The following is a 56,178-nucleotide window of genomic DNA, read 5'->3' as shown; positions in this document are numbered from 1 at the left end:
TCGCACGAAGGCGATCGTGATCATCAATCCGAACAACCCCACCGGCGCCGTGTACGACGACGAGATGCTGCGGCAGCTCGCGGACATCGCCCGCCGGCACCGGCTGGTGGTGTGCTCGGACGAGATCTACGACAAGATCCTCTACGACGACGCCACACACACCCCGACGGCCGCGATCGCGCCGGACCTGATGGTCCTCACGTTCAACGGGATGTCGAAGAACTACCGGGTCGCGGGCTACCGCAGCGGCTGGCTCGCGGTCTGCGGCCCCAAGGCGCACGCCGCCTCGTACATCGAGGGCCTGACGATCCTGGCGAACATGCGCCTGTGCGCCAACATGCCGGCGCAGCACGCGGTGGCCGCCGCACTCCAGGGGCGGCAGTCGATCGAGGACCTGGTCCTGCCGGGCGGGCGACTGCTGGAGCAGCGCGACGCGGCGTACGACCTGCTGACGCAGATCCCGGGCGTGACGTGCGTGAAGCCGAAGGGGGCGCTCTACCTGTTTCCGCGGCTCGATCCGCAGGTCTACAAGATCAAGGACGACCGGCAGATGGTCCTGGACCTGCTCCGGGCCCAGAAAATCATGGTCGTCCACGGGACGGGCTTCAACTGGCACGAGCCGGACCACTTCCGGATCGTCACCCTGCCCAACGCGACGGATCTGGCGGACGCGGTCACCCGTATCGGGAACTTCCTGGACGGGTACAGCCAGCCCTGACGGCGGCGGGGTTCCGGAGCGTGAGCGGACCGGGACGCCCAGCTTCCGGACAGCACTCAACTTTAGACGCGATCTAAGCTAGGATGGCTCCAGAGCTACTGCAGGAGGCCGTCCCCATGTACGAACCGATCCGCTCCAAGTCGGTGCACTCGATGGCCGGCGAGTCCGACTTCCCCCACCGCACCCGCGAGGAGGAGCTGGACATCCAGCTCGCCGGGCATCTCGCCGCGCTCCTCGCCGTCACCCACGAACTCGGCCTCGACACCGAGGCCGAGCGCATCGCCGGGCAGATCACCCGGCTGCGCGGCACCGCGCCGCTCCGTCATGCCGGACTCGGCGGCGCCGACCCGGCCGCCCTGCACCGCCGCGCCCTGGCCCTCGCCGGGCGCGCCCTGGTGGTCGCCGCCTCGCGCGCCGACACCGCCGCCGCGATCCTCGCCGCCGAGCGGATGGACGCGCACACCGCCGCGCTGCACGGCACGCAGCTGGTCGGCGCCCCCTGACGGCCCCGGTCCACGTGCCACGAGGCGCGTGGACCGGGCGCCACCGGCTTTCCCGCGGGCCCTCTCTCCGCGCCAGGCCGTGCCGGGGCCGGCGACCGCGGGCGCCCGGCACGGCCTCCAGGACCCCGTTCTCCCGGGAGCTGCCGCGAAGTGACAAGTACTCGGCGCGCCGTCAGGCAATTTGGCCTCGGTGCGGGGTTCAGGTACTTCGAAGTGCGGTAGTCCGGAAGCAACACACTCCGGACCGCCGCGTCGAAGCCTCAGCTGCCGGGAGCCGGTCACGGAGCACGAGTGGCTGTGTCCCCCCACTACTCGATCATGCGCAGGAGTCGGTCGAACAGCGAACGGTTGTGACGCGTGTCCTCCAACGGGGGAGCGAGCTGAGCGAGCCTGTCCCAGTGGGCCAGTTCGTGCCGGGTGTGGACGGTGTCGGGATGGCCCTCACCTCGACGTCGTGTCAGGTGTGACAGCAGCTTGACCAGCGCGTCCCTCGCCCCGGCCGCATCCCCCGCGACCCCCCGCCACCGGGCCAGCTGGAACCGCACGCGGACGGTGCTCTGATGGTTTCTGCCCCTCACCCAGATCTGCATCGGCATCAGCTTGGCCAGTGCGTCCCTCGCCCCGGCCGCATCCCCCGCGATGCCCTGCCACTGGGCCAGCTGGAACCGAATGTCGACGATCCAGCGATCGTTCTTGATCGGTGACGCCATCTCGATCGCAAGCAGTTCGGCCAGTGCGTCCCTCGCGGCGGCCGGATCCCCCGCCTCCCCCTGCCACTGAGCCAGCCAGTACCGGGTGTGGACGGTGTTGGGATGGTCCTCACTCAGACGCCGTATCTGGATCGGCAGTAGTTCGGCCAGCGTGTCCCTCGCCCCGGCCGCATCCCCCGCCTCCCCCCGCCACTGGGCCAGCTCGCGCCAAGTGTGGAGGGTGTCGAGGTGGTCCTCGCCCAGCATCCGCTTCATGTCGTACAAGAGTTCGGTCAGCGCGTCCCTCGCCCCGGCCGCATCCCCCGCCTCCCCCTGCCGCTGAGCCAGCTCGTACCGGGTGGCGAACCTGTCGGAATGCTCGCCGCCCCAGGTGTGTGGGGAGGCGTCGGAGAGGGCGCCGGCCAGCCGGATGACTTCCCGGTGGTCGCCTCGTTCGGCTGCGGCTCGCGCGGCGGCCCTCGCTTCGGACGGTTTGTCCGTGATGAAGGTGCCGGGTGTCCGGTTGTCCGCCGGACTGTCCGGGACAACCTCTCCCCGATCGGGTTCTTGATCGAGGTCGTCGGTGATGCGCTGCAGTAGCTGGTCGTCCTCGTCGTTGACCTCGGATGCCCGGGCGAGGGCCTGTTCGATGTCGTCCCCGACCGGGTCTGCAGCGGCGCCGGGGTTCGTGAGCCGGGCGATCGCCGCGTCCGGGTAAGGGGTGTCGGTGGTGCCGGCGCGGAGCCTGTCGAGTTCGTCGGAGAGCTCGTCGACGCGTGCCTGGACTCGGGCGGCGAGTACTTCGGCCTGGCGCTGCTTCTCCTGAGCGCGTTGGAGTTCCTGTTCGGCGCGTTGTTCTTGTTCGCGTGCGCGGGTGAGCTGCTGCTGGGCCTGCCGCAGGACCTGGGGGTCGGCATGCGTGGTGCGGAGTTGGTCGCGTTCGGCGGTCAGGTCGGTGATCCGCCGCTCCAGCCTGTTGATCATGGTGAGGAGAACCATGACGAGCTTGGCGGAGTTTCCGGCGGTCTCCCTCAGTTGGTTCTGCTGCTCGAGGGACCGGGTCAGCCGGTCGTAGACCTCGACCAGCTGGGCGCGTAACTCTGCGAGTTCCGCAGCCGAGGAGGGGGCTGGAGTAGCCGGCTTCTGTGGGGCGGGGTGGTTGGCCGCCCGCAACAGCTGCTTGGCCTGGGCCAGTCGCCGCTCACGGAGCAGTGGCTCCGGAACCGTGACACGGATCAGGGCGGTCACGAACTTCTCGTCGGGCACCTTGCCGGCCAGCACATCGCTGATCTTGGTCTTGCTGAAACGGATTTCCGTTGCCAGCGTCTTCAAGGTCTTTCCGCTGACATCGACCTGCACGCGCAGGAACGACGCAAGCTCCTTTGCCTCTTCGGTCTCCGCCCGGATCGGCCCCCACGGCCGGCCGCCGCGCCCGCGTCCCGTCACCCCTGCCCCGCTCACCCGCTTGTCCCCGGACAACATCGCCTTTTCCGGACCTTACCTGCGTCAACACCCTGGACAGGCCTGAACTATCCAGTCAGGCAGCACAGTCTCCTCACCACACCACGCTCCGACCAAGGGGCACGGACAAGGAGCCGCTGATGAACGGGCTGGACACCCGAACCACTGTGCTGCTGCTGGCCGGCGCCGGCGCCACCTACATCGCCTTCCTCCACCCTGGCGTCGGCGTCGCCCTACTGGTCGGAATCGCCGTGATCACGGTGCTGCACCTGCTCATGAAGTGACCGAGCCACTGGCACCGATTGAACCTCCGAACCACTTCTTGGCCGCTCGAAGTACTCGAAGTAGCAGACTCCACCGTCCCGCAGCCCCGGACTCTGCAGCTTGCCACACGGCCCCGGACGCGGGGCAGTGTGGCAAGCTGCGGAACGCCGAAGTGCGGCAGTCCGGGAGTAACAGACTCCGGACCCCCTGTCCTGAGGGACAACCGCGACAGCAAGCGCCAGTGATCACAGCGCAGCGAGGACCGAGCGGCAGGGTGAGGCCGCGGTTCCCGACCCCGGGGGACGGCGGCGCGACCTCCGGGGCGAACCGCGCCGCGAAAAGCCTGCCCAACCCCTGCATCCTTGCTTGCCCAAGGCAACCGAAATCCGGTGTCCGGTCTCCGCCGTCGACAGCCTCGTCCGAGGCGGTGAGCCCCGGAGCGGCCCCGTCACCTCTTTCGTGGCCCCTCAATGGAACGCCTGGCACCCGGGTCCGGTACGGCGGTGTGCTCCGGGGTTTCGGGCACCGCTTGCGGCTCGGCCGCCACGCTGCCGAGCTCAGCGCACTCGCCGACCACCTCACCGCCCACGGCCCGGTACTGGAGATGCTCACCGCGCCCCGGCCCGTCATCTACGACCCCACCGGGCCGCAAGCCGCTGTTCGCCTTGGTCCCGGCGATGGCGGAGACCGAGCAGGAGAGCGTCAGGAAGCAGGGCTGCCCGCCGTCGCAGGCGGTGGAACCGGGCCGGCGCCGCTCCCCCACTCCGAGACGAAAGGCCGGAGCCCGCTCCGTACGCCGTTGTACGGTGCGGGCCCCGGTCTCAGCTCCGAGTGGGGGTTCAGCCCAGTCGGGCCACCAGCGCGCGGTACTCGTCCCACAGCTCCTTCGGGGTGTGGTCACCGAAGGTGTTGAGGTGCTCGGGGACCAGCGCGGCCTCCTCGCGCCAGACGTCCGCGTCGACCTTGAGCAGGAAGTCCAGGTCCTCGTCGGCCAGCTCCAGGCCGGCCGTGTCCAGGGACTCCCGGGTCGGGAGGATGCCGATCGGGGTCTCGACGCCCTCGGCCTTGCCCTCCAGGCGCTCCACGATCCACTTCAGCACGCGGCTGTTCTCGCCGAAGCCCGGCCAGACGAACTTGCCGGCGTCGTTCTTGCGGAACCAGTTCACGTAGTAGATCTTCGGGAGCTTGGACTCGTCGCCCCGTGCCGAGGCGTCCTGCCCGACCTTGATCCAGTGGGCCATGTAGTCGCCCATGTTGTAACCGCAGAAGGGCAGCATCGCGAACGGGTCGCGGCGCAGCTCGCCGACCTTGCCCTCGGCGGCGGCGGTCTTCTCGGAGGCGACGTTCGCGCCCAGGAAGACACCGTGCTGCCAGTCGAAGGACTCCGTCACCAGCGGGACGGCGGAGGCGCGGCGGCCGCCGAAGAGGATCGCCGAGATCGGCACGCCCTTCGGGTCCTCCCACTCCGGCGCGATGATCGGGCACTGTGCGGCCGGGACGGTGAAGCGGGCGTTCGGGTGGGCGGCCGGGACCCCGGACTCCGGGGTCCAGTCGTTGCCCTTCCAGTCGGTCAGGTGGGCCGGAGTCTCCTCCGTCATGCCCTCCCACCAGATGTCGTTGTCGTCGGTGAGCGCGACGTTGGTGAAGACCGCGTTGCCCCACAGGGTCTTCATGGCGTTGGCGTTGGTGTGCTCGCCGGTGCCGGGCGCGACGCCGAAGAAGCCCGCCTCGGGGTTGATCGCGTAGAGGCGGCCGTCCTCGCCGAACCGCATCCAGGCGATGTCGTCGCCGATCGTCTCGACGGTCCAGCCGGAGATCGTGGGCTCCAGCATGGCCAGGTTCGTCTTGCCGCAGGCGGACGGGAAGGCGGCGGCGACGTACTTCGACTCGCCCTGCGGCGGGGTCAGCTTGAGGATGAGCATGTGCTCGGCGAGCCAGCCCTCGTCGCGGGCCATGACGGACGCGATGCGCAGGGCGTAGCACTTCTTGCCGAGGAGGGCGTTCCCGCCGTAGCCCGAGCCGTAGGACCAGATCTCACGGGACTCGGGGAAGTGCGAGATGTACTTCGTGGAGTTGCACGGCCACGGCACGTCCTCCTGGCCCGGCTCCAGCGGTGCGCCCAGGGTGTGGACGGCCTTCACGAAGAAGCCGTCGGAGCCGAGCTCGTCGAGGACGGCCTGGCCCATCCGGGTCATGGTGCGCATGGCGACGGCGACGTAGGCGGAGTCGGTGATCTCGACGCCCAGAGCGGAGAGCGGAGAGCCGAGGGGGCCCATGCAGAAGGGGACGACGTACATCGTCCGGCCCTTCATCGAGCCGCGGAAGATGCCCTTCTCGCCGGAGAAGATGTCCCGCATCTCGGCGGGGGCCTTCCAGTGGTTCGTCGGGCCGGCGTCCGCCTCCTTCTCGGAGCAGATGAAGGTGCGGTCCTCGACGCGCGCCACGTCCGTGGGGTCGGAGGCGGCGTAGTAGGAGTTCGGGCGCTTGATCGGGTCCAGCTTCTTGAACGTGCCCCTGGCCACGAGTTCCTCGGCCAGGCGGTCGTACTCGGCCTCGGACCCGTCGCACCAGACCACCCTGTCCGGCTGCGTCAGAGCTGCGATCTCGTCGACCCAGGCGATGAGTTCCTGGTGGTTGGTGGGGACGTTGCCGGGAGCCGCGATGTCGCGCGCCACGATTGCTCCTAAAAGAAGGGTTTGAGGTTGTTGCCCCGTGGGGGCTGCGACCCGGATGCTTCGTAGCTGCTCATCCGGTGCCGACCGCACTCATCTGATCATCCGTGCCCGGTGCCCATATGTCCAGAGGACCTCTCACGTGAGCATTGCCACTCGGAGTCCGCTACCTACGGCCCCGTAGGTAGCATGCCGCCATGACTGCAGCTTCGCCCGACGTGAACGAGATCGATCCGCCGCCGGTGAAGCCGCGGTTGCGGGGCTGGCTGCACGCGGGGATGTTTCCCGCCGTGCTGATCGCGGGAATCGTCCTGACGGCACTCGCGGACTCGACCCGCGGCAGGATCGCCTGCGGCATCTACGTACTCACCGCCTGTCTGCTCTTCGGTGTGAGCGCGCTCTACCACCGGGGCACCTGGGGCCCCCGCGCGACGGCCGTCCTCCGCCGGCTGGACCACGCGAACATCTTCCTGATCATCGCCGGTACGTATACCCCGCTGACCCTGCTCCTCCTGCCGGACTCCACCGGGCGGGTGCTGTTGTGGGCGGTCTGGGCGGCAGCGGTTGCCGGAATCGCCTTCCGGGTCTTCTGGGTGGGCGCGCCGCGGTGGCTGTACACGCCCTGCTACATCGCGATGGGCTGGGCCGCGGTCTTCTTCCTGCCCGACTTCATGCGGAAGGGCGGCATCGCCGTCCTCGTGCTCGTGATCGTCGGCGGGCTGCTGTACAGCGCCGGCGGCGTGGTCTACGGGATGAAGCGGCCGAATCCGTCACCGCGCTGGTTCGGCTTCCACGAGGTCTTCCACTCCCTCACCCTGGCCGCCTTCGTCGTCCACTACGTGGGGATCTCCCTCGTCGCCTACCAGCACGCCTGAGGGGCCCCGCGGAGCGCGTGAACGGGTCACCGCCGCCGTGCCGGTGGCTGCGGCGGATGTCCGAGAATGACGGCCATGGCCCCCTCCGCACACCGTCCGCCCGCCGCAGGCCGGCCCCCGCTGGGGCTGCGTGAGCGCAAGAAGCTCAAGACCCGTGCGGCGATCCGCCGCGCCCTGTACCGGCTGGTCGCCGACCAGGGCTACGAGGCGACCACCATCGAGCAGATCGCGGCTGCCGCGGAGGTCTCCCCGTCCACGGTCTCCCGGTACTTCGCCACCAAGGAGGACATCGTCCTCACGGACGAGTACCACGCGGTGATGGAGGACATGCTGCGCAGGCGGCCGGCGGGTGAACCTCCCCTGGAGTCCCTGCGCTTCGTCGTCGCACACGCCGTCCGGACCCTCCTGGAGGAGGACCCGGACGGGATGTGCCTGCGTGCGAGGCTGCTGGTGGAGGTCCCGGCCGTACGGGCCCGGTCGGCCGAGACCACGGCCGAGACCTCGCTGCTGCTGTCCCGCGTCCTCGCCGAGCGGACCGGCCGCGACGCCGGCGACCTCGAGGTACGGGTCTTCACCGCCGCCGTGATGGCCGCGCTGCGCGAGGTCACGCTGCACTGGGCGGAGCGCGGCCGGCGGGACGACCTGGCCGCGCTCCTGGACCGTGCCCTCGACACTCTCGGGGACGGGCTGTCCCTCTGAGCGCGGGAAGAGGGCCGGCTACCTCCTCAGGTCCCCTTTCCCGCAGGTGCGACCGTCCCGGTCCGGGTCGAGCCGGAGTGGGTCGTCCTTGCCGTTGACCTTCAGCCGGCCGTACCCGTGCGCCGTGAGCCAGTCGCAGCGGGACCTGGTCGTCGCCTGCACCGGCGCGGGGAAGGCGAGCGGCACACAGACGTTGGCCGAGCCGTAGTGCCGGTCACAGCCCGCGACCTTCGGGCCGACCGGGGCCGAGGCCCTCTTCTTGCCGTTCTTCTTCGGGGACTTGGCGAGATCCCCCGCGAAGTCGTGGACGTGCGCGGACGGGGCGTCCTTCGCGGCCCGTGCCGCCGCGGACGGGGCCCCCAGGTGCACCCACTCGGCCACCGACGGGATCCCGTTGGCGTCCACGCCGAAGAGCATGTACCAGCCGGGCGGGGCCAGGTTGGGGTTGCTGGTGACGTTCAGGTCGATCGTCCGGTCGTCCACCACGCTCATCGGCAGGTCCACGAACCGCTGGTTCGGGTCCGAGGAGTGGGTGACCGCGGCCGGGCGGATCAGTTCCGCCTTGGCGATCGGCCGGTCCACCGTGATCCGCTGGGTGTCGCCGTACTGCCAGGCGCCGTCGATCACCGAAGTGATGCGCGGACGGGGGCCCTTCAGCAGGTACGGCGGGGTGTAGATCGACACGTTGTGGTTGTAGGTGCCGTTGCCGGGGTTGTCGCCCACGGCCATCACCCGGCCGTCGGGCAGCAGGAACGCCGACGAGTGGTAGGTGCGCGGGATCGGGTCGGCCGCGAGGCCCTCCTCGTAGGTGTTGGTCACCGGGTCGAAGAAGGACGCCTCGTACACCGGATCGGCCCGGTCGTGCATCCCGCCGCCGGTCTCCAGCACCTTGCCGTCGGGCAGCAGCACCGCGGAGACGAACATCTTGCCCTCGTCACCGGTCTGCGGGCGCTTGCCCTGGCCCTGGTCGACGAGGCCCTGCGGCAGCGGCGGACCGGCCGTGTACTGCGGGTTCGGCTCCTTGAGGTCGATGATGTCGGTGAGGCGGTTGGCCACCGGGTTGGTCTCGTTGTTGCCGCCGCCGATGGTGAGGACCCGCTGGTCCTGCGCCGGGGGCAGCAGCACGCTCGCGCTCTCGTCCCGCTGGTCCTTGTTCCGCAGGCCCGGCACGTCGGTGATGGTGTTGGCGTCGTAGTCGTAGATCGAGGCGCCGGTGCCGGGGGTGCCGTTGCCGAAGACATGGCTGCCGGAGTAGAAGAGCCGGCCGTCCTGCATCAGGATCATCGACGGGTACAGCCCCCAGAACGACCAGGTCTGGTTGACCTGGTGGAGCGGCAGCCACTTGTTCTCGGCGGCCGAGAACTTCTCCGCCGTCACATTGCCCGTCGAGTCCTCCTTCAGTCCGCCGAAGGAGATGACGTCACCGTTGCCGAGGATCGTCGCCGACGGGTACCAGTGGCCCCCGTTCATGTCGTTGGTCCGCGTGTACGTCTCGGTCACCGGGTCGAAGACGTACGAGTCCTTCAGGCCCTGGTAGCCGATCGTGCCGTCGGCGGACGGATACCCCTTGTTGCCGCTCATCACCAGCACCCGGCCGTCGGACAGCTGGACGTGGCCGGCGCAGAACATGTCGACGGGCGTCGGGATGTTCTTGTACGTCCCGGCCACCGGGTCGTACACGGCGGAGGTGAAGGTCCCCGCCTCGAACATCGCGGGGTCGTTGCCGGAGCCGGCGATGAGGAGCACCTTGCCGTTGTGCAGCACCACCGAGTGCATGGAGCGCACCGGGTTCTTCGTCGGCATGACGTCCCACCGGCCCTTGGCGCACTCCTCGGCCGTGGCCGTGCACACCGGGTCGGGCGTCGGCGGCGCGACCTCCTCCATCGCGTAGTCGTCGGTCGTGACGCTGCCGGTGCCGAAGACGGAGACGCCCCAGGTGATCTGGTCCGTGTTCGGCGGGATGGCCGGGGTGCGGACCTCGCTGCGGGTCCAGTCCCCCTCCATGGGGAGGGTGCGCAGATCGGTCCAGTACTGCCAGCCCGCGGTGGTGTCGTGGCGGAAGAGGGTGAGGGCCGTGTCCGGGGTCGTCGACTTGTACCAGAAGGACAGGTCGTACTGGCGCTCCGGGACGACGTGCGGCGCGCAGTCGGCCGACTCCGTGATGAGGGCCTTGCGGTCGCCGTCCAGCCGTCGGGTCAGCTCGACCTTCATGGCCGCGGAACCGGTGTGAGCGTCGGCGGTGGTGGTGAAGGTGAAGTCGTTGTCGCCCCAGCCCGACTTGGCCCAGCAGAAGGGCATGTCGCCGCTGCCGGGAGTCTCGAAGCCGGGGTTCCTGACGAGGTTGGGTCCCGCGGCGGCCGGCTGCTGCGCGGCGAGCAGCAGGCCCGCGGTCATGGCGGCGACGGTGAGCAGTGCGGTCGTTCTGCGGGTGCGTCCGGTGGGTCTGCGGGTGCGTCCGGGTGGTTTCAACTGGTGCTCCTTGCTGTACCTGTACGGCTCCTTGCGGTTCCGTCTCTGCGCGGCAGGTAGACGAGCGCCTCGGTCCCGGCGAACCGCAGGACGAACGTCGTGAGCAGCGCGAGCGTGGTGGCGGGCAGCACGGCCAGGTGGAACTGCCCGACGAGCAGGGCGATCAGCGGGATCCGCAGCACCAGGTCGGCGTTGGCGAGCAGTGCGAACCGGCCCACACGGTCCGCCCAGTGGCGGTGGTGGCGCCGGTCGCGGAACAGCAGCACCTCGATGAGGAGGAAGTTCCACAGCACGCCGAACTGGTTGGCGAGGATCTCGGCGGGCAGGTAGTGGACCCCGGCGGTCACCAGCGCGTGCAGCGCCAGCAGGTTGGGGACGAACCCGGTGAGCCCGATGACGCCGAAGGCGGCCATCCGGGCGAGAGGGGAGGCGGTGCGCAGCCCGACCAGGTGCCGCAGGAAGCGCAGGCCCTCCCGGGCCGTCGACTTGGACTCGCCCGCGAACCGGTCCTGGAAGACGAACGGCACCTCGGCGACCTCGCCCGGCCGGCAGCGCACGGCCAGCTCCAGCAGGATCTTGTAGCCCAGCGGCTTCAGCGCCTCGGCGGTCACCGCGGACCTGCGGATGGCGAAGAAGCCGCTCATCGGGTCGCTGATACCGCGCAGGGCCCGCGGGAAGAGGCCCTTGGCGAGCCAGGTCGCGCCGCGGGAGACCGCCACCCGGTAGCCGCCCGCGAGCCCGGCGCGGCTGCCGCCCGGAAGATAGCGGCTGGCGACGACGAGGTCGGCGGACTCCTTCTCGCCGGTGGCCACCAGATCCGGGACCAGGGACGGTGGATGCTGGAGATCCGCGTCCATGACCACGATCCAGTCGGACCCGGCGGCCTTCATCCCCTCGACGACCGCGCCGCCGAGTCCGCCCTCGGGCGACTCCCGGTGGATGACCGTGACGGGGAAGGGGCAGTCCTGCGCGGCCTCGCTGATCACGGCCGGAGTGTCGTCGGAGGAGTCGTCGACGAACACGACCTCGCAGGGGAGCCGCGCCGGCACCGAGTCGGTGAGCCGGTGCAGCAGTTCACGTACGTTCGCCGACTCGTTGAAGGTCGGGATCACGACGGTGACGGCTGCCGGTTCGGCGACCCCCGCGGTCTCGCCGAGCGTGTCCCCGAGCGCTTCCGGGCTGAAGCCCAGTCCGTCTGCCGAAGGCGTGTGATGGCTCGTCACTGGTGGTCAGCTCCCCCGATTTCGCGGATCTCGATGCGGTCCTCGCCCTCGCCGAAGACGGCGACCGGCGTGGAGTGCTCCAGCGCGTCCCTCACGTTGGGCAGGTCGCGTGCATCGCGGCGGACGGTCGGCGAGGCGACCACGTAGTCCAGGTCGCGCCAGCCGCGCGGCATGGTCTTCGTCACCGCCGGGTCGAGGTCGGCCTTGTAGAACCAGATGGCCCCGAGCCCCGGCTGGTACCCGGCGTGCACCAGGTCGAGCCAGAGGGCGTCGTCGACGAGCACGCGGGTGCGGGCGGGTTCGGCCACCTCGGTGCTCAGCCATTGCGCGGCGGCCCGGTACGGGGCATTGGCGTCGGCGGTCATCGCGGTGCGGTCGCCGTCGTACCAGCGCGGCACGACGTACACGGCCGCGGCGAGGGCGAGCGCGGCGGCCGCGGACCGGCGGGCGAAGGTGAGCGCCCGCGCCTCGCCGGGACTCCGCCACCGGCTCAGCACGGCGTGCCCGACGCTCGCGGCCCCGCCGGCCAGCACCAGCGCCAGGAACGGCAGCGCCTGGATGACGTACATCGCGGGCAGATAGCCCGACGGGCGCATGGCGACGGCCGCGAGGATGGCCACGGCGAGCGCGGGGCCGGCGAGCGCCCGCGCGGTCACCGACCAGCGCAGTGTGAGGAGCAGCAGCGCGGCGCCGGCGAGCCCGCCGACCGGCAGCACCCGGTCGTAGTAGAGCCAGGACCGGAGCACGCCGTTCGAGCCGGTGCCCTCGCTCAGGATGAACCCGGAGCCGGGCCGGCTCATCTGGTACGTGATGCCCTCCCACAGCGACACATGGCCTTCGCCCGGCAGCAGTTCGCCCTTGAGGAGCGCGAACAGCGGATAGGAGAAGCCGATCAGCGCGCAGGCGGTGACGGCGCCGGTGACCGCGAACTTGCGGGTGTCACGGTGGCTGAAGCGCCACATCGTCACCAGCAGCGCGGGCAGGACGACCAGCATGGTCTCCTTGGTGAGCACCCCGGTCGCGGCGGCGAGCCCGGCGCCGAAGTGGTGCCACAGATGGCGGCTGGGCGAGGCCGCCAGGCAGAACGCCAGCAACATCCACATCACGGCGAGGTTGTCGAGGAAGATCTCCCGCTGGAGGACCACGGACAGCGGCGAGAGCCCGAAGAGGACCATCGCCAGCCCGGCCGCCCAGCGAGGCAGCCAGAGCCGCCGCGCCAGCACGTAGAGGAGGACCGCGGAGGCAGCGCTGATGAGCAGCATCGCCCCGCGCATCGTGGCCACCGTCATCGCGTCGGGCGCGATGAGCGACGGGATCCAGGTCAGCCCGGCGAGCTGGATCCAGCCGAGGGGCGGATGGTCGTACCAGTACGTGTAGTGGGCCAGCCCCTCTCCCTGCTGGACCGCCCATGCCTGGGCGAGGTAGGTGCCCTCGTCGTCACTGAGGGTCGGGAAGTGCTGGATGTTCCAGCCCTGCACCAGCAGGATCGCCGTGAGCAGTGCTCCGCACAGCAGCAGGTCGGGCCGCGAGGACCGGAAGCGGACGACGGGCCGGACGGTGAGCCGTCGTGCGGGATCGGCGGGGCGGGCGGCCGCCACGGGTGGCGCCGCCGTGAGGGTGGAGGTCACGCGGGGACGTCCTCTCGGGTGAGATGCGCACCGACATGGCTGGTCAGCTCCCACTCGTTGCGGCCGCGCTGCTCGCGCCACACGGCCCGGACGGCCGCGCCCGCGAGGAGCACCTGGTAGAAGGGGCCGCCGGCGATGAGCTTGAGGTAGTGCGGGAGGCGGACCCGCAGTCCGTACTGGGTGCCGAAGTCGTGCAGGCCGACGATCTCGAAGACGAACGTCACCATGGCCGTGATCAGCGGCAGGAAGGTGAGGAAGGCGATGCCGACCGGCACGTCGAGCAGGAGCGCGGCGGCGGCGTTGACCGGGATGATCACGCCGGTGAACGCCTGCATGAACGGCGTCATCAGGGTGTAGCGGGCGAGCATGCGCTGCCCCAGCGTGGGCAGTTGCCTCCAGTCCTTCTTCCGGTACACCTGCAGGAAGCCCTGGTTCCAGCGGGTGCGCTGCTTCAGCAGCGACATCAGCGTGCCGGGGGTCTCCTCGCGGGTGACCATGTCGGCGTCGTAGGCGACGACGACCTTCTTGCCCCGGCTGGACAGGCGCACGCCGAGGTCGCAGTCCTCGGCCAGGCAGTTCTGGTCCCAGCCGCCTGCCTCGCGCAGCACGTCGGTGCGGACGAAGACGGTGTTGCCGCCGAGCGGGATGAAGCCCTTGGCGGCGTGCAGGTGGAGCCGGGAGCGGAACCAGAAGAAGTACTCCAGGCAGTTGCGCAGCGCGTACCACGAGGAGTGGAAGTTGATCAGCTGGACACCGCCCTGGACGACGTCGGCGCCGGTGGCGGTGAAGGCGTGGTCGACGTGGGCGAGGAGTTCCGGGTGGACCTGGTCCTCGGCGTCGAAGACTCCGACGACGTCCCCGCGGCAGTGCGGGAGGGCCGTGTTGAGGGCCTTCGGTTTGTTCTTGGTCTCGTGGGTGTCGACGACGACCCGCACCCGGTCGGGATCGCGGGACGCGGCCCGCGCGGCGACCTCCGTGGTCTCCGGGTCGTCGTGCCCGACGATGACGATGATCTCGAAGTCGCGGTGGCTGGACTCCAGCAGCCGGCTGATGGTGTGTTCCAGCACCAGTTGTTCGTGCCGGGCGGGCAGCAGCAGGGAGAACGACAGTCCCTCCGCGCCCGCCGGGCTCTCGAAGCGCGTCGACGCGAGCGTCTCCGGCGTGCGCCACGCGTGCATCTGCCACCAGAGCGTGAACGCCGCCATCCAGAAGAGCGCCAAGGAGATGGCGCCGATGAACAAGGACGTGAGCAATTGGCCCCCCAACGACAGGGGCGACCACCACGGCAGGCCCCCTCGCCCACCGTGCGGTTCCCCCTGAAACCCCCCTGCGCGGGCGCGGCGGAACCGCAGCACGGTCCCGCCGCATGCGCAGCTGCTGTGTCAGCGGTGAAGAGAATAGGGGGAATATGTGACCGACGTACGCCTGTTTCGATGAATGACGCGTTTCGGGCAGGCCACCGAAATCAACCGCAGGCGCTCACCCCTGGGAGCCCAACTCCACTCGGAGCGCCTCCACTTCGGTGACCGGTGCGGCGCACACGAAATGCCGGCAGACATAGGCGGCCGGCTTGCCGTCGACCAGCGGGCGGTCCGCGAGCAGCGGGAACTCGTCGCCGCCCGGTCCCCCCGCGGCGACCACCGCGCCCGGCGCCGTCCCCAGCAGCGCGGCCTTGTGCAGATTCCGCATCCCGGCGTCCCCCGGCACTCCGACGACCGCCACCTCCCGCGGACCGTCGAGCAGCGCCTCCGCGGCGGCGAGCCCCCAGCCGATGAACCGGGGGGCGCGCGGGCCGAGCGCCTTCACCACCCCCAACGCCCTTTCCGCCTCCGTGCGGTGGGCCTCCGAACCGGTGTGCGCGGCGTACGAGAGCAGCGCGCCGGCCGCGGCCGTCCAGCCGGAGGGCGCGGCGTTGTCCGTGGGGTCCTGGGGCCGCCGGATCAGCCGCTCGGCGTCGTGGGCCGTGTCGTACAACTGCCCCTCGGGACCGGTGAACCGGTCCAGGACGATGTCCAGCAGGAACCCCGCGAACTCAAGCCATGCACCCTCGCCGCTGACGGACGCGAGGGCGAGAAAGCCCTCGGCCACGTCGGCGTAGTCCTCCAGCACCCCCGCGTTGGCGCCGGCGTGGCCGTCCCTGGAGGTGCGGGTCAGCCGTGCGCCGTCGTCCATGTGCAGCCGCACGAGCAGATCGGCGGCCTCGGTGGCGCGCTCGACGAGGTCCGGACGGTCGAAGTAGCCGCCCACCTCGGCCAGGGCGGCGATCGCGAGACCGTTCCACGCGGCGACGATCTTGTCGTCGCGGCCCGGCCGCGGCCGCTGCTCCCGCGCGGCGAGCAGCCGCTCCCGTACGGACGAGACCCTCCCTGCGTCGGCGACGCCCGCGTCCTGCGGCAGTTGGAGCACGGACGAGCCGTGCTCGAACGTGCCCTCCTCGGTCACGCCGAAGTGCCGCACGGCGAACTCCGCGTCCTCCTCGCCCAGCACCTCCCTCAGCTGCCCCGGCGTCCAGACGTAGTACGCGCCCTCGGCGTGCTTCCCGGAACCGTCGGCAAGGGCGCTGTCGGCGTCGAGGGCGGAGGCGAAGCCGCCCTCCGGCGTCCTCAGTTCCCGCACCATGAAGTCGGCGGTCTCCAGGGCGACGCGGCGGGCCAGGTCGCTGCCGGTGATCCGCCAGAGATGGGCGTACACCCGGCAGAGCAGCGCATTGTCGTAGAGCATCTTCTCGAAGTGCGGGATCACCCATTCGCGGTCCACCGAGTACCGGGCGAAGCCACCGCCGAGCTGGTCGTAGATCCCGCCCCGGGCCATCGCCTCGCAGGTGTCGGCGGCCATCTGCAGCGCCCCCTCGGCGCCCGTGCGCGCATGGTGCCGCAGCAGGAACTCGAGGACCATCGACGGCGGGAACTTCGGCGCACCGCCGAAGCCGCCGTGCGCCGGGTCGTACTCCCGGGTGAGGCCGAGCAGCGCCTGGGCGAGCTCCTCCTCCCCCGGGGTCCCCTGTCCCCCGTACGCCAGGGTCCGGCCCGCCAGGTCGCGGACGATCTTCCCGGCCACCTCGTCGACCTCGCCGCGGCGGTCGGTCCAGGCGGCGGTGACGCCTTCCAGGATCTGGCGGAACGACGGCATGCCGTGCCGCGGGGCCGGCGGGAAGTAGGTGCCGAAGTAGAACGGCTCGGCCCCGGGCGTGAGGAACACGGTCATGGGCCATCCGCCCTGGCCGGTGGCGGACTGCACGGCCTCCATGTAGACGGCGTCCACGTCGGGACGCTCCTCGCGGTCGACCTTGACGGACACGAAGTGCTCGTTGAGGTATTCCGCGGTGGCGTCGTCCTCGAAGGACTCGTGGGCCATGACATGGCACCAGTGGCAGCTCGAGTAGCCCACGCTGAGCAGAACGGGAACGCCCCGCCTTCTGGCCTCCTCGAACGCCTCGGACGACCAGGGCCACCAGTCGACCGGGTTGTCGGCGTGCTGGAGGAGATAGGGGGACGTCTCATGGGCCAGGCGATTGGGCATACCCCAATCCTCGCGCACCCAGCGGAGGGCTGCCCATCCGGCACGACCACGGCGGCGCGCGGGCCGCACGGCTCGGGCGGGAGGCGGCACGCCCAGGCAGGGGACCGCACGGCGGAGCGGGGAGAGACCCGCATCTCTCCCCGCTCCCGCCGGGCCGGGCCGTCGCCGGTCCGGCGCGCCGGAGGCTCGGCTGCCGTCCGGCGGCCGGCGGCGGCTCCCGGGTGGCTGTCGGCAGGAAGCAGCGCAGTGAGACTTCGTGAGAACCACCCGGAGCCGCCGCTCATCCGACGGTCTCTGTCCTCGTGGTGTCCTCCTCCTCGCAGTCGGGCCAGGGGACTTGGATGTCTGTCAGAGGGGCCTCCCTTCGTGGCCGCGGTGTCCGTTACCGAGCGGCTGCCCTGGGCAACCACGGGCAAACGCCCTCCAAACGGGTGAAGTCGACCGTCACGACGGCCTCCGGGGAGGTGACGGAACCCCCCGCGAAGCGGCTTGATCGCCGGACTCCCTCGCATCGGCGCACGTCTCGCAGGACACTTGGCACCTGAACGGAAGCGGAAGCTCTCGGAGGGGGATCCACATGCGGGACAGCCATCGGGCGGAAGCCGAGGGGCTGTTGGCACGGGCCGTCGAGGAGGAGGTGCGCCGCTCCGGCGGCAGAGCGGACTCCTCGGCGCTGCTCTCACGCGGCCGCGAGGCACTGGAGACGATGGCGGCCGGCGCGGACGAGGAGTACGCGGCGTACCTCCACGCGGTGGAGGAGGCGGAGGCCGGTCACTCGTCCCTGGCGGAGCGGTTCAGCAGGCAGGACATGTCGACTCCCGTACTGGTGACCGCTGTTGCCGCGGTCGCCGCCATCGGCGCGGACATGGCCCTGGGCACGGCGACGGGCACGGCCCTCGGCGCCGGGGCCGTCGTCGCGGTGGCCGGAGCGGCGGCGACCGTCGCCAAGGTGACCGCCTCCCACTGGCCGGCGGCGCATCGCAGAGCCGGTGCGCTCGGACAGCCGGGCGGGCCCGAGCAGTTGCGGCTCCAGTGGCTGACCGCACTGGAGGTCCGGGGCATCCGCCCGTTCCTGGACCAGCAGCGGATGCTGACGGCCGCCACCGCCCGCCCGGTGAAGAAGACGGTGGCGGGCCCGCCGTTGCGCGGGGCGGACCGCAGCCAGGCGGCTCGGCGGCGCAATGTCCTGGAGCAGTCGTTCGCCCATCTTCCGGTGCCCGCAGGGCCGTTCGCCGGGCGCCGGGAGGCGATGGCGCAGATCGCCCGGTGGGTGCACGCGGCGCGGGCGTCGACGGAGACGAAGCCCACGGTCGTGGTGCTGTACGGCGAGCCCGGGTCGGGCCGCACGACGCTCGCTGTACGGGCCGCCCGCGAGCTGAAGGACCAGTTCCGGGGCGCGTGCCTGGTGGATCTGCGCGGGGGCTCCGCGGGTGAGCAGCCGCTGTCGACTCGGGACGCGCTGCTGCACCTGCTGAACCGGCTCGGCGCGCCCCGCGAGCAACTGCTCTTCCGGGAACGGTCGTCGGCGGAGCAGCAGGTGCGGCGCCTCGGCGAGCTGTACCACCAGTACCTGACCGGCCTGCCCGTCACCGTCGTCCTGGACGACGCGAGCGACGCCGAGCAGGTCCGGACGCTCGTCCCGGAGCGCTCGGACAGTCTGGTGCTGGTGACCGCGAGGGAGCCGCTGGAGCTCCCGGAGGACGTCCCGGCGTGGGTGCACCGGATGCCGGTGGAGGCCCTGGACGCGGCCGCCGCCGAGGAACTGCTCGCGTCGTCGGCCGAGGAGCCGTTGGAGGGCCCCTACGACTCCCGCTCGATGGACACGATCCGGGAGCTGTCCGGCGGGCTGCCGCTGGCACTGCGGATCGCTGGCTCGTCCCTGGGCGCCCGGACCCCGCACGCCCTGGCCTCCGACCTCGGCGCGTACGGCCCGGTGGGCCCGGTGGAGCGGGCGCTGTGGCTGCGTTACACGGACCTCCCGGACCAGGGCCGCAGGCTGCTGCGCAGGCTCGCGCTCGCGGGCCGGGCGTCCCTGGGGGCGGCCGCTGCGTCTGCGCTGCTGGGCACGGACGAGACCGAGGCCCTGCGGCTGCTGTCGGAGCTGGCGCGGGCGGGGCTGCTGGACCATGTGCGCGGGGGTGCCCCGGCACCGCCGGGGGTCCCTCCGCGCCCGCAGGGCGCACAGGGAGGGGGCGGCGAGCGCTACCGGCTGCACGACGCCGTTCGGGCCTTCGCGCAGGCGCGGCTGCTGGACGAGGAGGAGCAGGCGGAACGCACGGCCGCCCAGGAGCGGTTGATCATCGGGTACGCGGAACTGGCGGACACGGTGATCCGGCTGGTGGACGGGAAGACCTCCACCCGTGCCGACATGTTCGCCCGGACCTCGGCCGGTCACGGCTTCGCCTCGCTGGAGGCGGCGCTGCGCTGGCTGGACGACGAGTCGAGCTTCATCACCGCGGCGCTCCGGCACGCCGAGGGGGTGGACCAGCAGGCCGTGCTGAATCTCCTGGGGGCCCTGTGCGACTACTGCCTGCTGCGCGGCGACCTCTACCGGCTCGGGGAGATCAACGAGCTGACGCAGGCCGTCGACCAGGGCCTGCTGGTCCGGTCGGTGCAGTGGCGCACCGGTATCGCCGCCCGGCAGCTCGGTGAGCTGGACAAGGCGCGCACCACCCTGTCGTCGGTGGTGAACCTGTACCGCGAGGCGCAGCACGAAGCGGGCGCGGCCCGGGCCCTGTGCTCCCTCGGCATCACGCTGCACCACCAGGGCAATCTGACCGAGGCGTCGGTGAAGCTCCGCGAGGCGATCGAGCTGCAGTCGGCCGAGGAGCTGGCGGCCGACCGGGCGTGGACCCTGCACGCGCTGGCGGCGGTGGAGCGGGACCGGGCCAACATCGCCGAGGCCCGGACGCTGCTCACGACCGCCGTCCGGCTGCACCGGGAGAGCGAGTCGCTGCACGGCGAGGCGTGGTCCCACTTCCAGTTCGGCCAGGTGCATCTGCGCATGGGCGCCGTACCGGAGGCGGAGTCGGCCCTGCGGCTCGCACTCGACCTGTACGGGCGCACCCAGGACGAGCGGGGCGAGGCGTGGGCGCTGACCCAGCTGGCGCGCGCCCGGCTGGTGGACGGCGATCCGTCACCGGCGGTGGAGCAGCTGAACCAGGCCCTCGCCCGGCATCGCGAGAACGAGGACGCGCGCGGTGAGGCGTGGACGCTGTACTACCTGGGCCAGGCCCTGGAGGAACGGGGCGAGCGCGACCAGGCGGTGCGTGAACTGGAGCGCGCCCGGACGATGTTCTCCCGGATGCGGGACGTGTACGGGCTGGCCTGCGCCCGGCACCACTCCGGCCGTGCCACCCGGGACCAGCGCGCGGCGCAGACCGGCAATCTCCGCAACTCCGGTTTCGCCCGCCAGCTCCTGGTCGACGCCCGGGCGGACTTCCAGCGCATCCGGCTGGCCCACGGGGAGGCCTGGACCTGTCTGGAACTGGCCGTGATCGACGCGGGAAACAGCCGGCCCGCCCAGGCCCTGGCGCTCTGCGAGGAGGCGGCCGGGCTGTTCGCCTCCTACGGCGACCGCCGGGGAGCCGACTGGGCCGGCTTCCTGCGCTGCACGCTGCTGCCGTACGCCTCTGCGGGCGGGGTGGAGGTGGGCACGGTCGTCGCGCAGGAGGAGCTGACCGCGCTGCGCGAGGGGCCCCACCCGGCCCGCGACGGCCGGCTGGAGGACTGCATGGAGGCGTTCGCCCTCGTCCTGGAGCGCGGGGTGCGGCTGGAGGACGACTGGCAGGCGTGGCAGCTCGGCATGGTGCCCGGCCGGCACGCCCGGGAGGTGATGGGGGTGCCGGTGGGCTGAACCCGCCGGCGGACGCTCTCGCCGGCGCGGCAGGGCCGGTGTGCCGCCTTCGTACGCGAAAGCCGGGCGTGGCCCGGGTCACGCGCGGAAGTCCCCTGTGCTCTAGGGCACGCGGCCCTCGGTGCGCCGGCTCGGGCGCCGGCGTCCGGGGTCCTGAACACCGGGCGGGCGCCGGGCCGGCGGGCTCGGCGCCCGGGACGCGAGGCTATTCGGCCTTCGCCGTCCCGGCGGTGCCGGGGCGGTTGGCGCCGCCCGCCGCCGTCGCGGCCGGTGCCGGGTTCTCCTCGAAGTTCACGCGGTTCATGTGGCGGTTCATCGACTTCATCAGCAGCCAGACGCCGGCCGCCATCACCGCGAAGACGATGAACCCGAGGACGCCGGGCGTCACCTTGTTCTCGTCGAGCTCCTTGGCGAGAGGGACGAGGTGCGTCATCGCCAGGCCTGTGCTGCTCATCGGTCGCTCCTTGTGTGGATGTACCGACCATACCCGGGCGTCCGCGACGCCTTCTCCCGGCCCACCCCGGGCCGGGAGGAGGTGTGGTGGGGCCGGGAGAACGGCCGGGTCAGGCCTGCTCGCGGACTCCGGCGAACAGGTCGTCCTCGGGCAGGGAGGTGTCGACGAGGGACTTGGCGAGCTCGTACTCCTCGGTCGGCCACACCTCCTTCTGGATCCCCATCGGGACGCGGAACCAGCCCCCGTCCGGGTCGATCTGGGTGGCGTGGGCGATCAGCGCCCGGTCGCGGGTCTCGAAGAAGTCGGCGCACGGCACGAACGTGGTGAGGGTCCGCTCGGCGCGCTGGAACTCCTTCCAGCGCTCCAGCCACTCGCCGTACGGGGACTCCAGGCCGCGCTCGAGCAGGGCCTCGTGGAGGGCTACGGTGCGCGGGCGGTTGAAGCCCTGGTTGTAGTACAGCTTCAGCGTCTGCCAGGCCGGGCCGTACTCGGACTCGGGGTACTTCTCGGTGTCGGCCGCGCCCTCGAAGGCCACCATCGTGATCTTGTGGGTCATGATGTGGTCCGGGTGCGGGTAACCGCCGTTCTCGTCGTACGTGGTGACGACCTGCGGGCGGAAGGCGCGGATCTTCCGCACCAGCTCGCCGGCCGCCTTGTCGACGTCCTCCAGCGCGAAGCAGCCCTCGGGCAGCGGGGGGAGCGGATCGCCCTCCGGCAGGCCGGAGTCGACGAAACCGAGCCACTCCTGCTTCACGCCCAGGATCTCGCGGGCTTCGTCCATTTCCTTGCGGCGTACCTCGTGGATGTTCTCCTCGATGTACCTGTCGCCCTGGAGCTTGGGGTTGAGGATGGAGCCGCGCTCGCCTCCCGTGCAGGTCACGACCAGCACGTCCACCCCCTCGGACACGTACTTGGCCATCGTGGCCGCACCCTTGCTCGACTCGTCGTCGGGGTGGGCGTGGACGGCCATCAGTCGCAGCTGCTCAGTCAAGACTCGATCCTCGGTGATGTGTCGCATCGGACGGCTTCTATAGTGACGGAAACCGGGGGGCGAAAATTCCGGCGTCTTTCCGGGAATGAGAGGACGATCATGGGCGCGGTGCGCGAAGGACTTCCCGAGGGCCGTTACGGGCGCTCGGCGGACGAACGCGCCGACCGCAAGCTCAAGATCATCGGCGCGGTGCTCGGCGCCGGCTTCCTCGCCATGATCGCCTGGTTCGGCTACGACTACGTGTCGGGCCAGCGGATCAGCGCCGAGGTCATCAAGTTCGACGTCACCGCGGAGGACCGGGTCCAGGTCCATCTGGAAGTCCGCAAGGAAGCCGGCGCCCAGGGCTACTGCACCCTGCGCTCGCGCGCCGAGGACGGCTCCGAGGTCGGCCGGCGGGACGTCCGCTTCGACATGCGCGAGACGCGGGTGGACCGGGTCGTCACCGTGCGTACGACGGCGAAGGCGACGAGTGCGGAACTCGCGGGCTGCACCGCGGACGACGGGCCGAAGGGCTGACGTTTTCCCGGCCCTGTCGGCGCTGACCTGCACCGACGCAATTTTCAGAGCTTTCGGTCCTCCCCCTTTTCGTCGCCAATTGTTAGGCTCGTGGTTTCGCCCACTCGTGGAGGTACATCCTTCTGGGTAGGGCGATGCTTTGTATCCCCAGTACCTACGAGGAGCACCTGTGACCCAGACCAGCGAGAACGTCACCTGGCTCACCCAGGAGGCGTACAACCAGCTCAAGGCCGAGCTGGAGTACCTGTCTGGTCCCGCGCGCGTCGAGATCGCGAAGAAGATCGAGGCGGCCCGTGAGGAGGGCGACCTGCGGGAGAACGGCGGGTACCACGCGGCCAAGGAGGAGCAGGGCAAGCAGGAGCTCCGGGTGCGCCAGCTGACCCAGCTCCTGGAGAAGGCCAAGGTCGGCGAGGCTCCGGCGGACAACGGCACGGTGGCCCCCGGCATGGTCGTGAAGGTCGCCTTCGACGGCGACGAGAGCGACACCGAGACCTTCCTGCTCGCTTCCCGCGAGTACGCGTCGGGCGACATCTCGACGTACTCGCCGCAGTCCCCGCTCGGCTCGGGCGTGAACGGCAAGAAGGTCGGCCAGGACGCGGAGTACGAGCTTCCCAACGGCAAGACGGCCATGGTGAGGATCCTCGAGGCCAAGCCGTACCAGGGCTGAGCCGCGCCGCCTCCACGGCACCCGCGCGCACGAGAAGGCCCCGGCAGCGTCGCATCGCTGCCGGGGCCTTCCGCCGTCCGCGGGGACGGAACGACGCGCGGTCCTCGGGTCAGACCGCCGAGCGGTACTTGCGCACCGCGAGGGTGCGGAAGACCACCAGGATCAGCACCGACCAGATGACCGAGGCCAGCACCGGGTGCTGCATGGGCCAGGCGTCGGGCGCCTCGAAACCGGGCGGCAGATTGCCGAACAGCTCGCGGCACGCCTGCACGGTCGCGCTGAACGGGTTCCACTCGGCGATGGTCTGCAGGAAGCCCGGCATATTGTTGGCGTCCACGAAAGCGTTCGAGATGAACGTCAGCGGGAACAGCCAGATCAGTCCGCCGGAGGTGGCGGCCTCGGGCGTGCGGACCGACAGGCCGATCAGCGCGCCGATCCAGGAGAACGCGTAACCGAGCAGGAGCAGCAGCAGGAAGCCGAGCAGCACCTTGCCGAGATTCTCGTGGGTCCGCCAGCCGACGAGCAGCGCCACGACGGCGAGGACGACGAGCGTCAGCGCCGTCTGCACCAGATCGGCGAGGGTGCGGCCGGTGAGGACCGCGCCCCGGGCCATCGGCAGCGACCGGAAGCGGTCGATGAGGCCCTTGTGCATGTCGTCGGCGATGCCCGCCCCTGCGCCCGCGGTCGCGAACGTGACGGTCTGGGCGAAGATGCCCGCCATCAGGAACTCGCGGTAGGCCTGGGTCGAGGTGGAGGCACCGACCTGGATGGAACCTCCGAACACGTACGTGAACAGCACCACGAACATGATCGGCTGGATCATCCCGAAGATGATCATCTCCGGGATCCTGGTCATGCGGATCAGATTGCGCTTGGCGACGACGAGCGAGTCGCTCACCGACTGTGCGATGCCGCCGCGCGGGCGGGGCGCGGCGACGCGATCCGCCGCTTCCTGGACGGTGGTCACTTCACGGCCTCCTTCCCGGCCTTGCGGTCCTCGCCCTGGCGGGCGGCCGGCACCTCGCCGCCGTCCTCGGCACCCTGCTCGGCGTGGCGGCCGGTCAGGGAGATGAAGACGTCGTCGAGGGTGGGGCGGCGCAGACCGATGTCGTCGATCTCGATGCCGGCGGCGTCCAGCTCGCGGATGACCTCGGCGAGCAGCTTCGCGCCGCCGGTCACCGGAACCGTGAGCCTCCGGGTGTGGTCCTCGACCGCGATGTCGCCGGCCGCCGGCCCTTCCGCGCCGAAGCGCCGGAGGATGTCGCGGGCGGGGGCGATCTCGTCGGGCCGGTGGACGACGACCTCGACGCGCTCTCCACCGGTGCGGGCCTTGAGCTGGTCCGCGGTGCCCCGGGCGATGACCTTGCCGTGGTCGACGACGCAGATGTTGTCGGCCAGGTGATCGGCCTCCTCCAGGTACTGCGTGGTCAGGAGCAGGGTCGTACCGCCGCCGACGAGTTCCTTGATGACCTCCCACAGCGCCTGGCGGTTGCGCGGGTCGAGACCGGTCGTGGGTTCGTCCATGAACATCACGGGCGGTGAGACGACGAGTGCGGCGGCGAGGTCGAGGCGCCGGCGCATGCCGCCGGAGTAGGTCTTCGCCGGACGGTCCGCGGCGTCGGCCAGGTTGAAGCGCTCCAGCAGCTCGCCCGCCCTGACCTTGGCGGCCTTGGCGTTCATCTGGTAGAGCCGGCCGACCATCTGCAGGTTCTCGCGGCCGGTGAGATATTCGTCGACCGCGGCGAACTGGCCGGAGAGCCCGATCGACCGCCGGACTTCGTTGGGGTTCTGGAGGACGTCGACGCCCGCCACGACGGCCCGTCCGCTGTCGGGGCGGAGAAGGGTCGTCAGGACGCGCACGGCGGTGGTCTTGCCCGCGCCGTTCGGGCCGAGGAGCCCGAGGACGGTGCCCTCGGGAACGTCGAGGTCAACTCCGTCCAGAGCCCTTACCTCGCCGAAGGTCTTGACCAGACCCTCGGCGTAAATGGCGCCTGGCATGTGGGTGCTCCAAGTCGGGTGGCAGTGGCGTTTATCGTTTGCTTACTTCAGGCGATTGCTGCGCAAGCTTAGATTTCACCAAGCGCCGGCGCAGGCGAATTTACGGCCTGGGCCGGTACCGTAACGCGATACATCGCGACACACAAGCCTTCGCGGGGACTCATTCGCCCGGCCCGCCCCGGCCCCCGCGCCCGGCAACCGCCCCGCCGGCCGGGGCCCGGTGCCGCACGCGCAGGCCCGGCGACGGGTGCGCATACGGCCTGCGACGACGGCGCGCAAGTAAGAGCCCCCGCGGGGGCCCGCGCCACCGTCACCCCGTGACCTGGTAGCCCGCTTCCCGCAGCGCCGCCCCGACCTCCGCGCAGTGCTCCGGGCCCTTCGTCTCCAGGTGGAGCTCCACCTCGACCTCCGTCAGACCGAGCCTGGCGTCGGTCCGCACGTGCCCCACGTCCAGAACGTTCGCATCCGCCACCGACAGCACCCCGAGCAGTGTCGCCAGCGCCCCGGGCCGGTCCGGGAGGCGAAGGCGCAGCGACAGATAGCGGCCCGCGGCGGCCATGCCGTGCCGCAGGATGCGCTGCATCAGCAGCGGGTCGACGTTGCCGCCCGACAGCACCGCCACGACCGGCCCCTCGTACGCCTGCGGATCGCTCAGCAGAGCCGCGACCGGACTCGCCCCCGCCGGTTCCACGACCAGCTTCGCCCGCTCCAGACAGAGCAGCAGCGCCGAGGAGAGCGCGTCCTCGGAGACCGTGCGCACCTCGTCGACCAGTTCCTCGACGATCGCGTAGGGGACGTCCCCGGGGCGTCCCACCTTGATGCCGTCCGCCATCGTCGCCGGGGACTCGATCGACACCGGACGCCCCGCGGCGAGCGACGGCGGATACGCGGCCGACCCCTCCGCCTGGACCCCGATCAGCCGCACATCGGGACGCAGCGCCTTCACCGCCACCGCGATGCCCGCGGCGAGACCGCCGCCGCCCACCCCGACGACGATCGTCCGCACCTCGGGGCACTGCTCGAGGATCTCCAGCCCCACCGTGCCCTGCCCGGCGATGATGTCCGGGTGGTCGAAGGGGTGGATGAAGACGGCACCCGTTTCGTGCGCGTACTCCTGCGCCGCGGCCAGGGTCTCGTCGACGACATGGCCATGGAGCCTCACATCGGCGCCGTAGTCACGGGTCGCGGCGACCTTCGGCAGCGGAGCCCCCTTCGGCATGAAGACCGTGGAGTGCACACCGAGCAGGGAGGAAGCGAGCGCGACGCCCTGCGCATGGTTGCCCGCCGACGCCGCGACGACGCCGGCCGCCCGTTCCTCGGGCCGCAGCCCGGAGATCCGCACATAGGCGCCGCGCAGCTTGAAGGAACCCGTCCGCTGGAGGTTCTCGCATTTCAGGTGCACCGGGGACCCGACCAGGGCGGACAGGTGGCGGCTGCCTTCCATCGGCGTCAGCCGCGCGACCCCGCTGAGCATCTTCCGGGCGCCCAGCACGTCGTCGAGGATGACCGGGTGAAAGGGGCCAGTGGTACGGAAGCTCATGACAGCAAGTCTCGCAGCTCAGCGGCCTGACGGCGGACCCGGGAAGCCCGTCGTCCACAGGTTTCCCCAGGGCCCGTACGCACCCGCCCGGCGCCGCGTACTCTGTCCCCCACCAACCGACCACCGCACGAGAGAGCCCCCGCAGCCATGCCCACATCTCAGGACATGACGACTGATCTTGACGCCGGTCTCCTCGATGCCCTCCAGCACCAGGTGGCCGTCTTCGCGCGCAGAGCCGAGCAGACACGGCTGGGCGGCGTCGGCCAGGTCCGCAACTCGATGGACCGTGCCGCCTATCTGCTGCTCAACAGGCTCGACCAGGAAGGCCCGATGGGCGTCAAGGCCCTCGCGGCCGGCATGGGCATCGACTCCTCGACGGTCACCCGCCAGGTCGCGCCGCTGGTCGACACCGGCCTGGTCAAGCGCACGTCCCACCCGGAGGACGGCCGCGCCGTCGTGCTGCAGCTGTCTCCCCGCGGCCAGGCCCGCCTGGAGGAGGTCCGCTCCTCGCGGCGCGAACTCATGGCCCAGGTCACCGACGGCTGGTCGCCGGAGGAGCGGGAGTCGTTCTGCACCCTCCTCACGCGTTTCAACACGGCGCTCTCCGCCCGGCAGACAGGGCTGCCCGCGGAAGCGACGGAGGCGTCCCCCACCTCTTGACCGGGACCGCCGCCTGCCTTGATATGAGGACGTGCGCGAGAGCCGGGAGTCCACGCTCGCCGGTCGCCGTGCCCGCGAGTTCGAGGCATTCGTCGCGGGCGCCGGTGGCCGGCTGCTGCATGTCGCCACGCTGCTGACCGCCGAACCGGCCGGCCGGTGCCCCCGCGCACAGCGGCTGCTGGTCGGCGCCCTGGCCCATATGTACGCCGAGTGGGACCGGCTGCGGGACGAGGATCCGTACGATCGCACCCGCCAGGAGCTCGTCACCCGCTTCGCGCGCAGCGCCTGGCGTCTGCACCGGCGCTCCCGCACCTGGGAGACCGGCCCGGAGTGCGGCGTACTGGCCCGGCTCGGACCCCAGGAACGGCTCGTCGTGGTGCTGCGGCTGTACGAGAGCGTGCCCGAGGAGCAGACGGCCGCGCTGCTGGGGCTGCCGGTGGAGCGGGTCCGGGCCCTCGGCACCCGCGCGGTCTCCCTGCTGCGCAGCACCCGCCCGCCGCGGCTGCGCGCACCGAGCTGGACCGGCGGCCGGACGGAAGCCCGATGAGCCGCCCGGGGCGCAAGGAGGAGGAGATCCGGCGGATGCTGGACGCCCCGCACCCGCTCGTGCCGGCCGATCTGCACATCCGGGCGGCCCGCCGCGGCGCCCGGCTGCGCCGCCGGCGCCGCGCCCTCCACCACGTGGGCTGCGTGCTGCTGCTGGTGGCCGCCATCGCCTTCGCGGTGTGGGCCGTGGCCGTCGAACCGTGGGTCGTACCGCCCTCGGAGACGACCCCGGAGATCGACGGCTGGTGAAGACCGCACCGGCCGGACCTATCCTGGAATCAGCGGCGCAACGCCTCAGCACCAGGAGGTCGTCATGACCAGAAAAGTTGCCGACTGCCGCAGGTTCCCGAGCGAGACGGACTGCACGCTCACCATCTCGGGCGAGGAGGACGAAGTCCTCCGGGCCGCCACCGCCCACGCCGTCGCCGTACACGGCCACACCGACTCCCCCGAACTCCGCGAGAAGATACGCGGAATGCTCGAGGACGAGAAGGTCAGCGCCTGACGCACGGCCGGATCACGCCGTCCCGGACACTCCGTCAGACCGCCGATCCGGCAGGCCTGTTCACGCGTACACGAGCCCGGCCGGGCGCACGGTCCCGGGCCGGGCTCACGAGTCGGGCGAGGCGCACGGGCCCGTCGGGCAGCGAGCCCGGGTGCACCCGGCCCCGGCCGCGCGACGGGTCGTGCGCACGAAGCGCGGGAGCGAAGCCCCCGAACGCGCCGCCCGTCCCCGCGGCCCCTCCGGTCAGCGGCCCAGCGCCTGCTGGAGGTCGGCCAGCAGATCGTCCGCCGACTCGATGCCCACCGACAGCCGCACCAGATCCCCCGGGACCTCCAGCGCGGAACCGGCGACGCTGGCGTGCGTCATCCGGCCCGGGTGCTCGATCAGGGACTCGACACCGCCCAGGGACTCACCGAGGGTGAACAGTTCGGCGCGGTTGCAGACCTCGACGGCCGCCTCCTCGCCGCCCCGGACCTGGAACGAGACCATCCCGCCGAAGCTCTTCATCTGCTTCGCCGCGATCTCGTGCCCCGGGTGCTCCTCCAGCCCCGGGTACAGCACCCGCGTCACCTTCGGGTGGCCGCTGAGCATCTCCGCGACCCGTGCCGCGTTCTCGCTGTGCCGGTCCATGCGCACCGCGAGCGTCTTGATGCCCCGCAGCACGATCCACGAGTCGAAGGGCCCGGCGACCGCGCCCATCGCGTTCTGGTGGTACGCCAGCTCCTCGCCGAGGCCCGCGTCGGCGGTGACCAGGGCCCCGCCGACCACGTCCGAGTGGCCGCCCATGTACTTGGTGAGCGAGTGCACGACCACGTCCGCACCGAGCGCGAGGGGCTGCTGCAGGTACGGGCTGGCGAAGGTGTTGTCCACGACGAGCTTCGCGCCGGCCGAGCGGGCGATGTCCGCCACGGCGGCGATGTCCGTGATGCCGAGCAGCGGGTTGGACGGGGTCTCGACCCAGATCACCTTCGTACGGTCGGTGAGAGCGGCCCGCACCGAAGCCGGGTCGGAGGTGTCCGCGACCGAGTACTCCACACCCCAGCGCTGGACGACCTTGGCGAACAGCCGGAACGTGCCGCCGTAGGCGTCGTTCGGGATCACCACGTGGTCACCGGGCACCAGAAGCGCGCGCAGCAGGCAGTCCTCGGCGGCGAGGCCGGAGGCGAAGGCGAGGCCGCGGCGGCCGCCCTCCAGCGCCGCGAGGTTCTCCTCCAGCGCCGTACGGGTCGGATTGGCGCTGCGGCTGTACTCGTAACCGCCGCGCAGTCCGCCCACACCGTCCTGCTTGTAGGTGGACACCTGGTAGATCGGCGGGACGACCGCGCCGGTCAGCGGATCGGCGGTGTTGCCCGCGTGGATGGCGAGGGTCTCGAAACTGTGCTGGTCGCTCATGCGACCCGAGAGTAGTCCCCCGCCGGGCCCCCGGGCGCTCCCCGGCCGGTTCCCACCGCATCGGCGTCCGGGACAATGGGCTCATGGAGATTCTCTGGTTCCTGATCGCGCTTGGCCTGCTGGCCGCGGCGATCGGCCCGTTCGTGATGCGCCGCCGCCACGCCGTGAGACAGGTCGCGCCCGGTTCACCGGACGCCGCCGACCCCGCCGCCTACGGATTCGTACGCCAGGAGGATCTCGACCTGCGGCTGCCCGGACCCGACCAGGACCTCCTCGACGTACTCGACCTGGTGCAGCGCACCCAGGACTGGCGGGCCGCGTCCCAGTTGCTCGCCGGTACGGAGAAGGAGGGCGAGCGGCGCTGGCAGCGGGTGCAGGCGTTCGCGGGCGCCGCGTCGCTGGAGCTCCAGCACCAGCCGGGAACCGGTGGATCATGGCTGCGCACCTGGCGCTCCGAGTCGCCGAAGGACGCGGGCGGTGCCGCCGTCCACGCCGAGTTCCTGGTCCAGCAGGCCTGGCGTTCCTCCGGCGGAACCGGCAGCGACGACTTCCGGATCATCCTGGAAGAGGCCCGGTCGGTCTGCGGGGAGGCCGCCCTGCTCGCACCCGGCGACCCCGTCCCGTACATCGTGGAGCTGGCCGTGGCCCGCGGCCTCGGCTACTCCCACGAGCAGTTCGACCAGCTGTGGGCCAAGGTGATCGACCGCGCCCCCGCGCACATGGGCGCCCACCTCGCGGCGCTCCACTACTGGTGCGAGAAGTGGCACGGCTCGCGCGAGGAGGCCGACCACTTCGCGACCACCTCCGCGGCCCGAGCGCCGCAGGGCTCCCTGCTGTCCGCGCTGCCGCTGTTCGCCGTGTTCGAGCACCTGCCCGAGGTCAACCTGGTCTCCGGCTTCTACCAGAGCGCGGTCGTCACCAAGGCCGTGGAGGGCGCGCTGCACGCCGCGCACCACGCGTCCGGGAACGACCCGGTCCTCCCCCTCGTGCGCCATCTGCTGATCTTCTTCCTGGTCAGGTCCGAGCGCTGGGCGGAGGCCATGCAGCAGCTGGTCCACGTCGACGGCCACGTCGGGGCGCTGCCCTGGACCCACGGCAGCGACCCCGCCGGGGAGTACGCGGTCTACCGGGCGCTCGCGGTCGCGGGATACGAGGCGAACGGCGGCAGCCCGGCGACGCTGCCGCACTGACGGCGGGGCCGGCGCAACCGGCTGCCGCTCCGGGCCCGCGGGGGGAATCCCGCGGGCCCGGAGTGCGTTCTGACCTGTGCAACCACTCCCGGAGGAGATTCGCATGTTCCTGAACCGCCGCGTCCCTGAGCTGCCCACCCCCGCCCAGGCCCTCCGCGGTCGCGAAACCCCCGAGTTCGACGTCCCCGCCCGGCACACCGTCCTCGGCAACCCGCTCCTGGGCCCCTACCCCGAGGGCCTGGAGGTCGCCGACTTCGGACTGGGCTGTTTCTGGGGCGCCGAGCGCAAGTTCTGGCAGACCGAGGGCGTGTGGACCACACTCGTCGGCTACCAGGGCGGCTACACCCCGAACCCGACGTACGAAGAGGTCTGCTCGGGCCTGACCGGCCACACCGAGGCCGTCCGTGTCGTGTACGACCCCTCGGTCGTCTCCTACGAAGCGCTGCTGAAGGTCTTCTGGGAGGCCCACGACCCGACCCAGGGCTTCCGCCAGGGCAACGACGTCGGCACCCAGTACCGCTCGGCGATCCACACCCACACACCGGCCCAGGCGAAGGCCGCGGATGCCTCCCGCGACGCCTACCAGAAGGTGCTGACGGGCGCGGGCCACGGCACGATCACCACGGAGATCCTGCCCGCCGAGGGCCGGGCCTTCTACCCGGCCGAGGGATACCACCAGCAGTACCTCGACAAGAACCCCGCGGGCTACTGCGGCATCGGCGGGACGGGGCTCTCCTGCCCGATCGGCGTCGCCAAGGCCGACGGGTAGGCACCGGCACGACCATGTGACGGGTGGCATCCCCGTTCACGTAGTGACCGAAGTGGAACGTCTGGCGGGACAGCTCACCGAACTGGCCGACACAGGCATCGACGTCAGCGAACTGGGCAACGGACCGCGATCGGGCGGACTTCGACGGATGGACGCTGCCGGCTGCCGGCAGGACATCGCGCACGTCAGGCGTGGCCCTGCGCCGGCAGTTCCAGTCGCAGTTCGTAGCCGCCGTCCGGCGTCGGGCCGGAGTCGACCGTGCCGCCCAGGAGTTCGGCGCGCTGGCGCAGGCTGACGAGGCCGTAGTGGGCGCTGGGGAGGGGCAGGGCCGGCCGGGTCGGGGCGGTGTTGGTGACCGTGACGCGGACCGCGCCGCCGTGGTGCCGTACGAGGACCGTGGCCGCGGCGCCGGGCGCGTGCTTGCGGACGTTGGTCAGGGCTTCCTGGACGGTGCGGTAGATGGCGCGCTGGACGGTCGGGGGGAGTCCGTCCGGGGCCTGCGGCCCGCCCGCAGGCCCCGGGGCGGCAGCCTCGCCGCCGGGTGGTACCGGTTCGGGGGGCGGGGGACGCGGCAGGTCGGTGTGGAGTTCGGCCTGGATGCCGCTGCCGTCGACGAGTCGCTGGAGGTCGGCCATGGACGGCTGGGGGGTGAGTTCGGCGGGCCGCCCGCCCGAGGCCCGCAGGACGCTGACCATGTGGCGCAGCTCGTCCAGGGTCTGCACGCTGAGCCGCCTGATCGTGGCCGCGGCGTCCTTGATCTCGGGGTCGCGGGTGCCGACCTGGAGCGCCCCGGCCCGTACGGCGATCAGGCTGACCTGGTGCGAGACCACGTCGTGCATCTCGCGGGCGAGCTGAGCGCGTTCCTTGGCCAGGACGGTCTGGGTGGTCAGCAGCCGTTCGTGGTCCCGGGCCTCGGAGATCTCCGCCAACCGCAGCGAGAGGTCGCGCCGGGTCTGGACGAGCTGGCCGAGGAAGACGGGCGCGGCCGCGGTGGCGGCCGTGTAGCCGAGGGTGATGAGGGTGGCGGTCTTGGTCAGGTCGAGCTCCGGGGACGGCAGCGAGATCATGTCGCAGACCGTGAAGGCCAGCGCGCAGGCCGCGAGCAGGAACCGGCGCCGGGACAGCGAGGCGAGGGTGTAGAGCGCGGCCAGTCCGGCGAATATGGCGTCGTTCAGGGCAACCGCGGGGAGGGCGATCAGGAAGACGAGCAGCGGCACCCGGCGGCGCAGGGCGAGGGCGAACGCGGCGGCCAGGGCGAAGCCGAGGCGCAGCGGTTCGGCGGCGGTGACGTTGACCCAGACGTCGAGCAGTGCCACCCCGACCAGCACGGCGTCCATCAGAGGGGGCGGTACGCGGCGGGAGGTCATGGCGCCTCCTGGTCCCGGGGCGGCCTGAGCAGGCCGGCCCGCTCTGCGAGCAGTGCGGCCTGGACCCGGCCGGCAACTTCGAGCTTGGTGAGGATGGCGCTGACGTGGTCCTTCACCGTGCCGGTTCCCAGGTGCATGCGGGTGGCGATGTCGGCGTTGGAGAGTCCCTCGGCGATCAGTACGAGTACGGCGCGTTCCCGGTCGGTCAGCCGGGCGATGCCCCGTACGGCGGTCTCCTCGGGGCCCGCTTCGAGGTAGCCGTCCACGACGGTCCTGGTGACCTTGGACGACAGGACGGTGCCGCCGTCGGCGAGGGTCCGCACGAGGAAGGGCAGGCCCTCGGGGTCGGTGTCCTTGAGGAGGAAGCCGGCGGCGCCCGCGCGCAGCGCCGTCGCCACGTACTCGTCCATGTCGAACGTCGTGAGCATGGCGACGACCGGTGGGTGCGGCAGGCGGCGCAGGCCCCCGAGGACGGTGAGTCCGTCCACGTCCGGCATGCGGATGTCCAGCAGCACGACGTCGGGGCGGGCCTCCTCCGCGGTCCGGACCGCGTCGGCGCCCGGGACCGCGGCCACGACCTCGATGTCGTCGGCCGCGTCGAGGATGTGCTGGAAGCCCGTGCGGATCAGGGCCTCGTCGTCGACCACCATTACCCGGATCACGCGTGCTCCGCTCGCCGTGCCCCGTGGGACCACTGTCCGATTCGTACCATGTCGGGCGGTGGGCCGCGCGGGTGAGCGGGCCGGGCGGGCGTGCGGGCCGCGGTGGCGGGCTGCCGTCCCGACGCATCGGGAATGTCTCGGTCCCACCCCGGGGAACGCGCCCCGTGCCGGAAAACCCCTCGGCGGCGTCCAAAGGGCCGGCCGTACACTCGGGCGCATGGGTTCGTACTACTTCTTTCTCTGATTCCGGGCGCCGAGCCGGCGTGACCCTCTGACCTGCCGCCGTTCCGGCCGCGGGTGGTCCCCGGCGCTCCCTCCCCCGTCCGACGGAACCCCGCCCGCTTCTTCCGGGCACGTCATCCCAGGGAAAGCCCATGCGCGAACGCGCCCGTACCCAACTGACCCTCAAGGACGTCTCCAAGGCGTACGGAGACCGCTCCGTCCTCGAAGACGTGTCGCTGACCGTACGTCCCGGCGAGCGGGCCGGGGTCATCGGCGACAACGGCTCCGGCAAGTCGACCCTGCTCCGGCTGATCGCCGGTGCCGAACGACCCGACGAGGGCGGCATCACCGTCCGGTTCCCGGGCGGCACCGGCCTGCTCCCCCAGGTCCCCGACCTCGGTCCGGCGGCGACCGTCCAGGACGCCGTCGACGCCTCGCTCGTGGACCTGCGCGCGCTGCAGCGGCGCATCCGGGATGCGGAGGCTCGGCTCGCGGCCGCGTCTGAGACGGAACTCGCCGAGTACGGCGAGCTGTTGCACGCCTTCGAGGAGCGCGGGGGCTACGAGGCCGACGCCCGGGTGGACGCCGCCCTGCACGGGCTCGGTCTCGGCGGGTTGAGCCGGGACCGGCCGGTCGGCTCGCTCTCCGGTGGCGAGCAGTCCCGCCTCGCTCTCGCGTGTGTCCTGGCCGCCGCGCCGGAGCTGCTGTTGCTGGACGAGCGGGACCGGCGGACGGTCACCCGGTACGGCGACGGCTGGACGGGATACCGCGCCGTGAGGGCGGCGGCGCGGCGCCGCCGGGCCCGGGAGCACCAGGAGTGGCTGGACGAGCTGGCCCGTACGGAGGAGCTGGTGGCCGCGGCCGGGCAACGGCTCTCGGGTACCGGCAAGGACCCGCACCAGGGCTTCGGCAAGCACCGCCGCTCGCACGAGGCCAAGCTGTCCGGGCAGGTCAGAGCGGCGCGGCAGCGGCTGGAACGGCTGCGGCGCGAGCCGGTGCCCGCGCCGCCCGAGCCACTCACGTTCCGGGTGGACCTGGCGACGGCGGCGGCGCGGGGTGCCGGCGGCGTGCTGGCCGAACTGGACGGGGTCGCGGTGGGCGACCGGCTGCGCGTCGAGGGGCTCACGGTGAAGGCCGGCGAACGGCTGCTGGTCACCGGCCCGAACGGGGCGGGGAAATCGACGCTGCTGCGGGTCCTCGCGGGCGAACTGGAGCCGGACGGGGGAACGGTCCGCAGGCCGGCCCGGATCGGGTACCTGCCGCAGGAGCTGCCGGCGGTGTCCTCGGGCCGTCCGCTGCTGTCGGAGTACGCCGCGGGCCGGCCCGGTCCGGCGGAGGAGTACGCCGCGGAGCTGCCGGCGCTCGGCCTCTTCCTCGAGGAGGACCTGGCGGTCCCGGTCGCGGCCCTGTCCGCGGGCCAGCGCCGCAGGCTCCAGCTCGCCCGGCTGTTCTGCCGCCCGGCGGACCTGCTGGTCCTGGACGAGCCGACCAACCATGTGACCCCCGCGCTGGTGGAGGAGCTGGAGGCGGCCCTGGCGGCCTACCCCGGCGCGGTGGTCGTGGTCTCCCACGACCGCCGCTTCCGCGCGGCCTTCCGGGCGCCGTGCCTGGAGCTCAGGGCGGGCCGCACGTGCTGACGTCCGGCGGGGGCGGGGGCGGGGGGGCCGTCGGCCCGGCCGCCCGCTATCCCGCCGCCCCTTGCGCCTCGCGCAGCGTCGCGGCCGTGGCCGCCGCGTCGTACCCCTCCGGCACTCCGTCGACGAGGAGGACGTCACCGGCCATGTGGCGGGTGCGCAGTGGGAGCAGGGCCTGGTAGTCCGGGGAGGCGTACCAGTCGCGGGCGGCCGCCATCGAGGGGAACTCGATGACGACGACGGCGCCGGGCCACTCGCCTTCGAGCACGGCGCGTTCGGGGGCGCCGTGCACGAGGAAGCGGCCGCCGAAGGGGTCGAGCGTGCACTGGACGCGTTCCATGTAGGTCAGGACCTCGTCGTCGAGGCGGGCCGGGGGGAAGAGGTTGCCGATCGCGTATGCGCTCATGCCCCGATCGTGCCGCGGCCGTGGCGCCCGGTCGATTACCTCCGGGGTCGGACGGCGGCAGCCGAGGGCGCTCGGCCCTCGGATGCCGTACGGCAGCGCCCGGTGCCGCGCCGCAGGCAGCCCACCCGGAACGGCCCAGGGCGGGCTGCCTGCGGGGGCGGCTCCGAGCGGAGCCTCAGATCGTGGCGGTGTCGATCACGAAGCGGTAGCGCACGTCGCTGCGCAGCACCCTCTCGTACGCCTCGTTGATCTGGTCGGCACGGATCAGTTCGATCTCGGCGCCGAGGCCGTGCTCGGCGCAGAAGTCGAGCATCTCCTGGGTCTCGGGGATGCCGCCGATCCCGGAGCCGGCCAGGGTCCTGCGGCCTCCGATCAGCGAGAAGAGGTTCAGCGACACGGGTTCCTCGGGGGCGCCGACGTTCACCATCGCGCCGTCCGTCTTCAGCATGCCCAGGAACCTGTCCAGGGGCAGTGGCGCGGAGACGGTGCTGACGATCAGGTCGAAGGTTCCGGCGAGGGCCTCGAAGGTGGCGTCGTCGCTGGTGGCGTAGTAGTGCTGGGCGCCGAGCGACAGCCCGTCGTCCTTCTTGCGCAGGGACTGGGACAGCACGGTCACCTCCGCCCCGAGCGCACTCGCGATCTTGACGGCCATGTGGCCGAGGCCGCCGAGGCCGACGACGGCGACCTTCTTGCCGGGGCCGGCGTTCCAGTGCCGCAGCGGGGAGTAGGTCGTGATGCCGGCGCACAGGAGCGGTGCGGCCACGTCGAGGGAGAGTCCGTCGGGGATCCGCACGGTGAACGCCTCGTCCACGACGATGTGCGTGGAGTAGCCGCCGTAGGTGGGCTCCCCGTTCTTGTCGAGGGCGTTGTACGTGAGGACGTTGCCGTTCGTGCAGTACTGCTGCAGTCCGGCCTTGCAGTTGTCGCACACGCGGCAGGAGTCGACCATGCAGCCGACGCCGACGCGGTCGCCGACGGCGAACCTGGTGACCCCGGTGCCGACCTCGGTGACGACGCCGGCGATCTCATGGCCGGGAACCATGGGGAAGATGCCCTCGCCCCAGCCGTCACGGGCCTGGTGGATGTCGGAGTGGCAGATGCCGGCGTACTTGATGTCGATCAGGACGTCGTGCTCACCGACCGCCCGCCGCGGGATGGTGGTGCGCTCCAGCGGGGCCTTCGCGGCAGGGGCCGCGTAGGCGGGAACAGTGGTCGTTTGTGTGGTCATGCATCGAGGCTGACGCCTTTCCCGCTGGTCACCCAGCCCTCTGTCCTTCGTACGTCCGCCGTGCCTACCACTGACAGGGTCAGTCTCCACACGTCCGCCGGCGTGCGGAGCCGGAATACTTGACGTATGGACCAGCGTGCCGAACTCAGCGAATTCCTGCGCTCACGCCGGGCCCGGCTGAAGCCGGCGGACGTGGGCCTGCCCGACTTCGGCCGTCACCGCCGGGTGCCCGGGCTGCGCCGTGAGGAGCTGGCGCAGCTGGCCGGGGTGTCCGTGGCGTACTACACCCGGCTCGAACAGGGCAACGGCCAGAACGTGTCCATCGAGGTCCTCGACTCGATCGCCCGGGCCCTGCGGCTGTCGGACACCGAGCGCGACCATCTGACGCATCTGGCGAAGCCGAACCAGAAGAAGAAGAAAAGGGCGGCACGCCCGGTCCGGAAGCTGCGGCCGCAGCTCCAGTTGCTGATCGACGCGATGGACGCGGTCCCTGCGATGTACGTCGGGCGCCGGATGGACGTCCTGGGCTGGAACCGGATGGCGTCCGCTCTCTTCGGGGACTTCGCCGCGCGGCCGCCGGAGGAGCGGAACGTGGCACGGATGGTCTTCCTGGACCAAGCCGCGCGGGAGCTGTACGTCGACTGGGAGTGCAAGGCGGTCGAGGTGGTGAGCACGCTGCGGCTGTACGCGGGCTGCTACCCGGATGACCGGGAACTGTCCTCGCTGGTCGGTGAGTTGTCGGTCAAGAGCGACGACTTCCGTACGCTGTGGGCGGCCCACACGGTGCAGGAGAAGGGGCACGGGACGAAGCGGCTGCACCATCGGCTCGTGGGCGAGATGACGCTGTCCTACGAGACGTTGCGGGTGCCCGACGACCACGACGTGTCGCTCGTGACGTACCACGCGGAGCCCGGCTCGGCGTCCGAGGAGTCCCTGGGCCTGCTGGCGAAGTGGGGCGTCGACGAGAAGGCATTCCCGGCGGCCGCGGAGCGCGGGACGCGCGGCACCCGCTGAGTGCGGCGGCCCCGGCAGGCGCGCGGCGCGGGGTGCCGGCCGGACCCGCGGTGAGGGGTACGGCGAAGGCGGTGGCCCCCGGATGCTCCGGGGCCACCGCCTTCGTGCGGCAGGTGCGGCGAGTCGGGGCGACGTGCGCCGGCGGGATCAGACCGCCGAGCCGGCCTTCCAGTCCGCCCAGCTCATGTTCCAGCCGTTGAGACCGTTGTCGGGCTGGATCGTCTTGTCCTTGGAGTTCTTGACGACCACGACGTCACCGATGATCGAGTTGTTGTAGAACCAGGCCGCGGGCTGCTTCGGGTCGCCGGCGCCCTTGACGTCGTTCAGGCCCACGCAGCCGTGGCTGGTGTTGGCGCTGCCGAAGACCGAGTCGGGACCCCAGTAGTTGCCGTGGATGAACGTGCCGGAGGTGGACAGCCGCATGGCGTGCGGGACGTCCTTGATGTCGTACTCGCCCTTGCCGTCGTCGTCCGTGAAGCCGACGGTCGCCCCGTTCATCCGGGTCTCCTTGAACTTCTCCGAGATGACCATCCGGCCGTTGTAGGTCGGGTTCTCGGGCGAGCCGGCGGAGATCGGGATGGTCTTGATCGTCTTGCCGTCCTGGGTGACCGTCATGGTCTTGGCGGAGGCGTCGACGGTGGAGACCTGGTTGCGGCCGATGGTGAAGGTCACCGTCTTCTGCTGGACTCCGAAGACGCCGTCGGCGCCCTCGACACCGTCCAGGTTCAGCTTCAGCGTGACGGTGGAGCCCTCCTGCCAGTAGTCGTCCGGGCGGAAGTCCAGCCGCTGGGAGTTGAACCAGTGGCCGACGACCTCCTGGCCGCTGCTGGAGGAGACGGTGATGCCGGACTGCACGGCCTTGCGGTCCGTGATCGCCTTGTTGAAGTTGATCGAGACCGGCATGCCGACGCCGACGGTGGATCCGTCCTCGGGCGTGAAGTTGCCGATGAAGCTGTTGTCGGGCGAGACCGTGGTGAACGAGGAGTTCTCGTGCGCCTCGCGGCCCTTCGCGTCCTTGGCGGAGGCCGAGATCTTGTAGACGGTCGCGCGCTCCAGCTGCCCCTTCGGCGCCCAGCTCTTGCCGTCGCCGGCGAGCGTGCCCTCGACGGCCTTGCCGTCGCCGGTGGTCATGGTGACCTCGGTGAGCGTTCCCTTGCTGACGGTGACCTTGGCGGCGTTGTTGATGCTCGCGTTGGTCGCGCCGTTCTTGGGCGAGATGACTATTCGGGCGTCCGAGGCGTCCTTGGCCGCCGCCTCGTCCACCTGCTCCTGCGACTTCTTCGAGCCCTCGGCGGCAGGGCCGTCGGCATCCGCGCTGCTGCAGCCCGTGAGTACCAGTACGCCGCCGAGCAGGGCGGACGCGGCCAGACGTCCGCGCCGCTTGCTGTCCGTCATCACACGCTTCTCCATCGTCACCGATTTACCTGCGATCTCTATCAAGAAGACCCAAACAGCCCCGCCCGGTTCCAGTCCTGGCGGATTTTGTGGGCAACACCACTCAACGACGCACCCGAGGGCGCGCCGGTTGCAGTTGGGCGCCCCTGGCCCGCGATCCGTCACGCCTCTTCGCCATGGACCGCCCGGGGACGGGCCCCGGCCCGCCGCCCGCGGCGTCCGGGGCCCGGCCGGTCCGTCCGGCCGGCTCCGTCACGTCACGGGCGCCGCACGGTCCGTCCCGTCGTCCTGCCCGTCCTCGTCCGTCTCCCCATCTTCCTCGTCGATATCCCAGCCGTCGGCGTCGGGGTCGTAGTCGATCTGCTCACAGCTCCACGACGCCTGGGCGAGCTCCACACCGGGAACGTCACCGACCAGGTCGAACGGGTCGACGAGGTAGGCCAGGGCCTCGGCGGAGTCCACGCTCACGGATGAGGAGGCGTGGGCGCGCTCCTCGTCCGGCATGAGTTCGTCCGTGTCGATGCGGTCCAGGGCCGCCCCGGTCAGCTCTTCCGGTTCGGCCACCTCCAGCACCAATTCGACGTGTAGCCGCACATAGCGTGATGTCTCAGAAGTGGTCATACGACGGAGACTAGAGCGCGGGGCCTCCCGACTTTCCTGCGACCCGCTGCTTTCATTAGCATCGCCGGAGCATCGCCTCACGCGGTCAATTCGCCGTTGTCACAAGGGGGATCGTTTCCCGTGCCCGTCGCCCGTCGTCCGCTGCTGACCGCCGCCGCGGCCGGTTCCCTGCTCTGTGCGCTGTGGTTCGTGCCCTCTGCGAACGCGACCGGTGACGCCGAGTCCGGGCAGCCGGACCGGGCCCGGTCCGGAGCTTCCGCTTCCGGGGTTGCCGACGGCGCTCGCGGCACCTCGCCGGCGGGGGGCGTGCCGGCCGCGGGCGGCACCGCGGACACCCCCGCCCCGGACGCCGTCCCGGCGGGCGCCGAGGACCCGCAGGGCGGTACGCAGGACCTGTCGCTGGCCGACACGGGCAGCGTGGACACGACGCCCTACCTCGTGGGCGGCACGCTGTTCCTCGGGGTCGGTGCCGGGTTCGTGAGCTATGCCGCACGCAGGAGCGGCGGCCGGCTGGTCTGAGTCCGCCGCGGCCCGGGAGCAGGAGCCGCCGGCAGCGGCCGGAACCGCTCGGGAACGCCGGGAAGGGCCCCCCGCGGGGAGGCCCTTTCGTGTGCGGCACCGTGGGCCACCGGGGCGCGGGCCCCGGCGGACGGCCGCGGGGAGCGAACGGCCGCCGGCTCCCCCGGTCTCCGTCAGGCCAGCGGACCGGTCACCGGCTCCACGGCCTCGATCAGCCGTCCGTCCCGGACGAACGCCTCGGCGGCCGCCAGGTCCGGGGCGAGGAAACGATCCGGCCCGGGACCGTCCACGCCCGCCGCGCGCAGGGCCGCGACGGCCGCCTGCGACGCGGGCGCGGGAGTGAGCCCTCGGCGCAGCTCGATCGCGCGGGTCGCCGCGTACAGCTCGACGGCGATGATCCGGGCCAGGTTGTCGACGGCGGTGCGCAGCTTGCGCGCGGCCGACCAGCCCATGGAGACGTGGTCCTCCTGCATGGCGGAGGAGGGGATGGAGTCGGCGGAGGCCGGGACGGCGAGCCGCTTCATCTCACTGACGAGGGCCGCCTGCGTGTACTGGGCGATCATCAGGCCCGAGTCCACGCCGGCGTCGTCGGCGAGGAAGGGCGGCAGACCGTGCGAGCGGTTCTTGTCGAGCAGCCGGTCGGTGCGGCGCTCGGCGATGGAGCCGAGGTCGGCGGCGGCGATCGCGAGGAAGTCGAGCACGTACGCGACGGGCGCCCCGTGGAAGTTGCCGTTGGACTCGACCCTGCCTCCCCCGGCGCCTCCGGCCTCGGAGCCGCCCCCGGGCAGCACCACCGGATTGTCGATGGCGGCGGCGAGTTCGCGCTCGGCGACCAGGGCGGCGTGGGCGATGGTGTCCCGGCCGGCGCCGGCGACCTGCGGTGCGCAGCGCACCGAGTAGGCGTCCTGGACCCGCGGGGCCTCCTCCTCCTGGAAGTGGCCGGTCAGCTCGGAACCCTTGAGCACGGCACTCATGTTGGCGGCGGAGGCGGCCTGGCCGGGGTGGGGCCGGATGGCGTGCAGCTCGGGCGCGAGGACCTTGTCGGTGCCGAGCAGGCCCTCCAGCGTCAGGGCCGCGGTGATGTCGGCGGAGGTGTAGAGCCTGCGCAGATCGGCGAGGGCCATGATCAGCATGCCGAGCATGCCGTCGGTGCCGTTGAGGAGGGCGAGGCCCTCCTTCTCGTGCAGTTCGACGGGCTTGATGCCGTGGGCGGCGAGCAGTTCGCCGGCGGGGCGGACGGTGCCGTCGGGCCCTTCGGCGTCACCCTCGCCCATCAGCGTCAGCGCACAGTGCGACAGCGGCGCGAGGTCGCCGGAGCACCCGAGGGAACCGTACTCGTGCACGACCGGTGTGATCCCGGCGTTGAGGACGTCCGCCATGGTCTGCGCGACCTCGGGGCGTACGCCGGTGTGCCCGGAGGCCACGGTCTTGAGCCGCAGGAACATCAGGGCGCGGACGACCTCGCGCTCGACGCGCGGGCCCATGCCGGCGGCGTGCGAGCGGACGATGTTGCGCTGCAGCTGGGTGCGCAGGTCGTGACCGATGTGCCGGGTCGCCAGGGCGCCGAACCCGGTCGAGACCCCGTACACCGGTTCGGGCTTCGCGGCCAGTGCGTCCACGATCGCGCGCGCGGCGGCGAGCGCGGAGAGCGCGTCGTCGGAGAGCTCGATCCGGGCGTTGCCGCGGGCCACGGCGATGACGTCTTCGGCGGTGGTCCCGGACGTCCCCACCACGACGGTTTGCATATCCATATTCAGCACCCTACGGATTGAATCCCTCTCTGTCACGGGGTGGGTGGGCTCGACCGGCGGCGGCCGGCTCGACCGTGCCCGGCCACCGCCTGCCCGGGCACGGACGGGCCGGCGGCAGCCCCCGGGGCGCGTGCCGCGCACGCGGCCGGCAGCGGCGCGGACAGTGCCGCCCTCGCCGAGGAGTACGGGGCGAAGGGGCGTCAGTGGCGAGCGTCCCGGAAGCGGCGGCGGTCCTGCGACGACGGCGGCGGGGTGTCCGCGAGCGGCAGCACCGAGTCGTCCCGGCCCGCGACCACGGGCCCCGTCGCACGGGCGGCCTTCGCGCGGTACTGAGCGGCGTCCGCGAGCCGGAACAGCCGGCGTGCGGAGCGCACCGCGCCGATCGGATCGCCCGTCGACGCGACGCCGCACGCGACCCCCTCCCCCAGCTTCAACTCACCCGCCCGTACGCAGAGTTCCTCGGCGACCTCGACGACGTCATCGGCCGACGGCCCGGCCGTGAGCAGGCAGAACTCGTCGCCGCCGAGGCGGGCGGCCAGCGCCCCCGGCAGCATCGCGCCGCACAGCGACAGCACCGAGCCGAAGCGCTCCAGCAGCCGATCGCCGGCCGCGTGGCCGTGGGTGTCGTTGACCCGCTTGAGGCCGTTGAGGTCGCACACCACCAGCGAGACCACGGAACCGTCCGTCCGGTGCCGCTCCAGCACCTCGTCCAGCCGGACGTCGACGGCCCGCCGGTTCGCGAGCCCGGTCAGCGGATCGGTGAACGCGAGCCTGCGAACCTCCTCCAGTCTCTCCTGCTGAGCGATCCCGGCCGCCACGACCTGGGCGAGCACGGTCGCGAAGTCGGCGTCGTCCCGCTCGAACACGGGCTCACCCGCCGGACGCGCCACGTACAGCTCGCCCCAGGCCCGGCCGTGCAGCACGATCGGCGCGACGACGCAGCAGCCGCGCCCGCGCTGCCGCAGCGCGTCGACCCGCTGGTGGCTGTAGCCGTGCTCGCCCTCGGCCGCGCCGTCCGCCGTCTCCACCCAGGCGCGCGGGGCACCGCCCCCGGCCCACTGCTCGTGCAGGAACTCGGTGATCTCCGGGAAGCGGTGCACCGGGTAGGTCTCGCCGTCCGGGAACTCCTCCTCGTCCGGGGCGCGCGCTCCCGCGTTCACGAGCACCTTCAGCCGCCCCCGGTCCCGCTCCCAGACGGAGAGCGCGGCGAAGCTCCCCCTCAGCGCGTCGCACGCGGCCGCCGCCGCGCCGCGCCACAGCTCCCGCGGAGTGCGTGCGGCCGCCATCGCCTGTGCGAGCGCGACGACGGCTCGCAGCCGGACATCCTCACCCATTACCCCAGCTTAGGGAGTTTTGTACGGGTTTCACTCGCCGGGCCACTCCGGCTTCCGCTTCTCGTTGAAGGCCGCGACGCCCTCGGCCCGGTCACCGGAGAACGCCACCGAACGCCAGGCCGCGTCCTCGACTTCGAGCCCCGCCCGCAGGTCGAGCCCGTGGCCGAGCCGCAGCGCCCGCTTCGCGGCCCGCAGGCCGACCGGGGAGTTCGCGGCCATCCGGGCGGCCAGGGCGAGGGCGGCCGGACGGGCGTCGTCGGCGAGCTCGTCCACGAGGCCCAACTCCCGGGCCTCGGCCGCCTCCACGCGCCGCGCGGTGAACACCAGCTCGGCGGCACGTGCGGCGCCCACGCGCCGCGGCAGCAGCTGCGTACCGCCGCCACCCGGGATCACGCCGACGGACACCTCGGGCAGTCCGACGACGGCCGTCGCGTCGGCCACGATCACATCGCAGGAGAGCGCCAGTTCGAAGCCTCCGCCCAGCGCGAAGCCGTGCACCGCGGCGATCGTGGGCATCGGCAGTTCCAGCACCCCGGTGTAGGCGGCGCGGGCGGTCGGCCGCTGCCGCACCAACTCCGCGTCGGTGAAGGAGTTGCGCTCCTTGAGGTCGGCACCGACGCAGAAGGCCCGGTCGTTCGACGAGGTCACGACGGTCACCCGCACCGAGTGGTCCGCCGCCAGTTCCTCACAGGCGGCGGCGATCGAGCGGGCCATCTCCGTGGAGACCGCGTTCATGGCCTTGGGCCGGTCGAGCACCAGCTCGGCGACGTGCCCGTCCTCGTGGCGGCGCACGGCGACGTACTCCCCGAAGCGCTGCTCTGACGTGCTTCCGGACCCGATCTCGGAGCTGACCTCGGACATGATCCACGACCTCCCGGTTAACGATGGTTCACCGGCAGGAGATCCTAGGTCGGGCGCCGCGTCAACAGCCAGGGCTCCACCACGCCGAGCCCGCGCACCGGCCGCTGCCACATGGGCTGCAGCGCGAAGCGGTACGACGGGGGCTCCTCGCCCTCCTTCTCGGCGGCGGCCGCCGCCTCCGCGGCCTCCGCCTCCGACTCGGGCGCGTCGCCGGTGCGCGCCAGCTCCGCCGCGAACGCCCCGTCCACCAGGACGGCGTCCTTCGGCGCTATCGAGGTCAGCCGGCTCGCCAGGTTCACCGTCGTGCCGAACACGTCGCCCATGCGGGTCGTGACCGTCCCGAAGGAGATGCCGACCCGCAGGGCCGGCATCGTCTCGTCGCCGGACAGCGTCTCGATGAGCCGCATCGCGATCTCCGCGGCGGTCCCCGCGTCGTCGGCCGCGAACAGCACCTCGTCCCCGAGGGTCTTGATCAGCCGGCCGCCGTGCGCGGCGACCAGGTCGGCGCAGGTGGTCTCGAACGCCTCGACCAGCTCGCCCAGCTCCTCCTCCTCCAGGCGCCGGGTCAGCCGGGTGAAGCCGACGAGGTCGGCGAAGCCGACCGCGAGCCGCCGGTCGACCATCTCCTCGTCGTCCGCGGCCTGCACGACCCGGCCGGTGGCGGCGGCCAGCTGGCGGCGCCACACGTAGACGAGGAACTCCTCGAGCTCCGGCAGAAGCAGCTCGACGAGGGGATAGGTGACCTCGGTTCGGGTCATCCCCGGCTCGGGAGGCTCGGTGAGGCCCTCCAGGAAGGAGTCGATCTGCCACTCCGCGAGCCGGGCCGTGGTCTGGCCGGTGGACCGCGCCACCTGGACCGCCATCGGCTCGCTCAGCAGCCCGGCCTCCACCAGACCGGCCAAGCGGCGCAGGGCGAGTACGTCGGCCTCGGTCAGGGCCTTGGCCTGGCCGATGTCGGCGAAGCCCATGGCCCGCCAGAAGCGGGACGCCAGGTCCATGGAGACCCCGGCGGTCCTGGCCGCCTGAAAGGGGGTGTACCGGCGGTCCGCGCCGAGGATCAGCTGTTCGAGCCGGATGGCCAGCGGGTCCTTGGTCGGCTCGGCCGTGTGGTCGACCTCGTGGTGCGGCGTCGGGTGGACGTCCGACGTCTGCCTCCGGCCGGAGCCGCCCCCCGAGGAGTCCGCCCCGGCGGACGTGCCCCCGCCGGAGGACTCCCCGGGCGCGCTCCCGCCCGGGGAGTCCCCGCCGGAAGCGTCCGCGCCGGAGGCGCTGTCGTCGACGGTCACCGGCCGCCTCCTGCCCGTTCCCTGCGCACTGCCCTGCCGATCTGTCGTGCGTGCCGGTCCGCGTACGGCCGCGGGAAGCCCGGCGCGGCCTCAACGATACGGCAGGTGTGCCCTAGCTCACGTCCCGGTGGCACGGCCGGTCCGGGGTGTCCGGCCGATCACGCCGGACGGCCGCACCCGCGGTCACCGGCCGTTCGGCCGCAGGTGGACGATGTCGCCGGCCCCGATGGGGTGGTCCTTGCCGTCGGGGGTGGTCACCACGAGCCGTCCGTCGCCGTCGATCGCGACCGCCTCGCCGACCAGGCTCCGGTCGCCGGGCAGCTCGGCGCGGACCGTGAGGCCGAGGGTCGAGCAGCCGGCCGCGTACGTCTCCTGCAGCCGCGAGGCACGGGCGTCTCCGTTCGCCGCCCGCCAGGTTCCGTACCAGTCCTCCAGCGAGCGCAGCAGCGCCCGCAGCAGGGGGTCGCGGTCGGTGGAGACGGCGTTGGCGAGGGCCAGGGAGCCCGCCTGGGGCACGGGGAGCTCGTCCTCGCGCAGGGTGACGTTGATCCCGATGCCGACGACCACGCCGTCGTTGCCCACGCGCTCGGCGAGGATGCCGCCCGCCTTCCGCTCCTCCCCGCCGACCTTCACCATCAGGTCGTTCGGCCACTTCAGGGCGAAGTCGGCCCCGGCCGCCCTGGCCAGACCCGTCGCCGCGGCGACACCGGTCAGCAGCGGCAGCCACCCCCAGCGGTCCACGGGCACATCGGGCTTCAGCAGGACGGAGAGGAAGAGCCCGGAGCGCGGGGGCGCGGTCCAGCTGCGGTCGAGACGGCCGCGGCCCGACGTCTGCTCCTCGGCGACGAGCACGGCCCCCTCGCCGAGCTCCGCCGCTCGGGCCGCGAGGTCGGAGTTGGTGGAGCCGGTCGCCTCGACGACGTCGAGCGAGGTCCACAACCCACCGGGGCGGACCAGCGCGCGGCGCAGGGCCGCGGCGTTCAGCGGCGGGCGGTCGAGATCGGACCATCGGCCGCCGGCGGGAGCGCCGGTGAAGTCGTCGGAGGGGCTGCCGGAGGTGTCGTGAGGCGTCATGCCGCACAGCTTGACCCTTTCCGTCCCCGCGAGGCGAACCGCGGGGGGACCGTGTCGGGTCACGTGCGCAAGCGCTCCGGGGTGTGGCCAACGCCGCACTGCCGAACGGTATCCGCGCCGATACGCTACGAGTCAGTAGCCAGACCTCTCTTTACGTAGCCAACACCCCCGTGACCAGGCAGGGAGCCGCATCCCGATGTCCGAGCCGGCAGAGCACCAAGAGATCGACATCCACACCACCGCTGGCAAGCTCGCGGATTTCCAGCGCCGTGTCCACGAGGCGACGCACGCGGGCTCCGAGCGCGCGGTCGAGAAGCAGCACGCCAAGGGCAAGCTGACCGCCCGTGAGCGGATCGAACTCCTCCTCGACGAGGGGTCGTTCGTCGAGCTGGACGAGCTCGCGCGGCACCGCTCCACCAACTTCGGTCTCGAGAAGACCCGCCCGTACGGCGACGGGGTCGTCACCGGCTACGGCACGGTCGACGGCCGGCCGGTGGCCGTCTTCTCGCAGGACTTCACGGTCTTCGGCGGGGCACTGGGCGAGGTCTTCGGCCAGAAGATCATCAAGGTGATGGACTTCGCGCTGAAGACCGGCTGCCCGGTCGTCGGGATCAACGACTCCGGCGGCGCGCGCATCCAGGAGGGCGTCAGCGCGCTGGGCATGTACGGCGAGATCTTCCGCCGCAACACCCACGCCTCTGGCGTGATCCCGCAGATCTCCCTGGTCGTCGGTCCCTGTGCGGGCGGCGCCGTGTACTCGCCCGCGATCACCGACTTCACGGTGATGGTCGACCAGACGTCGCACATGTTCATCACCGGCCCCGACGTCATCAAGACGGTCACCGGCGAGGACGTGGGCTTCGAGGAACTGGGCGGCGCCCGCACCCACAACACCACGTCCGGTGTCGCCCACCACATGGCCGGCGACGAGAAGGACGCGATCGAGTACGTCAAGTCGCTGCTGTCGTACCTGCCGTCGAACAACCTGTCCGAGCCCCCGTCCTTCCCCGAGGACGCCTCCCTGGACCTCACCGCGGAGGACCAGGAGCTGGACACGCTGATGCCGGACAGCGCCAACCAGCCCTACGACATGCACACGATCATCGAGCACGTGCTGGACGACGGTGAATTCCTGGAGACCCAGGCGATGTTCGCGCCGAACATCGTGACCGGCTTCGGGCGGGTCGAGGGCTACCCGGTCGGCATCGTCGCCAACCAGCCGATGCAGTTCGCGGGCTGTCTCGACATCGACGCCAGCGAGAAGGCCGCGCGCTTCGTGCGCACCTGCGACGCGTTCAACATCCCCGTGATCACGTTCGTCGACGTGCCCGGCTTCCTGCCGGGCGTGGACCAGGAGTACGGCGGCATCATCCGGCGCGGCGCCAAGCTGATCTACGCCTACGCCGAGGCGACCGTCCCGCTCATCACCGTGATCACGCGCAAGGCGTTCGGCGGCGCGTACGACGTCATGGGCTCCAAGCACCTGGGCGCCGATCTGAACCTGGCCTGGCCGACCGCGCAGATCGCGGTGATGGGCGCGCAGGGCGCGGTGAACATCCTGCACCGCCGTACGCTCGCCGCCGCCACGGACGCCGAGGCCCAGGAGAAACTGCGGGCCGAGCTGATCACGGCGTACGAGGACACCCTCCTCAACCCGTACATCGCGGCCGAGCGCGGCTACATCGATGCCGTGATCATGCCCTCCGACACCCGCGCCCAGATCGTGAAGGGCCTGCGTCAGCTGCGCACGAAGCGGGAAAACCTTCCCCCGAAGAAGCACGGCAACATCCCGCTGTAGGCCCCGAGGACCGCGAGGAGCACTGATGATCAAGGTCGTACGGGGCAACCCGACCCCGGAGGAGCTGGCCGCCGCACTGGCGGTGGTCCAGGCGCGGGCCGCGGCGACGGCCTCCGCCGTCTCCGGCGCGCCGCTGCCGCCCGAGGATTGGTCGGACCCGGCCCGTATCGCCCGGGCCAGGGCCCTGCGGCCGGGACCGCGGGCGTGGACGCGGACGTACTGGCCGGGCTGAGCCCGCGAGCGGGAGTTCACGACGGCGCCGCCGGTCCGTGACTAGTCCCTCGGCACCGGGGCGCCTGAGTATCCGTACTCAGGCGCCCTTCGCGTCCCGGCATCACGATCGGAAGCATGCTGTGGTCCGACCCGGAGAACGAACCCCCGCAGGAAATGCGCGACATGCAGGCGATGATGCGGCGTGCCGGCATCCTGCTGGCGCTTGCCATGATCATCGCGATGTTCGTCGTCGGGCTGCACTGAAGGCCGCCCCGAGGGCCGGGGCAGGGCGTCGGGCCGCCGCCCCGTGCGCACCGGCCGTCCTGGTCGTTCCGGTGCCGGGGCCCTGCGCCGTCACCCGCGGCGGGTTGCCGCATCGGACTCCGGGCCGCCGCCCGGGCCGCCTACGATGGCCCGCATGACCGATCAGCGCCGCCGTGTCGTCCTCGCCTCCGCCTCTCCCGCCCGTCTCGGACTGCTCCGCGACGCCGGGCTCGCCCCCGAGGTCGTCGTCAGCGGTGTCGACGAGGACGCGCTGACCGCTTCCGACCCGGGCACCCTCGCGCTCGTCCTCGCCGAGGCCAAGGCGGACGCGGTCGCCGCCCGCCCGGAGGCCGCCGGCGCCCTCGTGATCGGCTGCGACTCCGTGCTCGAACTCGACGGCGAGGCCCTCGGCAAGCCCGCAGACGAGGAAGAGGCCACCGCCCGGTGGAAGTCCATGCGCGGCCGTGCGGGCATCCTGCAGACCGGCCACTGCGTCGTCGACACCGCCACCGGCCGCCGCGCCTCCGCGACCGCCTCCACCACGGTCCGCTTCGGCGAACCGACGGACGCCGAGATCGCCGCGTACGTCGCGAGCGGTGAACCGCTGCACGTGGCGGGCGCGTTCACGCTGGACGGCCGGTCCGCCCCGTTCGTCGACGCCATCGAGGGCAGCCACGGCAATGTGATCGGCCTGTCCCTGCCGCTGCTGCGCCGTCTGCTGGCGGACCTCGGAATCGGCATCACCGACCTCTGGGCCTGACACGGGCAGGGCCTCGCCCCGGGCCGTGGCCCGTCAGGCTGCCGGCGCCCTCATGCCGTCGCCGGACCGTCGCCGACGACGGGCCCCTTGTCCATGGAGACCGACGGGCCCTCGTCCGCGGGCCCGGCCCCTCGCCCGCTCTCCGCCGGCTCCGTCCCGCCGTACTGCAGCAGGGCGAGCACGATCAGCCCCAGCGCCACCATCAGGAACGCGAACGCGTGCCAGCCGACCAGGCCCACGGTCAGCGCGCCCAGCACGCCGTGCACCACCGCGCAGCTGACCAGGAGCACCCGGCCCCAGCGGCCGGGACCGCGGTCGCGGACGGCGGCGACCAGGAAGAGCGTGCCGCAGGCGGCGAGGAAGAACCCGAACACCCCGCCCATCGCCCAGGTGCTGGTGGCCATGACATCCGGATCGAGGCCGTCCAGGGACATGCTCTGGTTGTTCACGAAGGTGGCCATGATGCCGTTGATCACCACGATGCCGACGGCTTCCAGATAGAGCACGATCGCGGCCACCACGGCCACCGTTCTGCGTACCACGGCGCCCACCCCTTAGCTTCCCAGCCTCTGTTACCACCAGTACGAACGACACGGCGAACGCTACTAACGGGTAAACCCGCGGACAAGGGCCCGGGCACGGGCAAAGAATCATTCGGCCATTCGTAGGGACTCCACAAAGAAACGCGCGTCGCCACTGGCCGCTGAGGCAGAGACCTTGACCACACCCGACGGCTACTCTGCACAGGAGAAAACCGACGTACCGTGGTGCGACAAGGGCATTCACAGTGCGGCCACGCCCCGGATCACCCTCCGTGTGGGGAAGCTCACGACTGGGAACGGGTCGAAAGGCCGTGTCGGTAGTCCCTAAACTCAGCGTGTTTCAGCGAAGTCTTCGGCGCGGTGACCCGCCGAGTGCTCCGGCCGGCGCGCCCGGACGGGGACCGGCCCGCGGCGTAGCCGCAAACCGGGGCGTCACCCCCGGGATAACAGCAAGGAGGGAGCCATCGTGCGCAAGGTGCTCATCGCCAACCGAGGCGAGATCGCTGTCCGCGTTGCCCGTGCATGCCGGGACGCCGGGATCGCGAGCGTAGCCGTCTACGCCGATCCGGACCGTGACGCTCTGCACGTCCGCGCGGCCGACGAAGCGTTCGCCCTGGGCGGTGACACCCCGGCCGCCAGCTATCTGGACATGGCCAAGGTCCTCCAGGCAGCCGCCGACTCCGGCGCGGACGCCATCCACCCCGGATACGGCTTCCTCTCCGAGAACGCCGACTTCGCCCAGGCCGTCATCGACGCCGGGCTCACCTGGATCGGCCCCCCGCCGGCCGCGATCCGCGACCTCGGCGACAAGGTGGCGGCCCGTCACATCGCCCAGCGCGCCGGTGCCCCGCTGGTGGCCGGCACCCCCGACCCGGTCTCCGGCGCGGACGAGGTCGTCGCCTTCGCCGAGGAGAACGGCCTCCCGATCGCGATCAAGGCCGCCTTCGGCGGTGGCGGGCGCGGCCTGAAGGTCGCCCGCACGCTGGAGGAGGTCCCCGAGCTGTACGACTCGGCGGTGCGCGAGGCCGTCGCGGCGTTCGGCCGCGGCGAGTGCTTCGTCGAGCGGTACCTGGACAAGCCGCGTCACGTCGAGACCCAGTGCCTGGCCGACCAGCACGGCAACGTGGTGGTCGTGTCCACCCGTGACTGCTCGCTGCAGCGCCGGCACCAGAAGCTGGTGGAGGAGGCCCCCGCGCCGTTCCTCACCCAGGAGCAGAACGCCGAGCTGTACCGGGCGTCCAAGGCCATCCTCAAGGAGGCCGGCTACGTCGGCGCCGGCACCGTGGAGTTCCTCGTCGGCAACGACGGCACGATCTCCTTCCTCGAGGTCAACACCCGTCTGCAGGTCGAGCACCCGGTCACCGAGGAGGTCACCGGCATCGACCTGGTGCGGGAGATGTTCCGCATCGCCGACGGCGAGAAGCTCGGCTACGACGACCCGCCGCTGCGGGGCCACTCCTTCGAGTTCCGCATCAACGGCGAGGACCCGGGCCGCAACTTCCTCCCGGCTCCCGGCACCGTCACCTCCTTCGTCGCGCCCTCCGGTCCGGGCGTCCGCCTGGACGCGGGCGTGGAGTCCGGCAGCGTCATCGGCCCCGCGTGGGACTCGCTGCTGGCGAAGCTGATCGTCACCGGCGCCACTCGTGAGCAGGCGCTGCAGCGTGCGGCGCGGGCCCTGGCCGAGTTCCAGGTCGAGGGCATGGCCACGGCCATCCCGTTCCACCGCGCCGTCGTAGCGGACCCGGCCTTCGCCCCGGCGGGCGGCACGCCGTTCAAGGTCCACACCCGCTGGATCGAGACCGAGTTCGTCAACGAGATCAAGCCCTTCGCCGCCCCGGCCGACGCCGAGGCGGAGGAGGAGCCGGGCCGCGAGACGGTCGTCGTCGAGGTCGGCGGCAAGCGCCTGGAGGTCTCGCTGCCGTCCTCGCTGGGCATGACCCTGGCCCGGACCGCCGCGGCCGGCGGAGCGCGCCCCAAGCGCCGCGCGGCCAAGAAGTCCGGCCCCGCCGCCTCCGGCGACACGCTGGCGTCCCCGATGCAGGGCACCATCGTCAAGGTCGCGGTGGAGGAGGGCCAGGAGGTCAAGGAAGGCGACCTCGTCGTCGTCCTCGAGGCCATGAAGATGGAGCAGCCGCTGAACGCCCACCGCTCCGGCACCGTGAAGGGCCTGAGCGCCGAGGTCGGCGCGTCGATCACGTCCGGCGCGGTGATCTGCGAGATCAAGGACTGACGCCGCCCGCCCAGCCGTCACGGACGGGGCCCGCCGGGATGATCCCGGCGGGCCCCGTCCGCGTTCCGCGGGAGGGCCGGCCGGGGTACGCACCCGCGCGCCGATGGCATGCTGGGTGCCATGACGACGAGTACGGCGGCCGGCGCCACAGCGGGCGCGGTCCGGCCGATGCGGGCCGACGCGCGCCGCAACTACGAGCGGCTGCTCGTCGAGGCGCGCACGGCCTTCGCCGAGCACGGCACCGACGCGTCCCTCGAGGACATCGCCAAGCGGGCGGGCGTGGGCATCGGCACGCTCTACCGCCATTTCCCGAACCGGCACGCGCTGATGAACGCGGTCTTCCAGGACGCGCTGGAGTCACTGCTCACCCGGTCCCGGGAACTGGCCTCGGCGGACCAGCCGTGCGCCGCGCTCGTGGAATGGCTGCGCGCCATCATCACTCATGCGGGTGAATACCGCGGGGTGGCCCGGGCACTCATGTCGGCGTCGCACGACGCCAGTTCCGCGCTGTCCCAGTGCAGCGTCCCGCTCCGCGAGGCGGGCGCCCGGCTCCTCTCCCGCGCCCAGGCGGCCGGCGCGGTGCGGGGCGACGTCTCCATCGCCGACCTTCTGCAGCTCACCAACGCGATCGCCCTGGCGGCCGAACAGGCCCCGGCCGACCCCGAACTCGCCGACCGTCTGCTGATGCTGACGTTGCGCGGTCTGAAGGCGTAGTGCCGCATCGGTGGCGGGCCCCGCGGGGCACCGCCGCCACGGCGGCCGGACACCGCTCCCCGCCCGGCCCTTGCGCGGCACGTCCTGCCTGCCCGCCGGACCTGGCCACCCCGAGGCCACGCCCGGACCCGTGACTCGCCCGGCCCCCGGACCGTCGGCCCGGCAGGCCGCCTCCGCCGTGCGGGGAGAACAGTGCCCGCACGGGCACCGCAGGGCGCCGTGTCCCGGTGCCCTCAGCGGCGGCGGAGGTCCGCCACGCGCCGCTCCGGGGCATCAGCCGTCATGGCCGCGGCCGGGCGGAGGGGGGTGGTCGGGTGGGTGGTGCGGCGCTGTCCCGGGAGCGGGACCTCACGGCGCGGATGGGTCGCGTCGACCGCCGTGCCGGCGACGGCCACCTGCACCCCCTGGTCCGCGAGCGCCTGGAGCTCCGTCGCCGCCCGGTCGTCGTGCTGGGGCGGCTCGTCCGTCACCAGGCGGGTGATCACGTCCGTCGGCACGGTCTGGAACATGGTGTCCGTGCCCAGCTTGGTGTGGTCGGCCAGCACCACGACCTCCGAGGCGGCCTGCACCAGCGCCCGGTCCACGCTCGCCGAGAGCATGTTGGACGTGGACAGACCCCGCTCGGCCGTCAGGCCACTGCCGGACAGGAAGGCACGGGAGACCCGCAGTCCCTGGAGGGACTGCTCCGCCCCGCTGCCGACCAGCGCGTAGTTCGAGCCACGCAGCGTGCCGCCGGTCATGACGACCTCGACCCGGTTGGCGTGCGCCAACGCCTGCGCGACGAGCAGTGAGTTGGTGACCACGGTGAGCCCCGGGATACGCGCGAGCCGGCGGGCCAGCTCCTGCGTGGTCGTACCGGCGCCGACCACGATGGCCTCGCCCTCTTCGACCAGGCCCGCGGCGAGATCGGCGATGGCCGTCTTCTCCGCGGTCGCGAGATGGGATTTCTGCGGGAAGCCGGACTCTCGCGTGAATCCGCCCGGCAACACCGCACCGCCGTGCCGGCGGTCGAGCAGTCCTTCTGCCTCCAGGGCCCGCACGTCCCGCCGTACGGTCACTTCGGAGGTCTGGACGACGCGGGCGAGCTCACGGAGCGAAACGGCCCCGTTTGCGCGCACCATTTCGAGGATCAATTGACGACGTTCTGCAGCGAACACGAAACTGACAGTAACCCCAGCGGTAGATGCTTTTCAGCACTTTGCGCCGAATACGGGAAGTTGCCCACACCGGGGTACCGGAAGTGGTATAGGACCCCTGCCCTATCGTCCCGGCTTGCCGGGGTTGATCCCGGCCGCTCCCGCGCTACGCCCCGCCCGTCGCCTTCCGGGTGTGGAGCTGCCGCGCGACTTCGGCGATCGAGCCCGACAACGACGGGTACACGGTGAAAGCGTTTGCGATCTGTTCCACCGTCAGGTTGTTGTCGACCGCGATCGAGATGGGGTGGATCAGTTCCGAAGCGCGCGGCGCCACGACCACGCCGCCGACCACGATGCCGGTGCCGGGACGGCAGAAGATCTTCACGAAGCCGTCCCTGATGCCCTGCATCTTGGCGCGCGGGTTGCGCAGCAGCGGCAGCTTGACGACCCGGGCGTCGATGACGCCGCCGTCCACGTCCGCCTGCGTGTAGCCGACGGTCGCGATCTCCGGGTCGGTGAACACGTTCGACGAGACGGTCTTCAGGTTGAGAGGGGTCACCGCGTCGCCCAGGAAGTGGTACATGGCGATACGTCCCTGCATCGCCGCCACCGACGCCAGCGCGAAGACACCCGTGACGTCGCCGGCCGCGTACACACCCGGCGCCGTCGTGCGCGAGACCTTGTCGGTCCAGATGTGCCCGGACTCGGTGAGCCTGATCCCGGCCTCCTCCAGGCCCATGCCCGCGGAGTTGGGGATGGCGCCGACGGCCATCAGGCAGTGCGTGCCGGAGATGACCCGGCCGTCGGCCAGCGTCACCTCGACCCGGTCGCCGACCCGCTTGGCCGACTGGGCACGGGAGCGGGCCATGACGTTCATGCCGCGGCGCCGGAAGACGTCCTCGAGGACAGCGGCGGCGTCCGGGTCCTCGCCCGGCAGCACCCGGTCGCGGGAGGAGACGAGCGTGACCCGGGAACCGAGCGCCTGGTAGGCGCCGGCGAACTCGGCACCCGTCACGCCCGAACCGACCACGATCAGCTCTTCCGGCAGCTCGTCCAGGTCGTACACCTGGGTCCAGTTGAGGATCCGCTCGCCGTCCGGCTGTGCGTCGGGGATCTCGCGCGGGTGGCCTCCGGTGGCGATCAGCACGGCGTCGGCGGTGAGCGTCTCCTCGCTGCCGTCCGCCGCGGCGACGATCACCTTGCGGGAGCCGTCCATGGCCTGCCCGCCGTCGAGCCGGCCCCGGCCGCGCATGACGCGCGCGCCCGCACGCGTCACGGAGGCGGTGATGTCGTGGGACTGGGCGAGCGCGAGCCGCTTCACCCGCCGGTTGACCTTGCCGAGG

At 71.8% G+C, this 56,178-nt stretch carries 50 protein-coding genes (2 of these 50 only partly in view); 23 read left to right on the top strand and 27 right to left on the bottom strand.

The features are described from left to right. On the top strand, nt 1–718 hold the 3' portion of the coding sequence (locus tag BLT82_RS03860) for a pyridoxal phosphate-dependent aminotransferase (protein ID WP_093652378.1). 494 nt of this gene lie to the left of the window's left edge; 718 of the gene's 1,212 nt are visible here — the last part of the coding sequence; its start codon lies off the left edge, out of view; it ends in the stop codon at nt 716–718. Nucleotides 719–834: 116 nt separating this feature from the next. Further along, entirely contained in the window at nt 835–1,221 is a 387-nt protein-coding gene (locus BLT82_RS03855; RefSeq protein ID WP_093652377.1) for an SCO4983 family protein, read from the top strand. A 308-nt stretch (nt 1,222–1,529) separates the two neighbouring features. On the opposite strand, the gene BLT82_RS03850 is transcribed toward BLT82_RS03855, so the two are convergent. After that, nucleotides 1,530–3,242 carry a tetratricopeptide repeat protein gene (locus BLT82_RS03850; protein ID WP_167745952.1) on the bottom strand — a complete coding sequence of 571 codons (1,713 nt, stop codon included), beginning with the start codon at nt 3,240–3,242 and terminating at the stop codon, nt 1,530–1,532. Between the two features lie 269 nt (nt 3,243–3,511). On the opposite strand from BLT82_RS03850, the gene BLT82_RS37025 reads away from it, so the two are divergent. Continuing rightward, a complete protein-coding gene (locus BLT82_RS37025) occupies nt 3,512–3,655 on the top strand; it encodes a hypothetical protein (protein WP_167745951.1) in 144 nt (47 codons plus the stop codon). A gap of 819 nt (nt 3,656–4,474) precedes the next feature. Here BLT82_RS37025 and BLT82_RS03840 read toward each other — a convergent pair. Then, the gene (locus tag BLT82_RS03840) at nt 4,475–6,310 is read right to left on the bottom strand and encodes a phosphoenolpyruvate carboxykinase (GTP) (RefSeq protein WP_093652375.1); all 1,836 of its coding nucleotides are present in this window, start codon (nt 6,308–6,310) and stop codon (nt 4,475–4,477) included. A 194-nt stretch (nt 6,311–6,504) separates the two neighbouring features. Here BLT82_RS03840 and trhA point away from each other — a divergent pair, with 194 nt between their 5' ends. Beyond that, nucleotides 6,505–7,182, top strand: a complete 678-nt coding sequence (gene trhA / locus BLT82_RS03835; RefSeq protein WP_208867688.1) for a PAQR family membrane homeostasis protein TrhA — start codon at nt 6,505–6,507, stop codon at nt 7,180–7,182. Nucleotides 7,183–7,257: 75 nt separating this feature from the next. Then, nucleotides 7,258–7,881, top strand: a complete 624-nt coding sequence (locus tag BLT82_RS03830; protein ID WP_093652671.1) for a TetR/AcrR family transcriptional regulator — start codon at nt 7,258–7,260, stop codon at nt 7,879–7,881. Nucleotides 7,882–7,899: 18 nt separating this feature from the next. Here BLT82_RS03830 and BLT82_RS03825 read toward each other — a convergent pair whose 3' ends face one another. From BLT82_RS03825 to BLT82_RS03805, 5 genes are all read right to left on the bottom strand, one after another. Continuing rightward, nucleotides 7,900–10,275 carry a galactose oxidase early set domain-containing protein gene (locus BLT82_RS03825; protein WP_093652670.1) on the bottom strand — a complete coding sequence of 792 codons (2,376 nt, stop codon included), beginning with the start codon at nt 10,273–10,275 and terminating at the stop codon, nt 7,900–7,902. A gap of 71 nt (nt 10,276–10,346) precedes the next feature. Then, complete coding sequence (locus BLT82_RS03820; protein WP_093652373.1) at nt 10,347–11,573, bottom strand: glycosyltransferase; 1,227 nt, start codon at nt 11,571–11,573, stop codon at nt 10,347–10,349. Then, entirely contained in the window at nt 11,570–13,201 is a 1,632-nt protein-coding gene (locus tag BLT82_RS03815; RefSeq protein WP_093652372.1) for an ArnT family glycosyltransferase, read from the bottom strand. Before BLT82_RS03815 ends, BLT82_RS03820 begins: the two co-directional genes overlap by 4 nt. After that, nucleotides 13,198–14,454 (bottom strand): glycosyltransferase, encoded by a 1,257-nt coding sequence (locus BLT82_RS03810; RefSeq protein WP_093652371.1) that lies wholly within the window; start codon nt 14,452–14,454, stop codon nt 13,198–13,200. The genes BLT82_RS03815 and BLT82_RS03810 overlap by 4 nt, the downstream gene beginning before the upstream one ends. Nucleotides 14,455–14,680: 226 nt before the next feature. After that, nucleotides 14,681–16,720 (bottom strand): thioredoxin domain-containing protein, encoded by a 2,040-nt coding sequence (locus BLT82_RS03805; protein ID WP_167745950.1) that lies wholly within the window; start codon nt 16,718–16,720, stop codon nt 14,681–14,683. A 577-nt stretch (nt 16,721–17,297) separates the two neighbouring features. Between BLT82_RS03805 and BLT82_RS03800 the strand changes: the two genes are divergently transcribed. Next, on the top strand, nt 17,298–20,576 hold the full coding sequence (locus BLT82_RS03800) for a tetratricopeptide repeat protein (protein WP_093652369.1): 3,279 nt from the start codon (nt 17,298–17,300) through the stop codon (nt 20,574–20,576). Between the two features lie 205 nt (nt 20,577–20,781). On the opposite strand, the gene BLT82_RS03795 is transcribed toward BLT82_RS03800, so the two are convergent. Both BLT82_RS03795 and mca read right to left on the bottom strand, forming a co-directional pair. Further along, nucleotides 20,782–21,030: a hypothetical protein gene (locus BLT82_RS03795; protein ID WP_093652368.1), complete on the bottom strand. Its 249-nt coding sequence runs from the start codon at nt 21,028–21,030 to the stop codon at nt 20,782–20,784. A gap of 109 nt (nt 21,031–21,139) precedes the next feature. Next, nucleotides 21,140–22,021, bottom strand: coding sequence for a mycothiol conjugate amidase Mca (mca, locus tag BLT82_RS03790; protein ID WP_093652367.1), 882 nt, complete (start codon nt 22,019–22,021; stop codon nt 21,140–21,142). 99 nt (nt 22,022–22,120) lie between these two features. Here mca and BLT82_RS03785 point away from each other — a divergent pair, with 99 nt between their 5' ends. Together BLT82_RS03785 and greA are read left to right on the top strand one after the other, a co-directional pair. Further along, entirely contained in the window at nt 22,121–22,537 is a 417-nt protein-coding gene (locus BLT82_RS03785) for a DUF4307 domain-containing protein (RefSeq protein WP_093652366.1), read from the top strand. Between the two features lie 169 nt (nt 22,538–22,706). Then, nucleotides 22,707–23,204: a transcription elongation factor GreA gene (gene greA, locus BLT82_RS03780; protein WP_093652365.1), complete on the top strand. Its 498-nt coding sequence runs from the start codon at nt 22,707–22,709 to the stop codon at nt 23,202–23,204. Between the two features lie 109 nt (nt 23,205–23,313). Here the strand turns inward: greA and BLT82_RS03775 are convergent, their stop codons facing one another. From BLT82_RS03775 to ilvA, 3 genes are all read right to left on the bottom strand, one after another. After that, entirely contained in the window at nt 23,314–24,171 is an 858-nt protein-coding gene (locus BLT82_RS03775) for an ABC transporter permease (protein ID WP_093652364.1), read from the bottom strand. Next, the gene (locus BLT82_RS03770) at nt 24,168–25,202 is read right to left on the bottom strand and encodes an ATP-binding cassette domain-containing protein (RefSeq protein WP_093652363.1); all 1,035 of its coding nucleotides are present in this window, start codon (nt 25,200–25,202) and stop codon (nt 24,168–24,170) included. Before BLT82_RS03770 ends, BLT82_RS03775 begins: the two co-directional genes overlap by 4 nt. A 310-nt stretch (nt 25,203–25,512) precedes the next feature. Beyond that, nucleotides 25,513–26,742 (bottom strand): threonine ammonia-lyase, encoded by a 1,230-nt coding sequence (gene ilvA, locus BLT82_RS03765; RefSeq protein WP_093652362.1) that lies wholly within the window; start codon nt 26,740–26,742, stop codon nt 25,513–25,515. Nucleotides 26,743–26,889: 147 nt separating this feature from the next. Here ilvA and BLT82_RS03760 point away from each other — a divergent pair, with 147 nt between their 5' ends. The 4 genes from BLT82_RS03760 to BLT82_RS03745 all read left to right on the top strand — a co-directional run bounded on the left by BLT82_RS03760 (nt 26,890) and on the right by BLT82_RS03745 (nt 28,453). Next, the gene (locus tag BLT82_RS03760) at nt 26,890–27,402 is read left to right on the top strand and encodes a MarR family winged helix-turn-helix transcriptional regulator (RefSeq protein ID WP_093652361.1); all 513 of its coding nucleotides are present in this window, start codon (nt 26,890–26,892) and stop codon (nt 27,400–27,402) included. Nucleotides 27,403–27,433: 31 nt separating this feature from the next. Further along, a complete protein-coding gene (locus BLT82_RS03755) occupies nt 27,434–27,949 on the top strand; it encodes a sigma factor-like helix-turn-helix DNA-binding protein (RefSeq protein ID WP_093652360.1) in 516 nt (171 codons plus the stop codon). Beyond that, on the top strand, nt 27,946–28,197 hold the full coding sequence (locus tag BLT82_RS03750; RefSeq protein ID WP_093652359.1) for a hypothetical protein: 252 nt from the start codon (nt 27,946–27,948) through the stop codon (nt 28,195–28,197). The genes BLT82_RS03755 and BLT82_RS03750 overlap by 4 nt, the downstream gene beginning before the upstream one ends. Nucleotides 28,198–28,261: 64 nt before the next feature. Further along, a complete protein-coding gene (locus BLT82_RS03745) occupies nt 28,262–28,453 on the top strand; it encodes a DUF1059 domain-containing protein (RefSeq protein WP_093652358.1) in 192 nt (63 codons plus the stop codon). 243 nt (nt 28,454–28,696) lie between these two features. Here BLT82_RS03745 and BLT82_RS03740 read toward each other — a convergent pair whose 3' ends face one another. Beyond that, a complete protein-coding gene (locus BLT82_RS03740) occupies nt 28,697–29,845 on the bottom strand; it encodes a cystathionine gamma-synthase (RefSeq protein WP_093652357.1) in 1,149 nt (382 codons plus the stop codon). Nucleotides 29,846–29,928: 83 nt separating this feature from the next. Between BLT82_RS03740 and BLT82_RS03735 the strand changes: the two genes are divergently transcribed. Further along, nucleotides 29,929–31,035: a hypothetical protein gene (locus BLT82_RS03735; protein WP_093652356.1), complete on the top strand. Its 1,107-nt coding sequence runs from the start codon at nt 29,929–29,931 to the stop codon at nt 31,033–31,035. Between the two features lie 103 nt (nt 31,036–31,138). Beyond that, a complete protein-coding gene (gene msrA, locus BLT82_RS03730; protein ID WP_093652355.1) occupies nt 31,139–31,804 on the top strand; it encodes a peptide-methionine (S)-S-oxide reductase MsrA in 666 nt (221 codons plus the stop codon). Nucleotides 31,805–31,989: 185 nt separating this feature from the next. On the opposite strand, the gene BLT82_RS03720 is transcribed toward msrA, so the two are convergent. Together BLT82_RS03720 and BLT82_RS03715 are read right to left on the bottom strand one after the other, a co-directional pair. After that, a complete protein-coding gene (locus BLT82_RS03720) occupies nt 31,990–33,171 on the bottom strand; it encodes a sensor histidine kinase (RefSeq protein ID WP_093652353.1) in 1,182 nt (393 codons plus the stop codon). After that, nucleotides 33,168–33,833 carry a response regulator gene (locus tag BLT82_RS03715; RefSeq protein WP_208867687.1) on the bottom strand — a complete coding sequence of 222 codons (666 nt, stop codon included), beginning with the start codon at nt 33,831–33,833 and terminating at the stop codon, nt 33,168–33,170. Before BLT82_RS03715 ends, BLT82_RS03720 begins: the two co-directional genes overlap by 4 nt. A 374-nt stretch (nt 33,834–34,207) precedes the next feature. On the opposite strand from BLT82_RS03715, the gene BLT82_RS03710 reads away from it, so the two are divergent. Beyond that, entirely contained in the window at nt 34,208–35,692 is a 1,485-nt protein-coding gene (locus BLT82_RS03710) for an ATP-binding cassette domain-containing protein (RefSeq protein ID WP_093652351.1), read from the top strand. Between the two features lie 46 nt (nt 35,693–35,738). On the opposite strand, the gene BLT82_RS03705 is transcribed toward BLT82_RS03710, so the two are convergent. Both BLT82_RS03705 and BLT82_RS03700 read right to left on the bottom strand, forming a co-directional pair. Continuing rightward, on the bottom strand, nt 35,739–36,095 hold the full coding sequence (locus BLT82_RS03705; RefSeq protein WP_093652350.1) for a DUF1330 domain-containing protein: 357 nt from the start codon (nt 36,093–36,095) through the stop codon (nt 35,739–35,741). Nucleotides 36,096–36,270: 175 nt separating this feature from the next. Next, complete coding sequence (locus BLT82_RS03700; RefSeq protein ID WP_093652349.1) at nt 36,271–37,323, bottom strand: NAD(P)-dependent alcohol dehydrogenase; 1,053 nt, start codon at nt 37,321–37,323, stop codon at nt 36,271–36,273. A 126-nt stretch (nt 37,324–37,449) separates the two neighbouring features. On the opposite strand from BLT82_RS03700, the gene BLT82_RS03695 reads away from it, so the two are divergent. Beyond that, nucleotides 37,450–38,337: a helix-turn-helix transcriptional regulator gene (locus tag BLT82_RS03695; RefSeq protein WP_093652348.1), complete on the top strand. Its 888-nt coding sequence runs from the start codon at nt 37,450–37,452 to the stop codon at nt 38,335–38,337. A 147-nt stretch (nt 38,338–38,484) separates the two neighbouring features. Here BLT82_RS03695 and BLT82_RS03690 read toward each other — a convergent pair whose 3' ends face one another. Next, nucleotides 38,485–39,747 carry a L,D-transpeptidase gene (locus tag BLT82_RS03690; RefSeq protein WP_093652347.1) on the bottom strand — a complete coding sequence of 421 codons (1,263 nt, stop codon included), beginning with the start codon at nt 39,745–39,747 and terminating at the stop codon, nt 38,485–38,487. Between the two features lie 237 nt (nt 39,748–39,984). Then, the gene (locus BLT82_RS03685) at nt 39,985–40,353 is read right to left on the bottom strand and encodes a hypothetical protein (protein WP_244291820.1); all 369 of its coding nucleotides are present in this window, start codon (nt 40,351–40,353) and stop codon (nt 39,985–39,987) included. Between the two features lie 120 nt (nt 40,354–40,473). On the opposite strand from BLT82_RS03685, the gene BLT82_RS03680 reads away from it, so the two are divergent. Beyond that, the gene (locus tag BLT82_RS03680) at nt 40,474–40,872 is read left to right on the top strand and encodes a hypothetical protein (RefSeq protein WP_093652346.1); all 399 of its coding nucleotides are present in this window, start codon (nt 40,474–40,476) and stop codon (nt 40,870–40,872) included. 173 nt (nt 40,873–41,045) lie between these two features. Here BLT82_RS03680 and hutH read toward each other — a convergent pair whose 3' ends face one another. The 5 genes from hutH to BLT82_RS03655 all read right to left on the bottom strand — a co-directional run bounded on the left by hutH (nt 41,046) and on the right by BLT82_RS03655 (nt 47,178). Then, nucleotides 41,046–42,617, bottom strand: a complete 1,572-nt coding sequence (gene hutH / locus BLT82_RS03675; protein WP_208867717.1) for a histidine ammonia-lyase — start codon at nt 42,615–42,617, stop codon at nt 41,046–41,048. A 206-nt stretch (nt 42,618–42,823) separates the two neighbouring features. Then, nucleotides 42,824–43,957, bottom strand: a complete 1,134-nt coding sequence (locus tag BLT82_RS03670; protein ID WP_093652344.1) for a GGDEF domain-containing protein — start codon at nt 43,955–43,957, stop codon at nt 42,824–42,826. Between the two features lie 30 nt (nt 43,958–43,987). Further along, the gene (locus BLT82_RS03665; protein WP_093652343.1) at nt 43,988–44,818 is read right to left on the bottom strand and encodes an enoyl-CoA hydratase/isomerase family protein; all 831 of its coding nucleotides are present in this window, start codon (nt 44,816–44,818) and stop codon (nt 43,988–43,990) included. A 44-nt stretch (nt 44,819–44,862) separates the two neighbouring features. Further along, the gene (locus BLT82_RS03660) at nt 44,863–46,104 is read right to left on the bottom strand and encodes an adenylate/guanylate cyclase domain-containing protein (protein WP_093652342.1); all 1,242 of its coding nucleotides are present in this window, start codon (nt 46,102–46,104) and stop codon (nt 44,863–44,865) included. Nucleotides 46,105–46,287: 183 nt separating this feature from the next. Further along, nucleotides 46,288–47,178, bottom strand: a complete 891-nt coding sequence (locus BLT82_RS03655) for a biotin--[acetyl-CoA-carboxylase] ligase (RefSeq protein ID WP_208867686.1) — start codon at nt 47,176–47,178, stop codon at nt 46,288–46,290. Between the two features lie 196 nt (nt 47,179–47,374). Here BLT82_RS03655 and BLT82_RS03650 point away from each other — a divergent pair, with 196 nt between their 5' ends. The 4 genes from BLT82_RS03650 to BLT82_RS03635 all read left to right on the top strand — a co-directional run bounded on the left by BLT82_RS03650 (nt 47,375) and on the right by BLT82_RS03635 (nt 50,213). After that, on the top strand, nt 47,375–48,976 hold the full coding sequence (locus tag BLT82_RS03650; protein ID WP_093652341.1) for an acyl-CoA carboxylase subunit beta: 1,602 nt from the start codon (nt 47,375–47,377) through the stop codon (nt 48,974–48,976). A 25-nt stretch (nt 48,977–49,001) separates the two neighbouring features. After that, nucleotides 49,002–49,208, top strand: a complete 207-nt coding sequence (locus tag BLT82_RS03645; protein ID WP_093652340.1) for an acyl-CoA carboxylase epsilon subunit — start codon at nt 49,002–49,004, stop codon at nt 49,206–49,208. A 116-nt stretch (nt 49,209–49,324) separates the two neighbouring features. After that, entirely contained in the window at nt 49,325–49,453 is a 129-nt protein-coding gene (mmpB, locus tag BLT82_RS38530; RefSeq protein ID WP_093652339.1) for a morphogenic membrane protein MmpB, read from the top strand. A gap of 145 nt (nt 49,454–49,598) precedes the next feature. Further along, complete coding sequence (locus tag BLT82_RS03635) at nt 49,599–50,213, top strand: nucleoside triphosphate pyrophosphatase (protein WP_208867685.1); 615 nt, start codon at nt 49,599–49,601, stop codon at nt 50,211–50,213. A gap of 50 nt (nt 50,214–50,263) precedes the next feature. On the opposite strand, the gene BLT82_RS03630 is transcribed toward BLT82_RS03635, so the two are convergent. Beyond that, on the bottom strand, nt 50,264–50,764 hold the full coding sequence (locus BLT82_RS03630) for a hypothetical protein (RefSeq protein ID WP_093652337.1): 501 nt from the start codon (nt 50,762–50,764) through the stop codon (nt 50,264–50,266). Between the two features lie 457 nt (nt 50,765–51,221). Here BLT82_RS03630 and BLT82_RS03625 point away from each other — a divergent pair, with 457 nt between their 5' ends. Both BLT82_RS03625 and BLT82_RS03620 read left to right on the top strand, forming a co-directional pair. Then, a complete protein-coding gene (locus tag BLT82_RS03625) occupies nt 51,222–52,985 on the top strand; it encodes an acetyl/propionyl/methylcrotonyl-CoA carboxylase subunit alpha (protein WP_093652336.1) in 1,764 nt (587 codons plus the stop codon). 120 nt (nt 52,986–53,105) lie between these two features. Continuing rightward, a complete protein-coding gene (locus tag BLT82_RS03620) occupies nt 53,106–53,699 on the top strand; it encodes a TetR/AcrR family transcriptional regulator (RefSeq protein WP_404202815.1) in 594 nt (197 codons plus the stop codon). Between the two features lie 233 nt (nt 53,700–53,932). Here BLT82_RS03620 and BLT82_RS03615 read toward each other — a convergent pair whose 3' ends face one another. Next, nucleotides 53,933–54,820, bottom strand: a complete 888-nt coding sequence (locus tag BLT82_RS03615; RefSeq protein ID WP_244291819.1) for a DeoR/GlpR family DNA-binding transcription regulator — start codon at nt 54,818–54,820, stop codon at nt 53,933–53,935. 181 nt (nt 54,821–55,001) lie between these two features. Beyond that, nucleotides 55,002–56,178, bottom strand: the 3' portion of a protein-coding gene (locus BLT82_RS03610) for an NAD(P)H-quinone dehydrogenase (protein WP_093652333.1). 263 nt of this gene lie beyond the right edge of the window; only the last 1,177 of its 1,440 coding nucleotides appear in the window; the start codon falls outside the window, past its right edge; its stop codon occupies nt 55,002–55,004.

This window comes from Streptomyces wuyuanensis (assembly GCF_900103455.1).
Taxonomy (GTDB): domain Bacteria; phylum Actinomycetota; class Actinomycetes; order Streptomycetales; family Streptomycetaceae; genus Streptomyces; species Streptomyces wuyuanensis.
The sequence above is the reverse complement of the archived record's forward strand: the minus strand, read 5'-3'. Positions and strand labels throughout refer to the sequence as shown.

Excerpts from the sequence above, each read along its gene's own strand:
- BLT82_RS03855 (WP_093652377.1), top strand. The coding sequence starts at position 835 with ATGTACGAACCGATCCGCTCCAAGTCGGTGCACTCGATGGCCGGCGAG.
- BLT82_RS37025 (WP_167745951.1), top strand. The coding sequence starts at position 3,512 with ATGAACGGGCTGGACACCCGAACCACTGTGCTGCTGCTGGCCGGCGCC.
- trhA (WP_208867688.1), top strand. The coding sequence starts at position 6,505 with ATGACTGCAGCTTCGCCCGACGTGAACGAGATCGATCCGCCGCCGGTG.
- BLT82_RS03830 (WP_093652671.1), top strand. The coding sequence starts at position 7,258 with ATGGCCCCCTCCGCACACCGTCCGCCCGCCGCAGGCCGGCCCCCGCTG.
- BLT82_RS03825 (WP_093652670.1), bottom strand. The coding sequence starts at position 10,275 with ATGACCGCGGGCCTGCTGCTCGCCGCGCAGCAGCCGGCCGCCGCGGGA.
- BLT82_RS03805 (WP_167745950.1), bottom strand. The coding sequence starts at position 16,720 with ATGCCCAATCGCCTGGCCCATGAGACGTCCCCCTATCTCCTCCAGCAC.
- BLT82_RS03800 (WP_093652369.1), top strand. The coding sequence starts at position 17,298 with ATGCGGGACAGCCATCGGGCGGAAGCCGAGGGGCTGTTGGCACGGGCC.
- BLT82_RS03795 (WP_093652368.1), bottom strand. The coding sequence starts at position 21,030 with ATGAGCAGCACAGGCCTGGCGATGACGCACCTCGTCCCTCTCGCCAAG.
- BLT82_RS03785 (WP_093652366.1), top strand. The coding sequence starts at position 22,121 with ATGGGCGCGGTGCGCGAAGGACTTCCCGAGGGCCGTTACGGGCGCTCG.
- BLT82_RS03770 (WP_093652363.1), bottom strand. The coding sequence starts at position 25,202 with ATGCCAGGCGCCATTTACGCCGAGGGTCTGGTCAAGACCTTCGGCGAG.
- ilvA (WP_093652362.1), bottom strand. The coding sequence starts at position 26,742 with ATGAGCTTCCGTACCACTGGCCCCTTTCACCCGGTCATCCTCGACGAC.
- BLT82_RS03760 (WP_093652361.1), top strand. The coding sequence starts at position 26,890 with ATGCCCACATCTCAGGACATGACGACTGATCTTGACGCCGGTCTCCTC.
- BLT82_RS03750 (WP_093652359.1), top strand. The coding sequence starts at position 27,946 with ATGAGCCGCCCGGGGCGCAAGGAGGAGGAGATCCGGCGGATGCTGGAC.
- BLT82_RS03745 (WP_093652358.1), top strand. The coding sequence starts at position 28,262 with ATGACCAGAAAAGTTGCCGACTGCCGCAGGTTCCCGAGCGAGACGGAC.
- BLT82_RS03740 (WP_093652357.1), bottom strand. The coding sequence starts at position 29,845 with ATGAGCGACCAGCACAGTTTCGAGACCCTCGCCATCCACGCGGGCAAC.
- BLT82_RS03735 (WP_093652356.1), top strand. The coding sequence starts at position 29,929 with ATGGAGATTCTCTGGTTCCTGATCGCGCTTGGCCTGCTGGCCGCGGCG.
- msrA (WP_093652355.1), top strand. The coding sequence starts at position 31,139 with ATGTTCCTGAACCGCCGCGTCCCTGAGCTGCCCACCCCCGCCCAGGCC.
- BLT82_RS03720 (WP_093652353.1), bottom strand. The coding sequence starts at position 33,171 with ATGACCTCCCGCCGCGTACCGCCCCCTCTGATGGACGCCGTGCTGGTC.
- BLT82_RS03710 (WP_093652351.1), top strand. The coding sequence starts at position 34,208 with ATGCGCGAACGCGCCCGTACCCAACTGACCCTCAAGGACGTCTCCAAG.
- BLT82_RS03705 (WP_093652350.1), bottom strand. The coding sequence starts at position 36,095 with ATGAGCGCATACGCGATCGGCAACCTCTTCCCCCCGGCCCGCCTCGAC.
- BLT82_RS03700 (WP_093652349.1), bottom strand. The coding sequence starts at position 37,323 with ATGACCACACAAACGACCACTGTTCCCGCCTACGCGGCCCCTGCCGCG.
- BLT82_RS03695 (WP_093652348.1), top strand. The coding sequence starts at position 37,450 with ATGGACCAGCGTGCCGAACTCAGCGAATTCCTGCGCTCACGCCGGGCC.
- BLT82_RS03690 (WP_093652347.1), bottom strand. The coding sequence starts at position 39,747 with ATGGAGAAGCGTGTGATGACGGACAGCAAGCGGCGCGGACGTCTGGCC.
- BLT82_RS03685 (WP_244291820.1), bottom strand. The coding sequence starts at position 40,353 with ATGACCACTTCTGAGACATCACGCTATGTGCGGCTACACGTCGAATTG.
- hutH (WP_208867717.1), bottom strand. The coding sequence starts at position 42,617 with ATGCAAACCGTCGTGGTGGGGACGTCCGGGACCACCGCCGAAGACGTC.
- BLT82_RS03670 (WP_093652344.1), bottom strand. The coding sequence starts at position 43,957 with ATGGGTGAGGATGTCCGGCTGCGAGCCGTCGTCGCGCTCGCACAGGCG.
- BLT82_RS03665 (WP_093652343.1), bottom strand. The coding sequence starts at position 44,818 with ATGTCCGAGGTCAGCTCCGAGATCGGGTCCGGAAGCACGTCAGAGCAG.
- BLT82_RS03655 (WP_208867686.1), bottom strand. The coding sequence starts at position 47,178 with ATGACGCCTCACGACACCTCCGGCAGCCCCTCCGACGACTTCACCGGC.
- BLT82_RS03650 (WP_093652341.1), top strand. The coding sequence starts at position 47,375 with ATGTCCGAGCCGGCAGAGCACCAAGAGATCGACATCCACACCACCGCT.
- BLT82_RS03645 (WP_093652340.1), top strand. The coding sequence starts at position 49,002 with ATGATCAAGGTCGTACGGGGCAACCCGACCCCGGAGGAGCTGGCCGCC.
- mmpB (WP_093652339.1), top strand. The coding sequence starts at position 49,325 with ATGCTGTGGTCCGACCCGGAGAACGAACCCCCGCAGGAAATGCGCGAC.
- BLT82_RS03635 (WP_208867685.1), top strand. The coding sequence starts at position 49,599 with ATGGCCCGCATGACCGATCAGCGCCGCCGTGTCGTCCTCGCCTCCGCC.
- BLT82_RS03620 (WP_404202815.1), top strand. The coding sequence starts at position 53,106 with ATGACGACGAGTACGGCGGCCGGCGCCACAGCGGGCGCGGTCCGGCCG.
- BLT82_RS03615 (WP_244291819.1), bottom strand. The coding sequence starts at position 54,820 with ATGGTGCGCGCAAACGGGGCCGTTTCGCTCCGTGAGCTCGCCCGCGTC.